Genomic DNA, 55,328 nt, shown 5'->3' on the forward strand with positions numbered 1-55,328 from the left:
GGCCGGCTCGACGTCATCGTGAACAACGCCGGTTACGCCCAGGTCGGCGCGGTCGAGGAGCTGACCGAGCAGGAGCTGCGCGACCAGCTGGAGACCAACCTGTTCGGCGCGGTGTGGGTGGTCCAGGCCGCGCTGCCGTACCTGCGCGAGCAGCGCTCGGGGCACATCATCCAGCTGTCCTCGGCCGCCGGGGTCATCGCCATGCCGCTCGGCGGCGCCTACCACGCCTCCAAGTGGGCCCTGGAGGGCCTGAACGAGGCGCTCGCCGGCGAGGTCGCCGAGTTCGGCGTCAAGGTGACCATCGTCGAGCCCGGCGGCTTCGCCACCCGGAACGGCAACAACCCCGACCCGCTCGCCAACGGCCACATGGCCACGACCGACCCGGCCTACGACGGTCTCCGCGAGCGTCTCGGCGCGATGGCGGGGAAGATGCCCGCGGGAGACCCGGCCGCCGCGGCGCAGGCGCTCCTGAAGCTCGTCGACTCCGCCAGCCCGCCGGTGCGGGTGCTGTTCGGCAAGGGCTTCCACCCGCTGATCCAGCAGGCCTACGCCGACCGGCTCCAGACCTGGGCCGACTGGCAGGACCTCTCGATCGAGGCGCACGGCCCGCTCCAAGCCGGCTGACCGGCCCGCTCGGGCCTGGCGCCTGCCAAGAGTGTCCTGACCCCTGACAAAAGTAAGGGTCCGAGCCTGTCTTTCGGGCATGTGGGGGGTGGTGGCGTCATTTCTACAGTTCTGTGCATGATCAGAACTCGCCGTAACCCCGCACCCCTCCTTCTCGCCCTGACGCTGGCCCTCCCGGCCGCGGCCGCGGCGGCGGCGGCGCCCGCCGCCGCCGCTGTCTCCACCGCGGGCGCCTCCGACGTACGCGTCGCGATCCCGCAGCCCACCGGCCGGTACGAAGTGGGGCGCGACACCCTGCACCTCGTCGACGCCGGCCGCCGCGACCCGTGGATGCCCGCGGCCGCACGCGAGCTGATGGTCTCGGTGTACTTCCCGGCGCGCACCGGCGGGAGCGCCGCGCCGTACATGACCGTCGACGAGGCGCGGCTGCTGCTCAAGGGGCAGCGGCTCGACGCCGTCTTCAAGCCCGAGCAACTCGCCGGCGTCAGCACGAACGCGCACCTGGACGCCCGTCCCGTCGGCGGCCGGCACCCCCTGGTGGTGCTCTCCCCGGGGTTCACCCTCAACCGGGCCACCCTGACCACGCTCGCCGAGGACCTCGCCTCCAAGGGGTACGTCGTCGCCCTCGTGGATCACGCCTACGAGTCGTTCGGCACGTCCTTCCCCGGCGGCCGTACCCTGACCTGCGTCGCGTGCGAGACGGTGGAGAGCGCCCCTTCCGACGAGGCGGAGAAGGCGCTGATGGCCAAGGCCGCGGTCAACCGGGCGGCCGACCTGTCCTTCGTGATCGACCGGCTGACCCGTCCCGCACGGTCCGCGCCCGCCTGGCGGCACTGGCAGATGATCGACCCGCGCCGGATCGGCGCGGCGGGCCACTCGCTCGGCGGCAACGCCGCGGCCGGCGTCATGGCCGCCGACCGGCGGGTCCGCGCCGGGGTGAACCTGGACGGCTCGTTCTTCGCCCCGGTCGCGGCCTCCGGCCTCGGCGGGCGGCCGTTCCTCATGCTCGGCACCAAGGTCCAGCACTCACCCGGCGCCGCCGACACCACCTGGACGCGGGACTGGCCCCGCCTGGACGGCTGGAAGCGCTGGCTCACCGTGGCCGACTCCGGCCACTTCACCTTCATCGACCTGCCCATCCTGGGGGCCCAGGTCGGGATCGTCGATCCGGCCGCGCCCCTGTCGGGCAAGCGGTCGGGCGAGATCACCACGTCGTACGTCGGCGCCTTCTTCGGCCGGCACCTCCGCGGCGAGCGGCAGCCCCTGCTGGACGGCCCGTCCGCCGCCAACCCGGAAGTCACCTTCCAGAACCCCTGAGGGCCGGGCCGGCTGCCTGCGCTCGCCGGCGCGCCCTGTCCGCGGGGCTGCCGAACGGGCTGCCGCCGCCGCCCTCCAGGTGGTCGCGCAGGCTCGTCATGTAGTGCTGCCAGCTGCGGCTGCACATGCCGAAGCACTCCAGGTCCTCGCTCAGGCCCTGGTGGTGGAAGACGAGCTCGGACGTGTCGTCGTCGACCGGGGTGACGGTGAACGTGGGCCTCGTGCCGATCCAGTCGGGCAGGAAGGGGCAGTCGACGACGGTCCATCGCACCGACGCCGGCCGGGTCGCCTCCTCGACGTGGATCACGAGTGGCTCGGGGGCGTTCATGAGGAACCGGAGCTCGCCGCCGGTCGTGCCGGACCCGGTCGCCGGGTTCCACCAGGCCGCGAGGCCCGTGACGGTGGTGAGCGCGTCGAAGAGGGCGTCGGGAGAGGCTTTCACCCGCAGGGTCGTCCGGTAGTCCGCGGTGCTGGTCATGGCCCGGTCCTTTCAGTGGTCGGAGGCCGATGCCGCGGCGGCGATCGGTTCGAGCTCCGTGACCAGCTCGTCGAGCTCGTCCGGGGTGAGCACGTCGTACGCCGGGGCGGCCAGCTCGTCGGTGAGCGCCTCGATCCGCTGCTTGGTCTCCCGGCCGGCGTCGGTGAACCCGCCGGCGGCGTCCACGAGGCCGCGGTCGCGCAGCCCGTCGACCACGGCGGTCAGCCGGGCCTTGGGCAGGTGGTGGATCCGGCCGAACTCCTCCGCCCGCATCCCGAGGGAGAGGGCCACGAGGACGTGGGCCTCGGTGCCGCCGATGCCATGGGCGACAAGGGCGGCGTTGTGGCCGTCGCCCCGGTGCTCCCGCAGCAGCGTCGCCGCGTGCCAGAGTCTGGCCACCGGCTCCTCGGGCACGTCGAGCGCCCGCAGCCCGGCGTACAGGGGCCGGCCCGCGGTCGGCGCGCTGAGCCCCGCCCGGGTGGCGAGGTCGGCGGCCCGCGCCAGACCGGGCGAGTCGGCGAGCTCTCCGATCAGCTGCCGCAGGGCGGCGGTGCTGCCCTGTTCGCGCACGGCGATCGCCTCCTGCGGGGTGATCTTGCCCCACACCCAGGGGATGTGGCGGGCCACCTCGCCGTCGGCGAAGTTGTAGAAGACCGCGTGGACCACCTCGGCCGGTGCCAGGCCCAGCGGTGCGGCGCGGCCGGCGAAGTAGCCGTCCCAGTAGTTGCGCATGCCGACGGCCAGGAACGCCTCGTTGGCCACCTCGGAGAAGGTGGCGGTGGCGATCGGCTCGGTGAGCTCGAACATGCGGTGGATCCTGGCCTGCGGGTGGTGGTGCTGCATCGGTCGGCGTCTCCCTGGTCGTGAGCGGCTGGTCGTGACAGTCCCTCTGGACGACTGTTCACCCTGGCTACGAACGACGCGGCCGGGATCCGACAACTCCGGCCGAGAATTTTCCGGCCAGTTTGTGATCTACATCGTAAAGACGCTCGACCTGTAAGCGCAGGTTTGCCCGTCACGGGATCCAATGTAGGTTAGCCTTACCTAATTAAGGAGCTCTGTGGTGGTTGATCCTTTTCGTGCCTTCGACGTCCAGGTTCGGGGCCTACGGCGGCTGAGCCCGTCGTTCCTGCGCGTGACCTTCACCGGGGATGACCTGCACGAGTTCGCGGACAACGGGTACGACCAGCGCGTCAAGCTGGTCCTGCCGACCCCCGGCGCGGGCGTGACGCGCTTCCCGCGCGGCACCGACTGGTTCAAGCAGTGGTACGCCCAGGGCGACGAGCGCAACCCGCTGCGCACCTACACCGTCCGCGCGGTCCGCCCCGAGTCCGCCGAGGTCGACATCGACGTCGTCCTGCACGACGACTGCGCCGGGCCCGCCGGACCGGCCGCCCGCTGGATCGCCGCCGCCGAGCCGGGCTCGCAGGCGGCGATCTTCGGCCCGAACGGCCTCTACGACGGCTTCCACGGCGGCCTGGAGTTCCGGCCGCCCGCCGGCTTCGGCACCGTGCTGCTCGCCGGTGACGAGACCGCCGTCCCGGCGATCGTCGGCATCCTGGAGCGCCTGCCCGCCCATGTCACCGGCGAGGCCCTGCTGGAGGTGCCGCACGAGGAGGACTTCCTTCCGGTCGCCGGCGCGCCGGGCGTGCGGGTCACCTGGCTCGCCCGCGGCGACGCCCCGTGGGGCGCCCGCCTGGAGCCCGCCGTCGCGGAGGCCGCCGCCAGGCTCCTGCCCGCGGGCGCGGCGGGCGCCGAACCCGAGGAGATCGACGTCGACGCCGAGATCCTCTGGGAGATCCCCGAGACCGGCGACGGCCCCTGTTACGCCTGGCTGGCCGGCGAGGCGGCCGTGATCAAGCGGCTGCGCCGCCACCTGGTCTCCGAGCGCGGCATGGACCGCAAGGCCGTGGCCTTCATGGGCTACTGGCGTCAGGGCCGCTCCGAGGACGCGTGAGCCCGCCATGACGACCGCCCCCCTGCTCCCGGACCCCACCGGCTCGGCGCTCCCCGGCTCGGCGCTCCCCGATCCAGCGCTCGCCGGCACCGACCTGTGCCTCGGTTACGCGGGCCGCCCGGTCATCGACGGCGCCTGCATCAGCCTGGCCGCCGGCGCCGTCACCGCCCTGGTCGGCCCGAACGGCAGCGGCAAGTCCACCCTGCTGCGCGCCCTCGCCCGGCTGCACCGCCCCGACTCCGGCGAGGTCCGGCTGGCCGGCGGCGCCGACGCCCTGGCCCTGTCCGCCCGCGACTTCGCCCGCCGGGTGACGCTGCTGGCGCAGAGCCGTCCCACCCCGACCGGCGTACGCGTCAAGGACGTGGTCGGCTACGGCCGCCACCCCCACCGCGGCCGCTGGCGCGCGGGCGACCCCGGCGGCGAGGCGGCGATCGAGCACGCCATGGAGCTGACCGGCGTGCGCGCCATGGCCGCACGCGTCGTCGACGAGCTGTCCGGCGGCGAGATGCAGCGCGTGTGGCTGGCCACCTGCCTGGCCCAGGACGCCGGCGTGCTCCTGCTCGACGAGCCCACCACCTTCCTCGACCTGCGCTACCAGGTCGAGCTGCTGGAACTCGTGCGCGACCTGGCCGACCGGCACGGTGTGGCCGTCGGCGTCGTCCTGCACGACCTCAACCAGGCCGCCGAGATCGCCGACCGGGTCGTGCTGCTCCAGAGCGGCCGGGTCCGCGCCGACGGCGCGCCGTCCGAGGTGCTCACCGAGGACCTGCTCACCGAGGCCTACGGCATCCGCGTCGAGGCCACGATCGATTCCCGCACCGGGCTGGTCCGCACCAGGCCGCTGGGCCGCCACCTGGCGATGAAAGGCTGAAAGATCCCCATGCGTTCCCTCCCGGCGGTCATGGCCGCCATGCTGCTGCTGACCGCCTGCGGCACCACGGAGCCCCCCGCCGCCCCCACGCCCCAGGAGCCGTCGGCGGGCGCCGCGGCCCCGATCACCGTGACCGACGCCCGCGGCAAGCAGGTCACCCTCGACAGGCCCGCGACCCGCGTCGTCGGCCTGGAATGGGGGGAGGTCGAGATGCTGGTCGCCCTCGGGGTCCAGCCGGTCGGCGCGGCCGACGTCAAGGGTTACGGCACGTGGGTCACCGCGGCCCCGCTCGACGCCTCCGTCAAGGACGTCGGCACCCGCCAGGAGCCCAGCGTCGACTCCGTCGCCGCCCTCCAGCCGGACCTCGTCGTCATGGAGTCCGACGACGCCGCCCTCATCGGCCAGCTGGAGAAGATCGCCCCGGTCATCGTCGCCAAGGGCAGCGACGCCGCCGCGAACCTCACCCGCATGCGCGACGACCTCACCCTGCTCGCCACCGCCGTCGGCAGGACGGAGCAGGCGGCCAAGGTGATGGCCGACTTCGACGCCGCCATGGCCGCCGGCAGGGCCAGGATCGCCGCCTCCGGCTCGGCCGGGCAGAAGTTCATGATGGCCGACGGCTGGAAGGACGGCAGCAAGATCTCCATCCGCCCGTTCGGCAAGGGCGCCCTGGTCTCCGACGTGGCCGAGCGGCTCGGCCTCACCAACGCCTGGACCGGCCAGGTCGACGCGCAGTGGGGCCTCGGCAGCACCGACGTCGAGGGCATGACCGCGGTCAAGGACGAGAACCTGCGCTTGTTCTACAACGCCTCCGACGGCGTGGACGTCTTCGCCGGCCTGGCGGGCAACTCCCTGTGGAAGTCGCTGAGCTTCGTCAAGCGGAACCAGATCACCAAACTGCCCGACGGCATCTGGACCTTCGGCGGCCCCCTGTCGTGCCGGCAGTTCGCCGACGCCCTGGTGAAGGCGTACGCCGGGTGATCACCGCAGTCGAGGCCCCCGCGACGCCGCTGCGCAGGCTCGGCGTCGCGGGGGCCTTCCTCGTGACCTTGGCCGCCGTCGCGGCCCTCGCCGCGCTCCACCTGACGCAGGGCACCTCCGACACCGACCTGTTCGCCCTCGACGAGCAGGCGATGAACGTGCTGGTCGCCTCCCGGCTGCCGCGGCTGCTGGCGGCGGTCAGCGTCGGCGTCGCGCTCGGCGCGGCGGGCGCGCTGCTGCAGTCGGTCGCACGCAACCCGCTGGCCTCGCCCGACACCCTCGCCGTCAGCAACGGCGCGTACCTGGCGGTCGTGCTGGCCGCCACCTTCGGGCTGAGTCTGCCGGCCTTCCTGTCCGGCGGCCTGTCCTTCCTCGGCGGCCTGGCCGCCGCCGCCCTGGTGCTCGCCCTGTCGGCGGGGGGCAGGACCGGCACGACGCGGCTGATCCTGGCCGGCTCCGCGACCGCGCTGGCCCTGCAGTCGGTGACCACCCTGCTCATGATTCTCTTCCAGGAGGAGAACACCGGCCTGTTCGCCTGGGGCAGCGGCTCGCTCGTGCAGAGCGACCTCGGCGGCGTCACCCAGATGGCCCCGGTCATCGTGGTCGCGATCGGGGCGGCCGTCGCGCTCGGCTCCCGCCTCGACATCCTCGGCCTGGGCGACGACACCGCCTCGGTGCTGGGCGTGGACGTCCGGCGGCTGCGGCTGACCGTCGTCGTGCTCGCGGTCATGCTCTCGGCCGCCGCGGTCACCGTGGCCGGGCCCGTCGGGTTCGTCGGCCTGTGCGCGCCGGTCGTCGTCCGGCTGCTGGCCCGCCGGCTGCCCGAGCTGGGCCGGCATCGCGTGCTGGTGCCGCTCTCGGCGCTGGCCGGCGTGGTCGTCCTGCTGGCCGCCGACATCGCGCTGCGCTTCGTGCTCGGCGCGCAGGCGGGCGTGGACGTGCCGCCGGGCGTGGTGACCGCGATGCTGGGCGCGGGCGTGCTCATGTGGCTGGCCCGCCGGCACCGTGACGCCGGGCCGGCCCGGCGGCCGCCGACCGTCCGCACCGCCGCCGCCCCCGGCCGCGCCGCCTTCGCGGTGATCCTGCTGTCCGGGACGGCGCTGCTGATCGTGTCCGTCGTGCTGGGCCTGCTCGGCGGCGACACCTGGTTGCTGCTCGGCGACGTCGCCAACTGGCTGCGGGGCAGCACCGGCAGGGCGCTGACGTACGTGCTCGACCAGCGCTGGCCGCGCGTCGCCGCGGCGGTCCTGGCCGGCGCCGCGCTCGCCGTCTCCGGCGCGGCCTTCCAGGCCGTCTCCCGCAACCCGCTGGCCGAGCCGGGTGTGCTGGGCGTCACCGCGGGGGCGGGCGCGGCGGCCGTCGCGACGCTGACCCTCGTGCCCGCGGCCGGGATCGCCGCGGTGTCCGGCGCGGCCGGGTTCGGCGCGCTCGCCGCCTTCGCCCTGGTCCACCTGCTGGCCTGGCGCGGCGGGCTCAGTTCGGACCGGCTCGTGCTCATGGGCGTCGGCGCGCACGCGCTGTTCAACGCGGTCACCGTGCTGATCATCGTCAGGTCCGACCCGTGGAACACCGCCAAGGCGCTCACCTGGCTCTCCGGCTCCACCTACGGGCGGGTTCCGGCCCAGCTGCTGCCGGTCGCCGTGGCGCTCGCGCTCTTCCTGCCGCTCGCTGCGTGGCTGCGGCGCGACCTCGACCTGCTCGCGCTCGACGAGGACACGCCCCGGGTGCTCGGGGTGCCGCTGGAACCCGTGCGGCTGCTCGCGCTGGGCGGCGCCGTGCTCGTCACCTCCACGGCGGTCTCGGCCGTCGGCGTGGTGGGGTTCGTCGGGCTCGTCGCCCCGCACGCCGCCCGCGCGCTGGTCGGCGGCAGGCATGTGCGGCTCCTGCCCGCGGCCGCGGTGCTCGGGGCGGTGCTGGTCAGCCTGGCCGACACGCTGGGCCGTACGGTGATCGCGCCCGCCCAGGTGCCGGCCGGGCTGGTCACCGCGCTGCTCGGCACGCCGTACTTCGTGTGGCTGCTCTGGCGCTCGCGCGCCGGAGGCCGGGCGGCCGCTCAGTGACCTTCCCGGGCGCGCCTGGGAAGGTCACGCCCACTCGGCGCCGAGCAGCCGTTCCAGCTCGGCCTGCGTGCGGTCGGGGTCGTAGCCGGGGACGGCCTCGCGCATGAGGTCGTGGGTGCGCCGCCGGACGTCGGCGGCCGCCCCCCGTATCGCCGCCAGCGTCTCCTCGGCCAGGTCCTGGGCGCCCAGCCGCAGGGCGCGCCGGTCGTAGCGGACGTCGAGGACGCGCCCGTCGGCGTCGACGGTCACCCGCACGTGGCCCGACGGGCTTTCGCCGGCGCCGATGACGGCCCGCAACTCCTCCTGCGCCGACTCCAGCCAGGCCAGCATGCGCTCGCCCCGGCGGGCGGCCTCGTCCAGCTCGCGTTCGCTGATGTTGGCGGGGTCGATCTCCGGCCCGAACACGCTCGGCCTCCTAGTAAAGGTCGTTGAGTGCCTGCTCGACCCGCGCGCGCACGAAGGTCTCGTCCAGTGGCGCGGGCACGGCGGCGGTGGCGTCCCGCACCCCGTCGGCGATCTCCCGGGCCTGGCGCGCGGCGTCGTCCTGCGCGGCTCGCAGCACCGCGGCGGTCTTCCTGCCGAGCGCGGCCTCGTCCAGGCGCAGCGCCCGCGGGTCGATGCGCAGGCGGGTGGGGACGCCGTTGCCGTCGGCGACCGCCTCGACCAGCCCGTCGTCGCTCTCCGCGCGGCCCTCCACCCGGCCGATGGACGCCCGCGCGTCGTGCAGCGCCCGGATGGCGTGGCGGCTCTGGGCGACGTACTGGTGCAGGTACTCGGCGTCGTCCTCAGGCGCGGGTGAACGCATGTCGAACCTCCGACAGTCAGTCACGTGAACGTTCAGTGTAGAGGTAAACCTCTGGGCCGGATTTGACTGGATATGCTTTCTGGGCATGACGGGATTTGAGATCGCCGCGGGGGCGGTGAGCCGTGACGGCGCGTACGTCACCGGCCATGGGGCGAACTACGAGGCCGCGGTCACGCGGCTGCGGCAGCGGGGGAGCGGCGCCCGGACCTTCGGCGGCGAGGGGCTGTTCGCCACCATCATCGCCACCTACAACGAATGCCTGCAGACCTCGCTCGACGCGCTGACGGGCATCGGCGGGCAGATCGCCGAGACCGGCGAGGGGCTGCGCATGGTCGCGAGGAACACCCGGGCGGCGGAGAGCGCCACCGTCGAGAGCTTCGAGAGCCCCGGGTGGCGGTGACCCTCGACCCGCACGTGGCGGGTTTCCTCAACCTCATCGGTTTCCCCTGGCCGAACGACAACGAGGACGAGTGGCGGCTTGAGGCCGACGACTGGCGGGTCGTCCTCGCCGCGTCGTCGGCCCAGGGCGCCGCGGCCGACGAGTCGGTGCGCAACGCGTCGCAGTCCTACCAGGGCGACTCGGCCACGCACCTGGCCGGCCACTGGAACCAGGTCGGCGACGGCGGCGGCCACATCTCCCAGGCCGCCTCGGCGGCGAGGGTCGCGCCGGCCGTCCTCGACGGCACCGCGAACGTGGTCAGCGCGGTCAAGCTGGCCGTGGGCACGCAGGCCGCGTACGGACTGACCGCCGCCACCCAGGCGCTGCTGTTCGGCGGCGCCGCGGGCGGCATGATCGCGCTCGCCCGCATGCAGATGACCCGCCACGCCGTGGGCAGGGTGGCGCTCGAAGGCGCCGAGGGCACCGCCAGGGGCCTGGCCCCGGTGCTGAGCGGCCGGGTGACCGAGACCATGCGCCGCATCATGAAGGAGATGGAGAAGCGGCCGCACGCCCGCGACGGCATGCTCCAGATGGGGCGCAGGCGCGGCGGGGGCGGCGGCGGCAAGGGCGGGAAGGGCGGCGGCTACGACCCGAACGCCTCGGCGAGCTTCGACAACGCCGCGCAGCGCATGCACGGCAAGTTGCCCGACAGCAACGACGTCAGCAAGATGACACCGGAGCAGGCGAGGCGGACGGCGGCCGACGTCAGGAACAGCATCCTGACGCGGAAGATGAACGAGGCCCGGCTCGGCAGGGACTCCGGGCACGCCGCCCGGCTGGAGCAGGAGCAGCAGCTCCTGCGCGACCTCGACCGCAAGGCCGACGAGGGGAAATAGCACCACATGCAGACACAGACGGGCGACGACCTGATGGCGCGCATCCTCGCCCGCCCCGTGGACGACGAGGCCCGCGGCCAGGTCGCCAACGACCTGCTCAACGAGCTGTTCGACGGCTACCCCGTCGAGAACCTGCGCATCCTGCTGCGCAGCGGCGACGACGACGCCGTGCAGACCGGCGCCTGGCTGCTGTCGGAGCTGGGCGAGCCGGCCGAGCCGCTGCTGGACGAGGTCCCCGCCCTGCTGGCCCACCCGCGGACCCAGGTGCGGTTCTTCGCCGTCGAGTTCGTGCTGCTCGCCGCCGACGAGCGGCACGCCGGCGTCATCGCCCAGACCCTCGCCCTGAGCCGGACCTCCGACACCGCCATCCGCTGGAAGGTCCTGCACTTCCTGGCGATGGCCTCGACCGAACAGCTCATGGCGGGGCTGTCCCGGCTGGCCGACCCCGAGGTCGGACGGCTCGCGGCCGGGCTGGTCGCCGCCGACGCCGAGGACCCCGACCCGGGCGACGTCGTCGCCGCGCTGGAGGGCGACGACCCGGTGGCCCGCCTGTTCGCCGCGGCGATCGCGACGCGCATGGCCGAGGACGACGCAGCGCTGCTGCGTCTCGCCGCCAGGGTGAAGGACGAGGAGGTCAGTTCGTTCGCGCAGTGGCAGCTCATGCGGCTGCAGGGCTAGCGCGCCCGCCTCACCGGCCGTCGAGGAGCAGCGGCAGCAGGATCAGCAGCCAGAAGACGGCGACGGCCACGGAGCTGATCAGGACGCGGGCCAGGCGTGACGGGGGTCGGCGGCGGCGGATCGGCGTGTCCACGGCCCTGGTCACCGGGGCCCGGACGCGGAGCCCAGGTTCTGCTCCAGCCGTTCGATGCGCTCGATGAGCGGCTGCACCTGCTGCCGCACCGCCTCGGCCAGCGCCTGCGCCGGATCGCCGGCGGCCGACGTCTGGGCGCGCAGGTGCACGTAGCCGGCCAGGGCCGCCGTCACGGCCCGGCGGACCAGGCGGGACTCGGCGCCCAGCGCCCGCAGGACCTGCCCGGCGGCGCCGTCGGGCTCGGTGATCAGGCCCAGGAGCAGGTGTTCGCAGCCGACGTAGTTGTGCCCCATCGCGGTCGCCTCGGTGACCGTCAGTTCGAGGGCGCCGGCGGCGGCGTCGCTGAAGTGCACCACCGAGTCCCCGCCGGCCCCGCGTTCCCCGTCTTCCCCGCGCTCTCCGCCTTCCGCGCCGGACGGCTGCCCGTCCAGGTCGCGCTGGACCTGGGCGGGGTCGATGTCGACCGCTCTGAGCACGTGCAGCGCCAGGTTCTGCCCCTCGGCCAGCATCCCGGCCAGCAGGTGCCCGGTGCCGACGGCCGGCGCCGCGTCGGCGCGGGCCCGGTCGATGGCCAGCTTGACGACCGTGCGGGCGCGGTCGGTGAAGCGCGGCAGCCGTTCGGCCAGGTCACCGGCGTCCAGCTCGCTCAGGGCGGTCTGGCGGATGGCGGTGATCCTGCGCACCGCCTGCTCCAGCGCGCGCTGGCAGATCGCCGACACCGGGACGCCGGCGGCCTTGACCGCCTCGGCCAGCTCGTCGGGCAGGTACACGTTGATCTTCGGCATGACGACGCCTTTCCAGCCTTGGGGGTATCGCCGGGTTACCTCCTACCTATACACCCATAGGGGTTAGCTCTTCCAGGCTTTATGCCCCCACGGAAATTGACAACAGGAGGTCCAGCCACCACCCTTTCACTATTCAATTAGTGAAAGGGTGATGCGTTGATCGAGTTCAGCCTGGACCGCGGCTCGGGGGTCTCGCGCTACCTTCAGCTCGTCCACCAGGTCAAACAGGCGCTCCGGCTGGGCACGCTGCGGCCCGGCGACCAGTTGCCGACCGCCCGCGAGGTGGTCGAGAGCCTGGCCATCAACCCCAACACCGTGCTCAAGGCGTACCGGGAGCTGGAACGCGAAGGGCTGGTCGAGGGGCGGCCGGGGATGGGCACGTTCGTCCGGGAGGGCGTCGCGGGGGCGACGCTCGCCGAGCACACGCGGTTGCGACGCGGTCTGGAGGCGTGGGTGCGGCAGGCCCGGTCGGCGGGGCTCGATCAGGAGGACCTGCGGGCGTTGTTCGCCGTGGTCCTGGCCGACGCCGCGAAGGAGGAAGTGGCATGAGCCCCGCGCTGGAGGCGACCGGGCTGGGGGTGCGTCATCGCCGTACCTGGGTGTTGCGCGACCTTTCGCTGGCCGTGCCCGCGGGGCGCGTGGCGGCGCTCGTCGGGCCCAACGGCGCGGGCAAGACCACGCTCATGCACGCGGCCGTCGGCCTGCTGCGGCCCGCGGCGGGGAGCGTCCGCGTGACCGGCGACGCGGCGTTCGTGGCGCAGGACAAGCCGCTGTACGAGAGCTTCACCGTCGCCGAGATGCTCGCCTTCGGCCGCCGCATGAACACCCGCTGGGACGACGCGGCCGCCGCCGACCGGCTCACCCGGCTGGGCGTCCCGCTGGGGCGCAAGGTGAGCGCGCTGTCGGGCGGGCAGCAGGCGCAGGTGGCGGTCACCCTGGCGCTGGCGAGCCGGCCCGACCTGCTCGTGCTGGACGAGCCACTGGCCAACCTCGACCCCCTGGCCCGCCACGACGTGATGCGCTCGATCATGGCCGAGGCCGCCGACCGGGCGCTGACCGTGCTGCTGTCCTCGCACGTCGTCTCCGACCTGGAGGACACCTGCGACTGGCTGATCCTGCTGAACGGGGGCCGGGTGCAGGTCAGCGGTGACATCGAGGAACTGCTGGAGGAGCATCTCGTGCTCACCGGACCGCAGGAGGCGTCGACGGCGGGGACGCGGGTGGTGGCCGAGAGCCGTACCGGCAGACAGGCCCGGTTGCTGGTGAGAGGCGGGCCGCCGCTCGATCCGCGCTGGCAGGCGCGCCGCCCCGGCCTGGACGAGCTCGTCATGGGCTACCTGCGCAGCCCCGGGGCGGCGGCGCTGCCGCACCTGACGGAGGTGGACGCGTGATCTGGGTGACGTGGCGCCAGCACCGGGCGCAGATCGTCGTGACGGCGGGGTTCCTGGCGTTGCTGGGGCTGCTGCTGCTGGGCTCGGCGGTGGAGGCCGGCTGGTACGTGGCCGAGCACGCCCAGCCCGGCTGCCCGGGGCCCGCCGTGGCCTGCGGAGAGCTGGCGGTGGCGCTCGGCGAGCGCTACGACGCGGTGTACTCGGTGTTCGGCTGGATGCCGCTGGTGGCGCCGGCGCTGATCGGGGCGTTCTGGGGCGCGCCGCTGCTCGGCCGGGAGTACGAGCGCGGCACCCACCGCCTGGCCTGGACCCAGGCCGTGCCCGTGTGGCGGTGGCTGGCGGTCAAACTGTCGATCCTGGGCGGCGCGGTCGTGGCGGGCGGCCTGCTGCTGTCGATCATGGTGAGCCTGTGGCGGCCGGTGTTCAGGGAGGGGGTCGACTCCACGTTCGGCAACCTCGGGACGTTCAACATGGTCGGGGTGGAGCCGGCGGCGTGGTGGTTGTACGCGTTCGCGCTCGGCACCGCCGCCGGCACCCTGTTCCGCCGTACGCTGCCCGCGATGGCGCTGGTCGTCGCGGGGGTGACGGTGACGATGTTCACGCTGTTCCAGCTGAGCGACCACTACGCCGAGCCGGCGCGCGCCGTGCTGTCCGGCACCGTGGTGCTGGACGACCCCGACGCCCGGCTGGTGAGCGCCGCCTGGGTGGAGCCGTCCGGGAGGGAGGTCGCCGAGCCGACCGGCACCGGCTGCCCGCGCCGGGTCGACGTCGGCCAGAGCGGCAGGAACGCCGAAGCCTGGCAGGCGTGCCTGTTCGGCAAGGGGTACCGGTACGCCGTGTACCACCATCCGCCGTCCAGGTTCTGGCGCTTCCAGTGGACCGAGGCGGGGATCCTGGTGCTCCTGGCGGCGGCCCTCGGCGGCCTGGCCGTGCGCCGCGCCCTCCGCCGTACCGGCTGACCGGCCGGTACGCGGCGAACGTCAGCGGACGGGCGGATCCCACCAGGTCAGGTTGGCGGCGGCCTGGGACACCGGTTCGATGATCTCCCACGCCTCGGCGATGCGGCCGCCGTCCAGGCGCCAGATGTCCACGACCACGATCTCCGGGCCGCCGTCCGGCGCCTGACGGCGCGAGTGCATCACGACGTGGTCGCCGTCGGCCAGCACGTGGTCGATCTCCACGCGCATGCCGGCCAGCGGGACGAGCGCGGCGCGCACGGCGCCGAGCCATTCGGTCTTGGTCGAGGCCGCAGAACCGGGCCGGTGGTGCCGGAAGTCGTCGCTCAGCAGGGGCGCGAGCGCGTCGACGTCGCCCGTCCCGATCAGTTCCGTCAGCGCGCGCCGCACGATGGCCTTGTTGTCGTTCGTCATGGGAACACCCTGGTCGGCTCCGCCGGGGATGTCGATGAAAAGGGATTTCATGGCGGACGTCCAGTAGTCTCGGCGGCCATGCGGACTGTCGGGGACATGTTGCGGCAATGGCGGCATCGCCGGCGGCTCAGCCAGCTCGACCTGGCGATCGCCGCCGACGTCTCGGCCCGGCACGTGAGCCTGGTGGAGACCGGCAAGTCCAACCCGAGCGCCGAGATGATCCTGCGGCTGGCCGACCAGCTCGACGTGCCGCTGCGGGAGCGCAACCGGCTGCTGCTCGCCGCCGGATTCGCCCCCCGGTACGCCGAGCACCCGCTCACCGGGGACGCGCTGGGGACGGCCGGGGAGGCGGTCGCGCGGGTGCTGCGCGCCCACGAGCCGTACCCGGCGGTGGTCCTCGACCGCCGGTGGAACATCGTGATGAGCAACCGGGCCGTCGACGCGTTCCTCGTGGACGTCGCGCCCGACCTGCTGCGGCCGCCGGTCAACATCGTCCGGCTGGGGCTGGAGCGCGGCGGGCTCGCTCCCCGGATCGTCAACCTGGCCGAGGTGCGCGCGGTCCTCAGGGCCCGGATCGCGCGCCAGCTCGCCGTCGCCCCCGACGCAGAGCTGCACGCGCTCTACGAGGAGCTGCTCGCGCCGGGTCCGGGGGAACCGCTCACGCCGGGCCCGGAGGAGGCGGGCCGGCCGGTCGCGTCGGAGGTCACCGTCCCGATGATCTTCCGGTTCGGCGCGGCCGAACTGCGGCTGTTCTCGACCACCACCACGTTCGGCACCCCGATGGACATCACGCTGGACGAGATCTCGATCGAGTCGTACTACCCGTCCGACGCCGAGACCGCCGCCTATTTCGTGAAGTTCGGCGCGGAGGTGCTGGCGGGGGAGTGACGGGGTTCCATCGCGGCCCGGGGTCAGACCACCTCGAAGGTGCTCATCATGGCCATGTCCTCGTGTTCGAGGTTGTGGCAGTGCAGGACGTACCGGCCCCGGTAGCCGGTGAACCGGGTGATGATCTCCACGGTCTGCGCCTCCCGCAGCTCGACGGTGTCCTTCCACTCCGGCGGGCCGTCCGGCCGTTCGCCGCCGACCGAGAGCACCTGGAAGGGCGCCAGATGCAGGTGCACGGGGTGGGCGACGTCGCTGGTCACCCGCCAGACCTCGACCTGGCCGAGCTTGGGCCGGGCATCGACGCGGCGCACGTCGAAGGGCTTGCCGTTGATCAGCCAGCCGGTGTGGCCGCGCAGGTCGCCGCTGCTGAACTCGAAGTCGCGGGTCACCGCGGCCGCGGCCGGGTCGAGGCGTTCGACGGTGGACAGGACCTTGGGGATCGCCGAGTCGTCGCGGGCGTCGCGCTCGACGGTGAACCGCATCACCCGGGCCTGCGGCCCTTCCCCGAGCAGGTTGCGCAGCTCGACGTGGTCGCCGACCCGGTAGGCGGCGAAGTCCACGATCACGTCCGCGCGTTCCCCGGGCGCCAGCCGGATGCGCTGGAGCGGGCGCGGCGCCGCCAGCAGGCCGCCGTCGCTGCCGATCCGGGTCAGGGGGCCGCCGGGCGACAGGGCCAGCTCGTACGTGCGGGCGTTGGAGGCGTTGAGCAGCCGCAGCCGGTGACGGGCGCGGTCCACGCCGAGCCGGGGCCAGGGCGCGCCGTTGACCAGGATGACGTCCCCCAGCACGCCGCCCATGAACGCCTCGCGGGCGCCGGGGCCGTCCTGCCTGCCGGGGTAGGGCATCGTCCCGTCGGCCTGGAAGGCGCGGTCGCAGATCAGCAGCGGCACGTCCCGCTCGCCCGACGGGAGCGGCAGCCTGTCCTGCTCGTCGTCGTCGACGATGAAGAAGCCGGCCAGGCCGCGCCAGACCTGCGGCCCGGTGTGGTCCATGCGGTGGTCGTGGTACCACAGCGTGGCCGCGCGCTGCTCCAGCGGGAAGACGTGGTCGCGGTGCGCGCCCGGCTGGACCAGGTCGGTGGGGAAGCCGTCGGACTCGGGCGGGGTGTGCCCGCCGTGCAGGTGGGTGACCGTCGGAGCGGGCAGGCGGTTGCCGACGCGCACGACGGTCCGGCGGCCCGAGCGCGCCCGGATGGTGGGGCCGGGGAACTGCCCGTCGTACCCCCAGACCGGGGTGCGCAGGCCGGGCAGGATCTCCACCTCGGCCGGGCGCTGGAGGAGCTCGTAGTAGTCGGCGCCCGCGTCCGTCCTGGCCGGTCTGGCCACCGTGGGCCGCGGGAGCGGCACGGCGTACGGCGCGGGCAGCGGCGCGTCGCTGGTCATCAGCTGGGGCAGCGGGGTGCGGGTCAGCAGCGAGCAGCCCGAGACGCCCGAGACGCCCAGCGCCGCGCCGACGCCGAGCAGCCGCAGCGCCTGTCGCCTGGTCATGCCGGTCATGCCGGTCATGCGGTTCATGCCGACGGCGTCCGGAGACGGCCGGCGGACCAGGCCCGCGTGGTCTGCACCATGCTGCCGCCGAACATCAGCACGCCGAGCGGCACGTGCACGCCCTTCACGTGTGCCATGCCCAGCGCCATCTGCACGAGCGTCGCCACCAGCATGCCGACGGCGGGCAGGATGGCCGCCCGCTGCTTGGTCATCACCGCGGCGACCAGGTACAGCAGCACGGTGGCCGCGACGGCCAGCGCCGTGGCGCTGTGGGCGGCCCGGCCGCCCGGCGTGCTCAGCAGCAGCCCGGCGGTGACGGCCTGCAGCAGCAGGGCGACGGTCTGCGCGACGAGCGCGATACGCAGGAACATGACGGTTCTCCTAACGGGACGAGGTCGAGGGACGGGCGGCGACCGCGGCGACGAAGACCAGCACGAAAGCGGCCGGCGCGGCGGCGCCGGACGCCGGCCGGCGCAGCAGGTCGCGGCCGGCGAGCGCCGGCCCGAGGGTGGTCAGGATGGCCAGGCCCATCGCGCTCCGCATGACCGGCTCGTCGACCTTCGTCATCGTGGTGTGGAAGGTCAGGCGCACGTCCGGCGGCACGGCTGCGAACGTGGGCGCCACGTCGGCCGCGCCGTGTCCGAACGCGCCAGCGAGCAGCCCGGTCGCCGGCAGCGCGGCGCCCTGGAGGTACCTGACTCGGGATCTCATGTCTGGTAATCGTCGTCCGGCCGGGGCTCCGTGGCGTCCCACCGGCGGACTCATCTGCCGCTACCCCAGCGGGATCAAATGCCGGCCGCGTCTACGACGACGGATGTAGTGCCGCGCTACCGCGCCGTACGGACCGGCGCCGCGAAAAGGCCCGTGACCAGGGCGTTCCTGGTCACGGGCCGGGGTGTACGGGGTGTACGGGGTGCCGTCAGGCGTCGCAGAACCAGCCGTTCTCGACCGCGCCGTTGGCGTTGACGTTGCCGTAGGCGAAGCCGTACACCCATTCCTTGTAGGCGCCGCCGAAGCCCTTGACGGTGAAGGTCTGGCCCCGGTGCAGGGTGCCGACGAAGTCGCGGACCATCAGGTCGTCCGCGCACACCGTCAGCCGGCGGCCGATGTCGTCCGCCCCCGCGTACGGGTACGGTCCGGCGGCCTGGGCCACCCCGCTGTTCACGGTGAGCACCGCCGCCAGCGTGCCCGCGCCGACGATGAGCCGTGCGATGTGCTTGCGCGTTTTCATCGAAACCGGTCGTCCTCTCGGTCTTCGGGAATCTCCGTGCGGCAAGCTACCCGGCCAGGCCGAAAAATGGGGGGTTTCCCATATTTCCGGGCGTTAACGAAGGTAGGAGGCGCCGTTAAGGTCGAGGACGGTGCCGCTGGCCCATTCGGCCGCCGGCGAGGCCAGGTAGAGCACGGCGGCGGCGATCTCGTCGGCCTCCCCGACCCGGCCGAACGGGCTCTGCGCGCGGATCGCGTCCCCCGCGGGCGGCTTGAGGTGCTCGGTGGTCATGTCCGTCGCCACGAAACCGGGGGCCACGGCGGCGACCGCGATGCCGTGCGGGGCGAGGGCCACGGCCAGCGACTGGCTCATCGCGTTCAGACCGGCCTTGCTGGCCCCGTAGCCGGGGGCGTCGGGCTCGCCGCGGAAGGCGCCCCGGGAGCTGACGTTCACGATGCGGCCGCCGGCGCGCATGTGGCGCAGGGCGCACCAGGCCAGGTTGGCCGGGCCCATCAGGTTCACCTCGAACGCCTGGCGCCAGGCGGCCTGCCACTCCTCGTACGACGTCGGGGTGATGGGGTGGAGATGGTAGACGCCCGCGTTGTTGACCAGGACGTCGAGCCCGCCCAGCGCCCCCGCCGCCTCGTCGGCCATGCGCCGCACGCCCTCGGGGTCGGCCAGATCGGCCTGCACGACGACGTGCCCCGTGCCCGGCAGCTCGCCGAGCACGTCACCGGCCGCCCGCGCCGAGTCGCGATGGTGGACCGCGACCCGGTCACCCTGGGCGGCGAACGCCATCGCCACCGCCCTGCCGATGCCCCTGGACGCTCCCGTGACGAGTACCGCGCGACCGCTCACCCGCCGCACCCTAGCAGCCGCCCTCACGAAGGCTCCCGGGCGCCCCGAAGCCCCGGGTCAGCCGCCGTGTTCGGCCCAGTCGTGCAGGGCCTCGACGGTGCCGGAGGCGTCGAGGTTGAGCGCCGCCTCGATCAGCGCCAGATGCGTGAACGCCTGCGGATAGTTGCCCGTCATGTGCCCGTCGCCGGTCATCTCCTCGGCGAACAGCCCGAGCGGCTCGGCCCGCGCGCACAGCGTCTCGAACCGGTCGCGGGCTTCGGCCGTCCGCCCGGCCAGCACCAGCGCCGAGACCATCTCGAACGAGCACATCAGGAACGCGCCCTCCGGCCCGTCCACGCCGTCGCGGGTGGTCTCGGGGTCGTAGCGGTGCACGAGCGCGCCGCCCTCGCCCAGGCGGGCCTGGATGTGGTCGAGGGTGCCGAGCACGCGGGGGTCGTCGCCGTCCAGGAAGCCGAGCAGCGGCAGCCGCAGCAGCGAGCCGTCGGCCTGGTCGGACCCGTAGGACTGGGTGAAGGCGCCGACGGAGGCGTTGTAGCCGCGCTCCAGCAGCTCGGCGCGGACGGCCTCGCGCTCGGCCCGCCACTGCGCCAGCGGCAGGCCGGGCTCGCCGGTCGCCTCCGCCAGCCGGACCGCGCGGTCGAAGCAGACCCAGGCGTACAGCTTGGAGTAGGTCCAGTGGCGTTCGCCGCCGCGCACCTCCCAGATGCCGGCGTCCGGCTCCCGCCACCGCTCGCGGGCCCGCTCCACCAGCCGCCACAACACCGGGCCGCCGTGCAGCTCGCCGGTCACGCCGTGGTAGGCCATGGCCGCGTCCAGCACGTGGCCGTAGCCGTCGAGCTGATGCTGACCGGCGGCGCCGTTGCCGATCCGCACCGGACGCGAGCCCGCGTACCCCTCCAGATGGCCGAGGACGGTCTCGCCGGCGACCGGCCCGCCGCCGATGCCGAACACGGGCGGCAGGTCGCCCTCGTGGATCGCGCACTGCCCGAGCAGGAACGTCAGGTAGCGGCCCGCCTCCTCGCGATGGCCGAGCCGCAGCAGCGCCAGCACCATGAGCGCGGCGTCGCGGTGCCACACGTAGCGGTAGTCCCAGTTACGCTGCCCGCCCAGCCACTCCGGCAGCGACGTCGTGGGCGCCGCGAGCAGCCCGCCGCTCTCGTCGAAGAGCAGCCCGCGCAGCACGACCGCGCTGTGCCGCACCTGCCGCGCCCCCACCCCGTCGTAGGCCGACCGCGACGACCAGGAGCGCCACGACCGCACGGTCTCCGCCAGCAGCCGCTCCGGATCGCGGACGGGCGCGTGCCCCTGCCCCGCGTAGTCGAGCGCGACCGCCCACGACTCGCCCTCGCCGAGCGTGGCCTCGGCCGTCGGCCGGGCCGTCGGCCCCTCGGTCACCCCTTCCGTCACTCCTGCCATGCCGGTCAGCAGCAGGCCGGACTCCTCGGCCAGCACGCCGTCGCGCGGCGTCCAGCGGGCCTCGCGGGTGGCGTAGTCGGGCCTGGCCAGCACCCGCGAGCGCACCACCGCCCGCCCCCGCTCGCACCTGGCCCACCGCACCAGCAGCCGGACGGGCACCACGCCGCTGCCGCCCGTCCCCGGCGGCGACGTGGCGAAGAAGTCGTGCACCACGACCTCGCAGTCGCGGCCGACCCAGCGGGTGCGCAGCACCAGCGTCTCCTCGACGTAGCCGCGCTCCTCGACCCGCGCGCCGGCCACGTCGAACTCCCATGCCCCGCCGAGCCCCCGGTCGAGGATGCGCGCGAACACGCTCGGGCCGTCGAAGCGCGGCGCGCACATCCACTCCACCGCCCCGCCGGGCGCGACCAGCGCCGCCGTGTGACAGTCCGACAGGAACGCGTACGCCCCGATCGGTGGAAATCCCCCGGCCATCCGTGCACCCCGTACCCCTTCGTCGCGCCCCCCGTGCCGGGTTGCCCGATGTCGCCGCAGGTTAAACGGGGTGCGCGGACAGCCGGCGGTCGAGCAGGAGCGCGCCGCGGCCCGGCAGCAGGGAGGCGCACCACTCGCGCAGCGCGGCCGGCCGCGGGCCGCCGACGTCGGCGGTGTCGAGCAGGTCGGCCCAGTCGAGCAGGGACTCGGCCAGCATGAGTGGCACCCCGCTGCGTTCGTGCACCTCGGCGGCGGCCTCGAAGTGCTCGCTCGCCCGCGCCGGATCGCCCATCGTCACGCACAGGTGGGCCAGGTAGTGGTGGCCGCAGTGGTGGGCGACCGTGCCGTGGCCGAACGTCTCGCCGTCGGCGGCCAGCGACGCGTACAGCCGTTCGGCCAGTTCGGGACGGCGCAGATGCGCCGCGGCCACGGCCAGGTTGTCCAGGGCCGGCCGGTGGGCCATGTTGCGCGGCGGCACGCCGCCGCGGTCGGCCAGGATGCGGTCGAGCAGCGGCCCGGCCTCCTCGGCGCCCATCTCGCACAGGTAGCGCAGCACGGCGTGCACCGGGTCGACCCGGGGCGCCTGGGCGGCGCGGCGCAGCCGGTCGCCCAGCTCCCACAGCCGCCCCTGCAGCCGGCGGATCTCGGAGATCTGCTCGGAGTAGATGGCCACGGCCTCCAGGCGGCGGCCGATCTCGGTGCCGAGCCGCATGGCCGACAGCGCCTCGGTCTCGGCCTGGGCCAGGTCGCCCTGCATGAGCGTCAGGCCCGCCCTGGAGTAGCCGATCAGCCAGTTGAGCTGCGGCTGGGCCAGCCGGCGGGCCAGCTCGTCGGCCTGGTCGAGCAGCGTCGCGGCACGCGCGGTGTCGCCGCTGTCCAGCACCGGCGGGGTGCGCTGCACGTAGGCGTGGAACAGCGCCAGGTCGTCGCCCGTGCGGCGGGCCGCCTCCAGCATCTCGTCGCCGTCGCGGTGGCGCTGGTGCAGCGGGTCGGCCGGGATGATCGTCAGGCTGCGCATGCCGAGCACGCTGGCCAGCGTGCGCGGGTCGCCCGACTTGCGGGCCAGCGCGACCGCCTCGTCGCTCAGCGCGAAGCGCCGCTCGCCGTCGGGCGCCCAGATCAGCTCGGAGGCCAGCAGGGCGGCCAGCAGCGCCCGGGTGCTGAGGTCGGTCGAGTCGACCAGCTTGCGCGCCTCGGTCAGCAGCGCGATGCGGCGCTGGTCGGGGGCGGCGGAGATGCTGGAGAAGCCGCGGTCGCCGCCGAGCGCGGCCACCACGATCAGGTCGTCGCGCCCGCACTCCCTGGCCAGCTCGGCGGCCTGGTGCAGGGTCTCCCGCGCCTCCGGGTGCCCGGCCAGCCACATCGCCCGGCCGCAGTCCATCAGCAGCTCGGCGCGCCGTTCGGGGGAGGCGCCGGGGAAGTCCGCCAGCAGGCCGAGCACCCGCTGGTACCAGGTGACTGCCTCGCGGTGGGCCAGCCCGGCCAGCGCGTGGCGGGCCGCCTGCACGCCCGCCTCGGCGGCCTCGGCCGTCCGGCGCGGGTCGCGGCCGTGCTCGGCGGCGGCCAGCAGGTGGGTGGCCACGACGTACGGGCGCGACTCCATGGCCTGCGGGTCGGCCTGGCACAGGGCGTCGGCGACCCGGCCGTGCAGCAGCCCGGCGCGGGGGGCCGACAGCGTGGCGTACAGGGCGGTACGGGTCAGCTCGTGGGAGAACTGGCACTGGCCGCCGTCGGCCATGGTCACCAGGCCCGCGCCCATGGCCTCCTCGACGGCCGCCACGAAGCGCGCCTCGTCCAGGCCGAGGCCCAGGCGCAGCGCGGCCGACTCCATGCGCTCGCCCACGGCCAGCAGGCTGACCAGGTCGCGGGCGTCGGGGTGGAGCTGCGCCAGCCGCGCCCGGACCATGCGGGTGACCGAGTCGGGGACGGTCAGCGCGTCGAGGTCGGCGCCCGCGGCCAGCTCCCTGGCCACCTCGGTGACCAGGAACGCGTTCCCGCCGGTGATCCGGTACAGCAGCTCGGGGTCGCCGTCGCTGCGCACCTCCGACAGGGCCCGGCTGACCTCGTCCATGCCGAAGGAGGAGACCTGCACCAGGCGGCCGTCGGCGGTCAGCTTGTGCAGCTCGGGCATCGCCGACTCGACGGGCACCGGGCGCGAGGTGGCCAGGATCAGCAGTGGCAGCGAGTCGGCGTCCCACATCAGGGAGTGCAGCATCTGCAGCGACTCCAGCGTCGCCCACTGCAGGTCGTCGATCACCAGCAGCACCGGCCGCACGGTGGCCAGGCGCTCGATGAGCGTGCGGGCCGCGGCCATCAGGTGGTAGCGCTCCGAGACCGGCTCGGTGGCGGGCGGCACGGCCAGCGACAGCGGGGGAGCGGCCAGCGAGGGCGCCAGCCGGACGAGCTGCCCGCACTGCTGGTCGACCCCGGCCCGCAACAACAGCGCCGGCGAGGTGCGGGCCAGCCGCTCGACCGCCCCGGCGATCGGCTCGTAGGCCTGCCGCGCCGGATCGGTGCACCGCCCCGCCAGCACGGTGAACTGCCGCTTGAGCGCCCGCCGCGCCACGACCGAGGCCAGCCGGGTCTTGCCGACCCCCGGATCGCCCTGCAGGATCACCAGCCCGCTGCCGACCTCGGCCGCACTCAGCTCCTCCTCCAGCGCCCGCAGCTCCTCGTCCCGGCCGACGAACGGCAGCACGTGCCCGCTGTCCAGCCAGGGCGCCAGCCCGCCGGCGTGCTGGTTGTCGGCGCTCTGCCAGTGGAGCTCGTAGGTGTGCATCGGCTCCCGCAGGCCCTTGCCCGGCAGCCGGCCCAGGTCCTTGAACTCGTGCCGGCTGCGGCCCTGGGCCAGGCGGCGCACCAGGTCGGTGCAGAGCACCTGGCCGCCCTCGGCCACCGCGACCAGGCGGGCCGCCTCCACCGTGGGCAGCCCGCTGACGTCGTCGGCGCCCCAGCACACGTCGCCCGCCGCCAGCGCGGCCCTGATCGAGATCTTCTCCAGCGCCCGCTCGTTCTCGGCCGCGACGGCCTGCTCGACGGCGATGACCGCGTCGAGCCCGGCCGTGGCCGAGCCGAACACCGCCATCAGCCCGTCGCCCAGGCTCTTGGTGAACGTCGAGCCGCTGGCCGTCACCACCGAGTGCAGGAGCTGGTAGAGCCGGCGGAAGACGACGTTGGCGCGTTCCTCGCCCAGCCTGATCCGCAGGGCTGTGGAGCTGACCACGTCGGTGAACAGGATGGTGGCCGTGGTCAGCGTGCCCGGCTCGTGCGGGGTGCTCACGCGGGTGGTCCCTCCTTCCGCACGGGCGCCCTGGCGGCCTTGCCCACGCCCTTGCGCACGCCCTTGCGCACGCTGTGGCGCAGCCGGCGCGTGCGGCGCGCGGCCTTCGACTGCCGGACGCGCCACTGGGCGGCCAGCTCCTCGGGGATCTGGAAGGCGGCGTGGCCGCCCGAGTAGCGGTCGATCATGGCGATGACGATGTGCTTGCCCGCCCGGCGCACCAGCCAGCGCACCACCGCGTCGACCGGGCCCATCAGGCGGCCGTACCGGTTGCCGGCCCTGGCCGCGGCGAACAGCGCGTTGAACCACCACGCCGGCGGCGGCACGTCGAGCAGCGCCGGAACCTGGGCGGCGTTGTAGCGGGCGTCGCGGAAGACCCAGTGCACCAGGCTGCGCGGCAGCTTGCGCCAGCCCAGGTGCATGAACTCCTCCATCTCCGCCAGCAGCACGGCCATCAGCCTGCGGCCCTCCTCGCTCGACTCGTACAGGCGGCCGAGCCGTTCGCTGACCGGCGGCACGTCGTCGAGGGTGAGCGGCCGGTCGCGGCACGCCTCGACGCCCATGAGGTGGCCGAAGACGCTCCACGTGTACAGATGGGCGGCCTTGTCGGCGTCGCTGAGGCGCACCCCCATGCTCTCCAGAGCCTCCCACGTGACGACCGAGAAGTCGAAGATGGTGGCCAGCAGCAGTTCCTGGTTGACCGGCGGGCCGAACCTGGCGGTGTCCCAGTCGTCGCCGAAGTGCTCGGTGGCCAGCGCGCGCACGAACGAGTGCAGGATGCGCAGCCCGATCGCCGTCGTGTGCCCCGGACGGCCCGGCGTCAGGCTGTCGGTGGCCTTCAGGCCCATGACGTCCACCAGCATCTGGCCGGTCTCGGCGACCCGGCGGGTGAGGCTGTGGGTGGCCAGGTCGGACACGCCGGCCAGCACCTTGGCGCTGGAGATCTCGACGTAGGCCATGGGCAGGCACTTGCAGAACAGCGCGACCGACTGGTACAGCCCGTAGTCGGAGAAGACGGCCTGGCCGCGGGCCAGCAGCTCGGCGTCCTCGCCCCACTCGGGCAGGTCCCTGGCGAAGTCGATGGCGTCGAAGATGGCCGAGGGGCCGGTCTCGCCCGAGGGCGCCCGCGCCTCCTGCTTGGCCCGGCCGAGCTCCACCACGACCGCGCGCAGCAGGGACAGCGCGTTCTCCCCTTCGGGCCTGGTCTCCAGGTAGCCGGCCACGATCTTGTCGATGTCCGGGTCGGCCTGCTGCCGTAACTGCCGGAACCGTTCCGCCGGCCAGCGCTCGGCGGGGGCGTTGTCGTGCTCGTTCATGTTCCGCGTACTCCAGGTCCGGTCAGAGGCCTCCGCGTTTGCGCAGCGCCTCGACGTCCAGCAACGTGATGGTCCGCCCCTTCATGGCGATGAGGCCGCGGGCGGCGAGCGACTGCAGGGCCCGGTTGACCGCCGGACGGGACGCGCCGATGAGCGCGGCGAGGTCCGACTGGGTCAGCCCCGGCATGTCCACGACCGGGCCCTGGGTCTGGCCGCGCTTGACCGACAGTTGCAGCAGCAGCTTGGCCAGGCGTCCGCCCAGGTCGAGGAAGGCCAGGTCGGCGGCCTGCCCGGTGAGCCTGCGGACCATCTGCCCGAGCATGCGCAGGAACTCGTCGGCGAGGCCGGGATGCTCCCGCATCAGCTCCAGCAGCCGCGCCCTGGGCAGCGCGAACACCCAGCAGGGACGCACGGCGATGATCGACGCCGACCGCGGCGAGTCGTCCAGCAGCGCCATCTCGCCGAAGGTCTCCGCCCGGCCCAGCATGTTGAGCACGATCTCGTCGCCGTGCTCGGTGGTGAAGACGACCTTCACCAGGCCGTCGAGCAGCACGTACAGGGACTCGCCCGGATCGCCCTGGTGCAAGATGATCTGCCCGTTGCGGTATCTGCGCGCCACCCCGGCGCGCACGGTGCCCGTGATCCCGGCCGGTCCGAGCACACGGAACAGCGGAACCTCCGCCAGCACGGCGGCGACCGCCTGGACGTCGTGTGGAACCGCCCCGCTGCTGGCGCTCATGGAAGAACTTTAGGACGCGAACGCCGATCGGGCAGTAAGTGGTAAGCGATCTCCCGAATGTGACGAGCGCCACACCCGCACTGTGTCGTCCGCGACAGTGCGCGAAGGCCGCCGGGAGCACCGTTGGGGGGCCGGTCGCAGGAGGTTGACCCCCGAGGACCCCGGCCGGCGGGGAGACGATGATGCAGTTGGATACGTTGGAGCGCCGCGACACCGCCACCCTCGTGTCGGACGCCCAGGAGGGCGACGCCCAGGCGTGGGAGCGGCTGGTCGAGGAGTTCACGCCGATGCTGCGGTCGAGGATCCGGCGCTTCCGGCTCGGCCACGAGGACGCCCAGGACGTGCTCCAGACCACCTGGTTGCTGGCCTGGCAGAACCTCAAGAGCGTCGAGGACCCCCAGCGCATGCCCGGCTGGCTGGCCACGATCGCCTTCCGCGAGTGCCTGAAGCTGACCAGGCGCACCCGGGAGATCTGCACGCCCGACCTCGACACGCTCGGCAGCACGGACGACGTGGACAGGGAACTGGCCAGGATCTGGCTGGCCGGCACGCTGGAGGAGCTGGTCGAGGAGCTGCCCGCGGCCCAGCGCGTGCTGTTTCGAGCACTCACGGAAACCTCCGAGCCGCACTACGTGGACGTCGCCCGCCGGCTGGGCCGGCCGGTCGGCAGCATCGGCCCCACCCGCGCCCGCTGCTTCGCCAGGCTGCGCGGGCTCCTGCAGGACCGCGAGATCACCAGGGACTTCTTGGACTGAGTCCTAGTTTCCTGACCGGTCAAGAGGGATCGCCTCCAGGAAGGGCTCGAAGTCGAAGCGCGCCATCTCGTAGGCGTCGGGATCGGTCTCCTCGGGGAAGGCGTAGACCTTGCGCCGCATCCCGGGGAGCAGCCGGTCGGCCCGCGGAGCCTCGGGGACCGGCTCCGGCAGCGTGCCGCGGGCCGTCTCCGCCTCCAGGGCCGCGGTCAGCTCCGGCCCGAACGGCGGGTCGTAGAGCGCGCCCACCCGCTGGTAGGTGCGGAAGTAGCCGACGATGAAGCGCATACGGTCGGGGTAGGACACCCAGTCGGCCACCCCGGCCGTGGCCTGCTCGACGTCGTCCGGGATGAACTCCTCGGCGAGCTTGCGCACCTTCTCGTTCCTGATCGGCCGCCAGGCGAGCGCCATGTCCACGCCCGGCGGCGGGACGAGCGGCCGGCCGACCCTGACGTCGCTGAGCGGCGTGCGCACGGCGAACAGGTGACGGGTGTAGAGCGAGGACCATTTGGCCTCCAGCACGCGCGTCAGCCACGGCTGGTCCTCGTGCCGGGCGCTGAACAGCGGGAAGCGGGGGTAGGGCCGCCGGGTCACCAGCGAGCGCAGCGACCGCCACGACATCCGGGTCAGCCACCGCACCGGCCGGTACAGCACCAGCTCCAGAGCCTTCTGCGCGCGCTTCTGCTCGTAGGCCGACAGCGCCACGCTCGCCCCGAACATCAGCTCGGCCCGCTCGTCGGGGTCGGCGGCCGCGCGGGCCTGCCGCAGCAGCAGGGCGGCGTCCCGCAGGTAGCGCTCGTCGGCCTCCTCCAGCAGCCCGGACAGGAACTCCGGCGGCATGGGCGTGTTCTCCGACTCCGGGCTCACCTTGACGTAGCAGTCGGGCGTGCCGTTCCACAGGTTGGCCGCCAGGCTCGCGGTCTCCAGGAAGATCGCCCGGTTGGCCAGCGCCAGCCCGAGCTGGTAGCTGGGGCCGAGCAGGGTCAGCAACAGGGCGCGGAACAGGCGGCGCAGGCGCGCGGGCACGTGCAGCCGGTCGCCGAAACCGGTCAGGAAGGGCGAGCCCGGCGTCAGGTCCAGGCTCTCGGCGACCGCCTTGGAGGTCCATTTGGCGTAGCAGTACCAGTTGGTCGCGTCCTGGCCCAGGTGCTGGGCGAGGTCCCCGGCGACGCGGTGGTAGCCATGGGCGATGACCATGGCCTCAAGCGCAGGGTTCCTGTCCTTGCAGGCGGCGATGCGCAACACGTCGTCCGCCGTCATCGCAGCGCCTGGCGCAAGCGCTTGTTCCACTTCGGACATGAGGTCTCCCGTCAGTGGTCCCCCCTGGGACCGTCGATCCTCACCGGGTCAGAGCGCGTCCGGTGACGTGAGATACAGGGCGGCAGATACAGGGCGGCGGTCCCGCGTTCCCCGTGACCGCCGCCCGGAGCGTAGGGCGGGTGACTTGCGGTGCGGTTGCAGGGCGATCCGAGCCCGGCCCGGGCGCCCGCCGCCCCGGGAGGGGCCCGGGGCGGCGGGCGGCTACTCCTGCACCGATATCTTGCTGATCACGACGAAGCCGCCGAGCGCCCCCGCGGAGCCGGCGGCCGTCGTCGTGGTGAGGTTGACCACCAGGTCATAGGTGCCGGGGCCGAGCTGACCGCGCATCGGGACAGACGCGGTGTACCGTCCCGAGCCAGGGGTGAACGTCAACTCCACAGGCGGCGAGGGATGACGGGTCTCACCACCTCCCAGCAGGTCGGCGATGATCTCCACATGCCACCGTCCCGCCAGCCAGTCGACCAGCTCGCCGGCGACCTCCCAGCTCACGTCAACGGTCCAGCCCTCGCCGCATCTCACGACGTTCGTGGGCTGCGCGCCCGGGTCGACAACCTGACCGTGCAGCACGCCGGTCAGCTGCTCGGCCGGAACCTTCATCACCTGGAACTCACCGGTCGCCATGTCGCTGTCTCCTTTCCGGGGGGAACCAGGTCCCCGTACGGACAGGCAGAGCGGAGGGACAGCCGGGTAAATACCGGGTGTATTCAAGGACACAACGCCGGGACGTACCGCCCGGCCACTACGGTGGAGGCGTGATCGACGACCGCCCGGACCCCGCGCCGAGGGCCCGGCTCGCCGCCGGGTGGCTCGCTCTGGCGGGCGGCTCCCCGGCGGCGCTGGCCACAGGCGCCGAGCTGATCGCCCGCTGGGCCGAGCCCCACCGCCGCTACCACACCCTCGCCCACCTCGCCGCCGTGCTGGCCGCCGTCGACGACCTGGCCGGGGAGGCCGCCGACCCCGCCGCCGTGCGCCTGGCCGCCTGGTTCCACGACGCCGTCTATGACGGCAGGCCCGGCTGGGACGAGGAGCGCAGCGCCCAGCTCGCCCAGGCGCGCCTGCCGCGCTGCGGGGTGCCGTCCGGCCGGGTCGCCGCGACCGCCCGGCTGGTCCGCCTGACCGCCGCCCACGACACGGTGGCCGCCGGCGACCGCGACGGGGCCGTGCTGTGCGACGCCGACCTGGCCGTGCTGGGCCGCCCCGGCTACGCCGCCTACGCCGCCGACATCCGCCGCGAGTACGCGCACGTGCCCGACGACCTGTTCCGGCAGGGCCGCGCGCAGGTGCTGCGCAGGCTGCTGGCCGCGCCGCGGCTCTACCGTACGGACCGGGCCCGCGAGTTGTGGGAGGAACCCGCCCGCGCCAACATGACCGCCGAGCTGGCCCGCCTGGCGGAAGGCTAGGGCGCGCCGGGGTCGTGGCGTTTGCGGCGGCGCAGACCGGCGGCGATCAGGCGGCGCAGCAGCTCGCGCGAGCTGACCGGCTCGGCGCCCAGCGACACCGCCCGCGCGTGCACGGTCTCGGGGACGTCGTAGTGGTCCCGGTCGAAGGCCCGGCCCGGCACCCCGAGCCGGGCCGCGAACGCGTGGAGCTCCTCCAGCGAGCTGTCGCTCACCAGGTGCGACCACATCAGGCCGCGCGGCCCCGGCCAGTCGGGGGGATCGATCAGCACCGTCACGCCCTCAAGGGTAGGACCCTGCCGCGCACGCCGAGCTCGCCCAGATCGGACACCACGACGTGCGCGCCGTGCCCGGACAGGTCGGACACCACGACGTGCGCGCCGTGCCCGGCCAAGTCGGGCGCCACGACGTGCGCGCCTTGCCCGGCCGGTGCGGCGGTGTCGCCCGGACCGTCCCGGGTGACCGCCACGACCAGCCCGAAGCCGCCCCTGCCGCCCGCCTGGACGCCCGGCAGCGCCGCGTCCACCACGGCGGCCCGTCCGGCGGGCAGCGCCAGGCGGCGCACGGCCTCCAGGAACAGGGCGGGATCCGGCTTGCCCGGCAGGTTCATCAGGGCCGCGTCGCCGCCGTCCACGACCACGTCGAACAGGTGCGCCACGCCCGCGGCGGTGACCAGCCGGCGGCCGTGCAGGCTGGCCGAGACGGCCGCCGTGCGGGCGCCCCGGTGGCGCAGCTCGTGCAGCAGGGCGACGGTGGCGGGGAAGGCGGCCACGCCGTACTTGTCCACCTGCGCGACGAAGATCTGGTCCTTGGCCAGGCCGAGCCCGTGCACGGTGGGCGCGCCAGGCTCGTCGTCGGGACCGCCGTCGGGCACGGTGAGGCCGCGCGCGGCGAGGAAGGTGCGCACGCCGTCGAGCCGTGGCCGGCCGTCGACGTGCCGGAGGTAGTCGTCACGGATGTCGAACGGATCGCAGCGGCCGCGCAGGAAGGCGTCGAAGACGTGTTTCCAGGCGGCCGCGTGCACCCGGGCGGTGTCGGTGACCACGCCGTCGATGTCGAACACCACGGCGCTGGTCGAGGCCAGATCGATGACGGGCTCGTCCACACTGTGAACGTAACCGCTCTACCAGGCGACGGGTAGCTCCTTGACCCCGTACACGATGGCCAGCTCCCTGAACGGCACCTCGCCCGAGACGTGCAGGTCCGGGAAGCGGCGCAGCAGGGCGGGGAAGGCGATGCGCATCTCCATCTGGGCGAGCGGCGCGCCGATGCAGCGGTGGATGCCGTGGCCGAAGGCCAGGTGCGAGCGGGCGGTCTCGCGGCCGGGGCGCACCTCGTCCATGTCCGGGCCCAGCGAGGGGTCGCGGTTGGCGCCGGTCAGCGAGCACAGCACCATCTCGCCCTTCTTGATCGGCACGCCGTGCAGCTCCAGGTCCTCGCGGGCGAAGCGCGGGAAGGCCACCTGCACGACCGTCATGTAGCGCAGCAGCTCCTCGACGACGTCGTTGACGTAGCCGTCCACCTCGCGCACCTTGGCGGCCTGCTCGGGGTGGCGCATGAGCCAGAGCGCGCCGAGCGCGAGCATGCTGGTGCTGGTGTCGTGCCCGCCGGTGAGCAGGCCGTCGGACATGCTGGCCAGCGTGCGGTCGTCGAGGTCGTCGCCGTGCTCGCGCAGGAGCTGGCCGAGCAGGCCCTCGCCGGGGTCGCGCCGCTCCCGGGCGACCAGGTCCACCAGGTACGCCATCGCGTCGTTGATCGCCTGCAGGGACGCCTCGGGGCCGGCCGACAGGTCGAACCGGTCCTTGCTGATCCTGACGAAGTCGGCGCGCTCCTCGTACGGGACGCCGAGCAGCTCGCACACCACCAGCGACGGGATCGGCAGCGCGAAGTCCTCGACCAGGTCCGCGGGCGGGCCCTTGGCCTCGATGCGGTCCAGGTGCTCCTCGACCATCGCCTCGATGCGCGGCTCCAGGCGGCGCAGGCGGCGCATGGTGAACTCGGGGGTCAGGTACTTGCGCAGCCGCGTGTGCTCGGGCGGGTCGCGGAAGCCGAGGCCGCCGGGGTCCTCCTGGTTGGAGCCCAGGCCGGAGATGCCGGCGAAGTCGTTGCTGAACCGTTCGTGGTCGCCGAGGACACCGCGTACGTCCTCCCAGCGCGTGACCAGGTGCACGGTCTGGTCGCCGGGGATCTTCATGGGGAAGACGGCGTGCTCGGCCCGGATGCGGCCGAGCTCGGCGACCGGGTCGAAGTCCTCGCGCATGAACTGGACGAAGGGGAACTCTGAGTCAGACATGGATATCCGTCCTGCTGGGATACATCGCACTATGTTGGGATAAATCCCTCGGTAGATGGTCCCATCCGGACAGGCGGCTGTTGCCCTCCGAAAGGACGAAATTGCCGCTCACCCTCACGTCCCACCTGGCCACCCGCCCGATCGTCCATCTGGCCGCCCGTCTCGCGCCGGCCGCGCCGCCCCGCGCCGCCCGCCGCGTGATCCCGCGCGGGAGGCCGGGGTGCGCCTCATTGTGCGCCGGGTCGCGGGCCGCCGACTAGCCACAACCCCCTTCTGGTACGGCGTGTGTCACAGGAACCGGTGGGAGACAGGGGAAATCGGTGGCGTTTGGCGTACAAGGGGGCGACAGTCTGCGATGATCTCGTCGCAAGACAAGCTGGAGTTGAGCCTCGCGGATAGTGACTGATGCCGACATTTGAGGAAATAGCAGCCTTCGTCGCCGAAAAGCCGTTCGCCACCGCCGTCATCGCCCTGCTGGGCCTGGCCGGGCTCGTGCTGGCGTTCCTGGTGCTCCGGATGGCCTGGCGCGCGGGAAGCTGGTTGTTCGCCCGCTACGTCGCCCCCCGTCCCGTCGAGGACGTGCTCACCGTCGTCGCCGCCTCCATCGCCACCGGCGTGTCCGCCCAGGGCATGTGGCGCTTCTCCGGAGACGTGCTCGGCCTGGACGGACCGCTCCGCCTGCTGCTGTTCGCCTTCATCGAGGTCGCCATCATCACCTCGGCCGTCCGCGCCCGCCGCAACATGCGGGAGAACTTCTCCGCCGGCATCGACGGCATCGCGGTCTGGGCGCTGACCTGCCTGACCGCCGTCCTGTCCAGCATGGACGCCCGCAGCCTCCCCGAGGCCGTCTTCCGCCTGGCCGCCCCGCTGGTCGCCGCCTGGCTCTGGGAACGCGGCATGGCCATCGAACGCCACCGCATCCGCGGCACCGGCCGCATCAACTGGCGCCTGACCCCCGAACGCCTGCTCGTCCGCATGGGCCTGGCCGAGGTCAGCGACCGCACCGCCTCCGAGGTCGACGCCCACCGCCGGCTCACCCGCGTCGCCCTGGCCGCCAAGCGCGCCAAGGCGCTGCGCGACAGCGGCGCCTCCGAGCGCAAGATGCGCGGCGCGCTGGCCAGGCTCGACAAGGCCATGGACCAGGCCGTCGAGCACACCGGGCTGGCCGTCGACCAGCAGCGTCAGGAGGCGCTGCTGGCCCAGATCGCCGCCCTGTACAACACCACCGCGCTCATCGACGCCGACCCGCGCGTGCCGTGGGAGCCCCAGGCCGACCACCGTCCCGTGCCCGCCCGCCCGGCGCTGCCGCCCGCGCTGGCCGAGCTCGTCGAGGACGAGGACGAGGACGCCGAGGTGTTCGACGCCACCCCCCAGGTCGTCGACACCGCCCAGCGCGCCGCCCAGATCAGGGCCGCCCGCGAGTTCTGGGACCGGCAGATCGCCAAGCGCATCGTGCCGCGCTCGGTGGACATCGCCCAGGAGATCGGCGTCCCGCTGGCCACCGCGCGCGAGTATCGTGCCCTGTGGAAGCTGGAGCCGCAGGCGCACGCCCTGATCGAGGCTCTGTACCAGCAGCACGGCATCGTCGACACCGGCGCCTTCCCGGCCATCGCCGACGACGGGCGGGTGCTGGCCAAGTAGGGGGAGCTCGGTTGCGGGAGCGCACGCTCGAACGCGTCAGGAAACTCCTGGCCAAGGCCGAACGCACGGACAACGAGCACGAGCGGGCCACCTTCCTGGCGGCCGCCTCCGCCCTGATGGCCAAGTACGGCATCGACACCCTCCCGCCGCCCGGCACCCGCCAGACCCCCGGCGACCGCATCGTCACCCTGCCCGCCCCGTGGGCCAGGGAGAAGGCCCGCCTGGTCAGCCTGGTGGCCCAGGCCGTCCGCTGCCGTCCGCTGCTGATCGGCCGCGGCGACGGCGGCCAGCGGGTGCACGTGTTCGGCTTCGCCGCCGACCTCGAACGCGCCGACGTGCTGGCCACGTCGCTGCTGCTGCAGATGGCCTCCGGCCTGGCCCGCGTACGGCCGCCGGGCGAGCTCGCCGCGGCGCGGGCCTACCGGCGCTCGTGGCTGCTGGGGTTCACCGACGAGGTGTACCGGCTGCTGCGCGAGGCCGAGACGCGCGCCGCGACCGAGGCCGAGGCCGCCGGGGCCGGCACCGCGCTGGTGCTGGCCGACCGCCGGGCCGAGGTCGACCTGGCGGTGGCCGCCCACTATCCGCGCATCCGCATGTCCGTCCCGACGACCAGCGGCACGGGCTACCGCGCGGGCGTGCTGGCGGGCCGGCACGCCGACCTCGGACGCACCGGCATGCCCGCCGCCACCGCCCGCGAGCTGCCCCGCTGAGCCGCCCCGCTGAAGCGGCCCGCTGTGGCGGCCGGCTCTGGCGGCCGGTCGCTCAGCCCAGCGCGGCCGAGACCAGCGAGCGGGCCTCCTCCTGCACCTTGGCCAGGTGGTCGGGGCCCTTGAAGGACTCGGCGTAGATCTTGTAGACGTCCTCGGTGCCCGACGGGCGGGCGGCGAACCAGGCGTTCTCCGTCGAGACCTTCACGCCGCCGAGCGCCGCGCCGTTGCCGGGGGCCGCGGTCTGCACCGCCGTGATCGGCTCGCCGGCCAGCGACGACGCCGTCACCTGATCGGCCGACAGCTTGGCCAGCACCGCCTTCTCCTCGCGGGTGGCGGGCGCGTCGACCCGGGCGTAGGCGGGCTCGCCGAACCGCTCGGTCAGGCGGCGGTAGTGCGCGCTCGGCGACTCGCCGGTCACTGCCAGGATCTCCGAGGCCAGCAGGGCGAGGATGAGGCCGTCCTTGTCGGTGGACCAGGGCGAGCCGTCGCGCCGCAGGAACGAGGCCCCGGCGCTCTCCTCGCCGCCGAACCCGAGCGAGCCGTCGAGCAGTCCGGGGACGAACCACTTGAAACCGACCGGCACCTCGTAGAGGCGACGCCCGAGCGAGGCGGCGACCCGGTCGATGACGCCGCTGCTCACCATCGTCTTGCCGACCCCGGCCGCGGCGGGCCAGCCTTCGCGGTGGGCGTACAGGTAGGAGATGGCGACGGCCAGGTAGTGGTTGGGGTTCATCAGGCCGTCGGGGGTGACGATGCCGTGGCGGTCGGCGTCGGCGTCGTTGCCGGTGGCGATGTCGTACCTGTCGCGCTGGGCGATCAGCGACGCCATCGCGTACGGCGACGAGCAGTCCATGCGGATCTTGCCGTCCCAGTCGAGCGTCATGAACCGCCAGGTGGGGTCGACCAGCGGGTTGACCACGGTCAGGTCGAGGCGGTGGCGCTCGGCGATCTCGCCCCAGTAGGCCACGCTCGCCCCGCCCAGCGGGTCGGCCCCGATGCGCACCCCGGCCGACCTGATCGCGTCGAGGTCGACCACGGACGGCAGGTCGTCGACGTACGCGCCGAGGAAGTCGTAGCGGCCGGCCGCGTCGAGGGCCTTGGCGTAGGAGATCCTGGACACGCCCTTCATGCCGTCGGCCAGCAGCTGGTTGGCGCGGTCCTGGATCCAGGAGGTGGCGTCGGTGTCGGCGGGGCCGCCGTGCGGCGGGTTGTACTTGAAGCCGCCGTCGGAGGGCGGGTTGTGCGACGGCGTCACCACCACGCCGTCGGCCAGCCCGGACGTGCGGCCCCGGTTGTGCCGCAGGACGGCGTGCGAGACGGCGGGGGTCGGCGTGTAGCCGTCGCGGGAGTCGATCAGCACCTCGACCCCGTTGGCCGCGAACACCTCCAGCGCCGACACGCGGGCGGGCTCGGACAGCGCGTGCGTGTCGATGCCCAGGAACAACGGCCCGTCGGTGCCCTGGGAGGCGCGGTATTCGCAGATGGCCTGGCTGGTGGCCAGGATGTGGTCCTCGTTGAAGGCCGTCCGCAGCGAGGACCCGCGATGGCCCGACGTGCCGAACGCCACCCGCTGCGCCACCTCGGCGGGGTCGGGGTGCAGGGCGTAGTAGGAGGTCACCAGCCGGGCGACGTCGACCAGGTCGGCGGGCTGGGCGGGCTGTCCTGCGCGATCGTGCGTCATGAGGCCACTTTACAAATCCGCCCCCTTCGGACGGGTGAGCGCGCCCGGCGGCGTGGGAAGATACAGGCGCGTCTGCCTCCAGAACGGAGTTCTGTTTCCATGCGTTTCGGATATTTCCTGAATGAACGGCAAGGGCCCGACCCGCTCGGCGCGCTCCGCGACGAGATCGCCCAGGCGGCCGAGGACGGCTTCGCCTCCGCCTGGCTGTCCCACATCTTCGGCCTCGACGCCCTCACCGCGCTGGCCGTGGCCGGCTCCCAGGTGCCCGGCATCGAGCTCGGCACCTCCGTCGTGCCCACCTACCCGCGCCACCCGGCGGCCCTGGCCCAGCAGGCGATGACGGCCAACGCCGCGCTCGGCGGCCGGCTGGCGCTCGGCATCGGCCTGTCGCACCAGGTCGTCATCGAGCACATGTTCGGCCTCAGCTTCGAGCGCCCCTACCGCCACATGAAGGAGTACCTCGACGTGCTGCTCCCGGCGAGCCGGGGCGAGCAGGTCAAGGCGGCGGGCGAGACGATCAGGGCCGACGTGCGGCTCACCACGCCGGGCGCGGGCTTCCCGGTGCTCATCGCCGCCCTCGGCCCGCGCATGCTCAAGCTGGCCGGCACGGTCGCCGACGGCACGGTGTTGTGGATGACCGGCCCGAAGACGGTGGCCGAGCACGTCGCCCCGACCATCACCGCCGCCGCCGCGGAGGCGGGCCGCCCGGCGCCGCGGATCGTCTGCGCGCTGCCCGTCTGCGTCACCGACGACCCCGCCGCCGCCGTCGAGCGCGCCAACGAGATCTTCGCCGTCTACGGCACGCTGCCCTCCTACCGGGCCATGCTCGACCGCGAGGGCGCCGCCGGGCCGGGGAACGTCGCGGTGGTCGGCGACGAGGAGTCCGTGCTCGCCCAGCTCGAACGGCTGCGCCAGGCCGGGGTGACCGACTTCGTCGGCGCGACGTTCGCCGAGCGGGAACGCACCCGTGAGCTGCTCATCGGCGCGTCGAAGGGTTCATAGGGGGACATCTCAATAAACTCCGGCAAGGTGAAGCGCTTGCTGCATGGCATAGACGTGTCGAACTGGCAGGGCTCCGTCGACTGGGCCGGTCACGCCGAGGCCGGGGTCTCCTTCGCCTTCGCCAAGGCCACCGAGGGCGGCGACTGGACCGACCGGTGGTTCGCCCGCAACTGGTCAGGAATGCGCGAGAGCTGGCTGGTGTGCGGCGCGTACCACTTCGCCCGGCCCAAGGGCGACCCGATCGAGCACGCCCGGCACTTCCTGGCGGTGCTCAGGTCGGCGGGCGGCCTGCGCAGGGGCGACCTGGTGGCGCTCGACCTGGAGACCGGCGACGGGCAGCGCCCCGAGCAGGTCGCCAGGTACGCGCGCCGCTGGTGTCACCACGTCGAGCGGCACGCCGGTCTGCGGCCCTTCATCTACACCTTCCACTGGTTCGCCCGTTCGGGGAACTGCGCCGGCCTGGCCGATTACCCGCTGTGGATCGCCTCCCCGGAGCGGCCGCGCGGCGAACCCCTCGTGCCGCCGCCGTGGCGCGACTGGACAATCCACCAATATGCCAGCAGCCCGCTCGACCGGAACGTCTTCCACGGCACCCGCCAGGACCTGACAAGGCTGGGGTTTCACCCGCGATAGCATCGGTGTTCACCATCGAACCAGCCTCGGTGCCGGGCATCGAGCGCGATCCAAGGGAGACACCGTGTCAGCCGAGCTACGCATCACCCTCGCCGGAGCCGAGCGTGTGGTCGCGGCCGGCACGACGGCGGGTGAGGCGCTGGAGGCCGACGGCCGCACGGTCATCGCGGCCCGGGTCAACGGCGAGCCGCGCGACCTTGCCCACCCGCTGGCCCAGGACGACGTGGTCGAGCCGATCGAGGTCTCCAGCGAAGACGGCCGGGCCATCGTCCGCCACTCCACCGCGCACGTCATGGCCCAGGCGGTGCAGGAGCTGTTCCCCGAGGCCAAGCTGGGCATCGGCCCGCCCGTGGAGAACGGCTTCTACTACGACTTCGACGTCAAGCAGGCGTTCAACCCCGACGACCTCAAGCGCGTCGAGAAGCGCATGCGGGAGATCGTCAAGCAGGGGCAGCTGTTCTCCCGCCGGGCCGTCACCGACGAGGAGGCGCGCGAGGAGCTGGCCGGCGAGCCGTACAAGCTGGAGCTGATCGGGCTCAAGGGCGGCGCGGCCGACGAGGAGAGCGTCGAGGTCGGGGCCGGCCAGCTGACGATCTACGACAACCTCGACGCCAAGAGCGGCGAGTTGTGCTGGAAGGACCTGTGCCGGGGGCCGCACGTGCCCTCCACCCGGTCGATCCCGGCGTTCAAGCTCATGCGCTCCGGCGGCGCCTACTGGCGCGGCAGCGAGAAGAACCCGCAGCTCCAGCGCATCTACGGCACCGCCTGGGAGTCCCGCGACAAGCAGGACGAATACCTCAAGATGCTGGAGGAGGCCGAGCGGCGCGACCACCGCAGGCTCGGCGCCGAGCTCGACCTGTTCTCCTTCCCCGACGAGCTGGGCTCGGGCCTGGCGGTCTTCCACCCCAAGGGCGGCGTGATCCGCAAGGTGATGGAGGACTACTCGCGGCGCAGGCACGAGGAGGCCGGCTACGAGTTCGTCAACACCCCGCACATCACCAAGGAGAACCTCTACCAGGTCTCGGGCCACCTCGACTGGTACAAGGACGGGATGTTCCCCCCCATGGAGCTGGAGGGCGCCCGCTACTACCTCAAGCCGATGAACTGCCCGATGCACAACCTGATCTTCAGGGCGCGCGGGCGGTCCTACCGCGAGCTGCCGCTGCGGCTGTTCGAGTTCGGCACGGTCTACCGCTACGAGAAGTCCGGCGTGGTCCACGGCCTGACCCGGGTGCGCGGCCTGACCCAGGACGACGCCCACATCTACTGCAGCCGCGAGCAGATGCGCGACGAGCTGACCTCGCTGCTGCGCTTCGTCCTCGACCTGCTGCGCGACTACGGCCTGGAGGACTTCTACCTCGAGCTGTCCACCAAGGACCCGGAGAAGTTCGTCGGCTCCGACGAGGTGTGGGAGGAGGCCACCACCACGCTGCGCGAGGTGGCCGAGGCCGAGAACCTCCACCTGGTGATGGACCCGGGCGGCGCGGCCTTCTACGGGCCGAAGATCTCCGTCCAGGTGCGCGACGCGATCGGCCGCACCTGGCAGATGTCCACCATCCAGCTCGACTTCAACCTGCCCGAGCTGTTCGACCTGCAGTACCAGGCGGCCGACGGCTCCCGGCAGCAGCCGGTCATGATCCACCGGGCGCTGTTCGGCTCGGTCGAGCGGTTCTTCGGCGTCCTGGTCGAGCACTACGCCGGGGCGTTCCCCGCCTGGCTGGCGCCGGTGCAGGTGGTCGGCATCCCGATCGCCGACGCCCACGTGCCCTACCTCCAGGACGTCGCCAAGCGGCTGCGCGAGCGGGGCATCAGGGTCGAGGTCGACGCGGCCGACGACCGCATGCAGAAGAAGATCCGCAACGCGCAGAAGGCGAAGGTCCCGTACATGCTGCTGGCCGGCGACGACGACATCGCCAACGGCGCGGTGTCCTTCCGTTACCGCAACGGCGAGCAGAAGAACGGCGTGCCCGTCGAGGAGGCCATCGCCGAGATCGTCAACGCCGTGGAACGCCGCGTCCAGGTCTGACCCGCCGCTCTAGGCCCGGCCCGGCGAGCGCCTTCCCGGCCTGCCGGGCCTGAGCCGTTCTCCGAGCGGCTCAGGCTCCGGGCCGGATGTCAGCGCCGGAATCAGCGGGGGAACACAGCGCGGAAATCAGCGCTGAATCAGCGTGGGAACAGGCGGAAGGCGACCGCCGGGCGGCCGTCGAAGCGTTCGGCGGCCTGCCGCGCGGAGCCCTCGATCAGCTCGCGGGCGTAGACCTCCGGGGCCTGGTCGGTGAGGGCCTCGATGTAGGCGCGGTGCTCCAGCAGCGACCGCACGCCGCGCTCCAGCCCGTCGGTGACGTCCACGGCGTGGGTGGGGGAGTTGGAGCCGGCGACGGCGACCCAGCGCACGCCGTTCCAGGGCGCGGCGTCGGTGTCAGGAAATATCCAGCGATTTCCGGCGTCGCCGGCGGCGTCCAGCACGGCCCGGCCCACGGCCCGGTGGTCGGGCGTGTTCCAGTACGTGCCGCCCCACGTGTCGTCGGGGTTGAGGGTGATCACCAGCTCCGGGCGGTGCCTGCGGATGGCGGCGGCGATGTCCCTCCTGAGCGCCGTCCCGTACTCGACGACCCCGTCGGCGTGGTCGAGGAACTCCACGGTGCTCACCCCGACCACGGCGGCGCTGGCCCGCTCCTCACGCTCGCGCACCGGCCCGCAGGCGGCGGGGTCGAGCGTGTCGATGCCCGCCTCGCCGCGGGTGGCGATCAGATAGGAGACCTCGCGCCCGGCGTCGGTCCAGGTGGCGACGGCGGACGCGCAGCCGTACTCCAGGTCGTCGGGGTGGGCCACGACGGCCAGGGCGCGCTGCCAGTCGGCGGGCATGGGTTCGAGTCGCTGTGCCATGCCCTCACCCTAGGCCCGTCGCGAAGGGCGGGGATCACGCCGGAAGAACGGCCCTCGCCGCGGGGTCCTATGCTGCTTGGTATGCACGATCAGGCAGGAGCCGGGGCGCCCGACAACTTCCAGCGGCTGTGGACCCCGCATCGCATGGCCTACATCAAGGGCGAGAACAAGCCGACGGGCACCGGGCCGGGCGACGGCTGCCCGTTCGACGAGATCCCCCGGATGAGCGACGAGGACGGCCTGATCGTGGCCAGGGGAGAGGTCGTCTACGCCGTCCTCAACCTCTACCCGTACAACTCCGGCCACCTGATGGTCGTGCCCTTCCGGCACGTGTCCGGCTACGACGAGCTGACCCCGGCCGAGGTCGCCGAGCTGGGCGAGTTCACCCAGCGGTCGCTGCGCGCGCTGCGCAAGGCCAGCGGCGCGCAGGGCTTCAACGTGGGCATGAACCTGGGCCAGGTCGCGGGCGCCGGCATCGCCGCCCACCTGCACCAGCACGTCGTGCCGAGGTGGGGCGGCGACACGAACTTCATGCCGGTCGTGGCGCAGACGAAGGTGCTGCCCCAGCTCCTGCACGACACCCGGCAACTGCTGGCCGACGCCTGGGCGGACTAGCCACCCGCTCGCCGGCCCGCCGCTCGCGTTCGATGCGGCTAGTCGCCGGCGTGGGCCAGGCGGGCGGTGGCGGGGGCCTCGGCAGGCTGTTCGCGGCCCAGCGTGCCGATGCCCGCCGCGAGCAGCAGCGGCACGGCCAGCGCCAGGGCCATCGACAACACCGCGGCGCCCGAGTCGTTGACCAGCATCCCGATCACCCCGCTGACCAGCGTGCCGATCAGGCCGGCGCGCAGGGCGGGGGAGTGGCGGAACGCCGCGGGCACCACGCCCGCGCTGGCCTGCTCGGGCCGCAGGATCGCGTAGACCAGGAAGGCCACGGCCGCGATCACGATGGGCATGAGGTTGGGGCTGAGCAGCGTGGCCAGCATGGCCTGGAGCTTGCGGAAGATCACCTCGAACGCCTCGCCGCTGAGCACCTGGCCCACGAACCTGCCCAGGTGCGTCTGCTCGTCGGGCGGACGCAGGTAGTTGAGCACGGCGAACGTCATCACGATCACCGCCCCGGCCACGCAGAACGCCCCCAGCTTCACGATCGAGACCCGCTTGCCGGCCACCAGCAGCGCGGTCACCGCGATGCCCGGCACGAACGCGATCACGCCGCCGAAGTCGCTGCCCATGCCCGAGCCGCCCAGCACCATCGCGAACGCCCCGAGCACCACGATCGCGGCCACCCCGGGCCGCCCCGGCCAGCGGTGGGCGATCACGGTGGTGGCCAGCAGCGTGCCGGTGGCCAGCAGCGCGAACGGGATGTTGCCCAGGCCGTAGTAGCGGGCCCCGACCTCGGCGCTGTAGCCCATGACGCTGTTGAGCTGCAACGTCGTGCCCGTCAGCAGGTCGCCGGCGAGCGTGAGCGCGGTGACGCCGGCCACCACGGCGAGCGGGCCGAGCGGACGCCGCCGCCAGGGCCCGCCGAAGGCCAGCACGGTGACCACGACGACCCAGCCCAGCACCCCGGCGACCAGTTGCGTCAGGGACGACCAGGGCAGCAGGTTGACCAGGTAGCTGGAGACCGGCAGGGCGGCCAGCGCGACGGCGGCCAGACGCACCGGCGACAGGCCCTTGCGCCGCCGCAGCAGCAGGAACGCGACCACGTAGAACAGCACCTGCAACACCGCCACGACGGTGAAGTAGACGCCCTTGACCGACCGGATGGCCTGCGCGGTCGCATCGGCCCGGCGCAGCCGGTCGATCGTCGCGCCGGCGTCGCCGGGCTGCATCGGCACCCCGACGACCGTGGCCGGCGCCGGCACGCCGAGCCGGGCCAGCACGGTCGCGGTCAGGTCGGGCAGGATCGAGATGTCGGCGCGGCGGGTGGAGGCGGCGCCCAGCAACCGCCCCTGCGCCCCCGGCTCACGCAGCGCGGCCACCCGAAGGTGCGGCACGGAACCGTGGTCGGACAGGCCGGCCAGCAGCACGGTGGTGCCGGGCGGCAGGATCGACAGCAGCGCGCCGGCCTTGGCGTCGGCCAGGCGCAGCGCGTCGCGGCGCTCCTTCGGGCCGAGCTGCTCGGGCACCTTGGGCAGCTTGCCGCTTGCCAGGTAGGGGTGGACGAGGTCGTCGACGTCCATGGCGGTCAGCGGGCACTGCTCCAGGTCGGCCGTGCGGACCTGGAGCGGGGAGGCGTGGTAGCGCTGCACCGCGCCCTGCCGGTCGGCCAGCGCGAGCGCGGCGCCGGGGCCGATCGCGATCGAGCAGCGACCCGCGGCCTTCAGCGCCTCGCCCAGCGTGCCGGCGTTGCGCTGCCCGGCCACGTCGATGAGGTAGCGGTAGTCGGGGATGACCGCGCCCGCGCCCCGGGTCTCGGGGGCGGGAGGCGCGCCGCAGGCGTATCCGGCGGCCGACCTGGTGCCGGCCGACACCGTGAGCCAGCCGTCGTAGGGGCAGGTGATGTTGCTGACCGTGCGCACCGACAGCGAGCCGATCGCGCTGCCGCGCGTCAGCTCCCACAGGTTGGGGGCGTCGGCCTGGTTGACGTCGTCCCAGCTGAGGCCGGAGACGCCGATGAGCGCCACCCTGCCCGCGCCGGGAGCCGAGCCGCCGGCCGTGGCCGTGCCCTGCAGGCCGAGCAGTACGGAACCGGCCAGAACGGCCAGCACCACGAGCGCGCGCCTCACCCCGACGACCTCCCGCGATCGATGACGTCCGTGGCACGCTAGAGCACGTCGCGATCCGGCGCCACCGATTCCCCTACCTTCTCACGGGCGGCGGCGGGCCCGGTCCGTCAGCCGCGCACGGGGGTGAGCCAGTGGCGGTAGCGGTCGTCGCGCCCGTGCACGGCGGCCTCGTAGGCGTCGGACAGCTTGCCGGTGACCGGCCCGGGGCCGCCGAACTCGCAGTGGTCGACCGCGCTGACGGGCACGATCCCGGCCGCCGTGCCGCAGACGAAGATCTCGTCGGCCGTGTACAGGTCGGTGCGCAGCAGGTCCTCCCTGGTGACCGTCAGCCCCAGGTCGGCCGCCAGCCGGGCGACGGTGTCCTGCGTGATGCCCTCCAGCGCGCCGGCGTGCGGCGGAGGCGTGGTCAGCACGCCGTCGCGCACGACGAAGACGTTCGCGCCGGTGCACTCGCTGACGTTGCCGGCCGCGTTCAGCAGCACCGCCTCGTCGAAGCCCGCCTGCATGGCCTCGGACTTGGCCATCACCGAGTTCAGGTAGGGGCCGGTGGCCTTGGCCGCGGTCGGCGTCACCCGGTGGTCGTTGCGCTGCCACGAGCTGGTCATCAGCCGCACGCCCGCCTCCAGCAGCGCGCCCCACTCCCAGGACGCGATCGAGACCACCGTCGGGCAGCCGCGCGCCGCCACGCCCATCTCGCCGTAGCCGCGGTGGGCCAGGTGACGGATGTAGCACGAGGACTGGCCGTTGGCCGCGACCGTGGCCAGCGTGGCCGCGCGCAGCTCCTCCAAGGTGTACGGCAGCGGCATCCCGATGATCCGCGCGCTGCGCGCCAGCCGCCGCAGATGCTCGTCGAGCCGGAACACCGCCGGGCCGTCAGGCGTGTCGAAGGCCCTGGTGCCCTCCAGCACGGCGGTGCCGTAGTGCAGGGCGTGCGTCAGGACGTGCACCCGGGCCTCGGCCCAGGGCACCAGCTCGCCGTCCATCCAGATGTGCTCGGCTTCGCGCATCGTGCCGCTCCTCTCCGTAAATGGCCGTCAACAATCACGAGATGTAGGCCAATTCATTGATAAGTGGCACAGTAACCGGATAATAGTGGCGTGGGAAGAGAAGAAGACCTTGTCACCCTGGTCCGCGACCGGCTCCGGCTCCACCAGGGCACGGCCAGCCGGCGGCTCGCGGGCGCGCTGACCGACCTGGCCCAGACCGGCGCCATCGCCCCGGGCACCCGCCTGCCCTCCGAGCGCGACCTGGCCCAGGCGGTCGGGCTCAGCCGCGGGACGGTCGCCGCCGCCTTCAACGCCCTCTGCGAGGAGGGCCTGTGCGAACGCCGGCACGGCAGCGGCACGTACGTGCTGGGCGTCCCGACGTTCGGCGGCCTGCTCCAGGGCGGCGCGGTGCTGGCCGACCTGTCGACCTCGGTCGTCCCCGACCCCTCCCACCTGACGGTGCCCCCGCTGGACGCCGCCGCCCTGATGCGCGCCCCGAGCGGCCACGGCTACGACGCCATGGGCGACTCGCGGCTGCGCGCCGTGCTGGCCGCCCTGGACGCCGGGCCGCACCGCGAGATCCTGGTGACCTCGGGCGCCCAGCAGGGCATCGACCTGGCGGCCCGGGTGCTGCTGCGGCCCGGCGACCGCGTGCTGGCCGGCGACCCGGCCTACGGAGGGGCGCTCAGCGTGTTCCGGCGCGCCGGGGCCCTCGCCGTGCCCGTGGACCTCGCCGACCCGGACGCCGTGCGCGACGCGCTGGCCCGCCACCGCCCGGCCGCCGTGTACGCGCTGCCGGTGGACAACCCGACCGGCCGCGTGGCCGACCTGCGGCACGTGGCCGAGCTGGCCGCGGCGGCGGACGTCCCGCTGGTGGAGGACCGGACGCTCGCGCCGGTGGTGTTCGACGGCCGGACGCCTCCCGCGCCGCTGGCCCTGGCCCATCCGCACGGCACGGTGACGGTGGGCTCGTTGTCGAAGGTGTTGTGGGGCGGCCTGCGGGTGGGCTGGCTCACCGCCCCCGAGCCGCTGCTGGCCCGGCTGCTGGAGGCCAAGCTCGACGCCGACCTGGCCACCAGCGCCGTCTCCCAGCGGCTGGCCGCCGACCTGCTCGACGGCGACCCCGTGCCGGCCTGGCTGGCCGAGCTGGCCCGCCGCCGCGACCACTTCACCGCCGCGCTGTCCGCGCGCCTGCCGTCGTGGACCTGGTCACGCCCGCAGGGCGGACTGTCGGTGTGGGCGCGCCTGCCGGGCGCCGACACCGACAGGTTCGCCGCCGTCGCCCGCGAGCAGGGCGTGGCCGTCGCGCCCGGCTCGCTGTTCTCCCCGGACGGCCGCCACCGCGACCGCCTGCGCCTCAGCTTCGCCCTGCCGCCCGCCCTGCTCGACCAGGCGGTCGCCGCCCTGGCCCGCGCCTGGGAGCAGACCGGCCACCGAGCTCCCCACCCGGACGGGCGGTGACGGGACGGGCCTCGGCTCAGCCCACCTTGACCTTCACCGGCTTGCTCTCGTGGTGCTGCCGGTCGAGCGAGGTGATCAGGTACGTGCCCGGCTTGGCCGAGTACGACGCCGCCGTCACCACGGCCGCCAGGTTGCGGGCGTCGGTGGTGTGGCAGTCCTTGCCCGACTCCGGCACCCGGTACACCGCGTAGGCCCGCGCCCCCTCGGACGGCGTCCAGGACACGGTGGAGCCGCTCGCCTTGACGCCGGCCGGCTTGCCGGGGGCCTCGCCGCCGCGGTCCTCCATGATCGGCAGCAGCGCCGGACGGCTGTAGTGCTCCTTGGCCACCCGGTCGATCGCGCCGAGCGGGTTGGTCAGGAGCTGCTTGGCGCTGAAGTAGATGTCGCCGTCGACCTGCTCGTAGCGCCGGTTCACCGTCAGGTGCGCCGACAGCTCGCCCGGGTTGGCCCAGGCGGCGTTGGTCCTGGTGCCGACCTGGTAGAGCGCCTGGCCGATGTAGAGCTGGACGTCGGTGCCCTTGACCGCGCCCGCCCACCAGGCCGTCAGCGTCTTGTAGTCGGCCGCCTTGAAGCCGCGCGGCCAGTAGAGCTGCGGGGCGACGTAGTCGACCGTGCCGTCCTCGATCCAGGAGCGGGCGTCGGCGTAGATGGAGTCGTAGGCCGACATGCCGGCCGTGGCCGATCCCTCGGGGTCGTTGGACTTGTTGCGCCAGATGCCGAACGGGCTGATGCCGAACTTCACGTGGTTCTTCGTGTCGTGGACGGCCGCGTCGACCTTGGCCACCAGCTTGTTCACGTTGTGGCGGCGCCAGTCGGCCAGCTTGCGGCCCTTGCCGTACTTGGCGAAGGCCGCCTTGTCGTCGAACGTGCCGCCGCCGCCCGGATAGGGGTAGAAGTAGTCGTCGAAGTGCACGCCGTCGACGTCGTAGCGGCTGACCACGTCGGTGATGACCTTGGTGACGTGCTCGCGCACCTGCGGCAGGCCGGGGTTGTAGTAGAGGCCGCCGCCGTAGGTGACCGTCCAGTCGCGGTGCTGCCTGGCCGGGTGGTTCGCCGGGAGCTTGGACAGGTCGGCGGTCTCGGCCGCGCGGTAGGGGTTGAACCAGGCGTGGAACTCCAGGTTGCGCTTGTGCGCCTCGTCGATGAGGAACGGGAGCGGGTCCCAGCCCGGGTCCTTGCCCGCGGTGCCTGTCAGGTACCGCGACCAGGGCTCCAGCGAGGAGCGGTAGAGCGCGTCGGAGGCGGGACGGACCTGGACGAAGACGGCGTTGAGATTGCGCTTGACCGCGCTGTCGAGGATCTTGACGTACTCGGCCTTCTGGCGGGCCTGGCCGAGGCCGGCGCGCGAGGGCCAGTCGATGTTCTTGACCGTCGCGATCCACACCCCGCGCAGCTGGCGCTTGGGGTAGCGGGGGTCGGGCTTGCAGGCCGCCGTCGCCTCGGCGGTGGCGGGGGCGGTGGTCGTCGTCTTCTTGGTCGCTGCGGGGCTCTCGGTCGCGCCGGGGCCGAACACGTAGGCGGCGCTGGTGGTCACGACCGCGAGGGCTGCAGCGGCTAGGAGTGGGCGTCCAGTTCGCATAGTGCAACCCAGTCTGGCAGTTGCTCCCGTGTGATCGGACCCGAAAAAAGAAATGCAGTCGTGATGCTTCTGTTACGAAACGGTAGATGTGGTGATCAAACGTGCGGGCCGGGAGGGACGTGCCGCCCTCCCGGCTCAGCGCCGACCGCTCTGTACCCCTACTCGGTGGCCGCCACCTTGCTCGCCAGGTTCGGCGGCAGCGGCTCGTAGCGCAGGAACGTGCGCGTGAACGTCCCGGTGCCGTGGGACATCGAGCGCAGGTCGATGGCGTAGCGGGTGATCTCCAGCTCGGGCACCTCGGCCTTGACCAGCGTGCGCCCGGTGCCCACCGGCTCGGTGCCGAGCACGCGCCCGCGCCGCGAGGACAGGTCGGACATCACCGAGCCCACGTAGTCGTCGGCCACCAGCACCGACAGCTCGTCCACCGGCTCCAGCAGCAGGGTCGGGACCTTCGAGGCCGCCTCCTTCAGCGCGAGCTGGCCCGCGATCTGGAAGGCCATGTCGGAGGAGTCGACCGAGTGGGCCTTGCCGTCGTAGAGCGTGACGCGCACGTCCACCATGGGGTAGCCGGCCACCACGCCGCGCTCCATCTGGGCCCGCACGCCCTTCTCCACCGACGGGATGAACTGCCGGGGCACCACCCCGCCGACGATCTTGTCCACGAACTCGAACCCGCCGCCCGAGGGCAGGGGCTCGACCTCCAGGTGGCAGATCGCGTACTGGCCGTGGCCGCCGGTCTGCTTGACGTTGCGGCCCATCGCCTGGCACCGGCCGCCGAACGTCTCGCGCAGCGGCACCCGCAGCTCGATCCGCTCGACCTCGACGCCGTGCCGGTTGGCCAGGCGGTCGAGCAGCACGTCGGTGTGCGCCTCGCCCATGCACCACAACACGAGCTGCCTGGTCTCGGCGTTGTTCTCCAGGCGCAGCGTCGGGTCCTCGGCCACCAGCCGGCCGAGCGCCTGGGCCAGTTTGTCCTCGTCGGCCTTCGACTTCGCCCTGATCGCCACCGGCAGCAGCGGGTCGGGCATCTGCCAGGACGTCATCAGCAGCGGACGGTCGACCTCCGACAACGTGTCCCCGGTCTCGGCCCGCGACAGCTTGGCCACGGCCACGATGTCCCCGGCCGAGCCCTTGGCCGCCGGGCGCTGGGTCTTGCCGAGCGGGCTGGTCAGCGTGCCGATGCGCTCGTCGACGTCGTGGTCCTCGTGCCCGCGGTCGGCCAGGCCGTGGCCGGAGACGTGCACGGTCATGTCGGGGCGCAGCGTGCCGGAGAAGACGCGGACGAGGCTGATGCGGCCCACGTACGGGTCGCTGGTGGTCTTGACGACCTCGGCCACGAGCGGGCCGTCGGGGTCGCACGCGATGCCGCCGACCGGCTTGCCGGACAGGTCGGTGATCTCGGGCATCGGGTGTTCCAGCGGCGAGGGGAAGCCCTGGGTCACCAGCTCCAGCAGCTCCGTCATGCCCACGGCGTGGCCGTCGCCGAGCCCGCTGCACAACACCGGGAAGAAGCTGCCGCGCGCGACCGCCTTCTCCAGGTCGTCCACCAGGACCTTGGTGTCGATGGGCTCGCCCTCCAGGTAGCGGTCCATGAGCGACTCGTCCTCGCTCTCCTGGATGATGCCCTCGATCAGCTCGCCGCGCCGCTCCTCGATCTGCGCCTCGTACTCGGCGCCCGGCTCCTTCTCGGTGCGGGCGCCGGTCGCGTAGTTGTAGAACTTCTGCGACAGCAGCCCGATCAGGCCGTTGACGTGCCCGTTGGTGATCACCGGCAGGTAGAGCGGCGCGACGCCGTCGCCGAAGACGTCCTGGCAGGTGGCCAGCACCTCGTCGAAGTCGGCGCGCTGGTGGTCGATCTTGGTGATCACCACCGCCCTGGGCATGGCGACCTGGGCGCACTCCTCCCAGAGCATCTGCGTGAGCCCGTCGATCCCCTCCGAGGCCGACACGACGAACAGGGCGGCGTCGGCGGCGCGCAACCCGGCGCGCAGGTCGCCGACGAAGTCGGCGTAACCCGGGGTGTCGAGCAGGTTGATCTTGATGCCGTTGTGCACGAGCGGCGCCAGCGCCAGGTTGACCGACCGCTGCTGGCGCACCTCGACCTCGTCGAAGTCGCTGACCGTGTTGCCGTCCTCCACCCGGCCCGGCCGCTGGACGGTGCCCGTCGCCGCGAGCAGCTGCTCGACCAGGGTGGTCTTGCCCGCTCCCGAGTGGCCGACCAGCACGACATTGCGTATCGCATCCGCCCTGTCGGCCGTGGGTGCCCTGCCCGCGGCTCCCATGGCCCCGCCGGAGTTCCTATCCGCCACTTCGCCTCCCACGTCGTCGGTGCATCCAACGCCGCGCCCGCGCGGAGGGTGTCAGGAACCGCATGGACGCGGTGTGTTCACCAAATACCCCTGTGGCGAATATCACAAGGGGTGCGGGGCAAAGAAAGTGGCCGCTCACGCAATGGCCTACGATCGGACCGCGATGCTCAAACTCCTGCGACCGGCCATGACCCGGATACTCACCCCGCTGGGCAGGGCTCTCGTCGGCCGCGGGATCGGCCCGAACGCCGTCACGGCGATCGGCACCCTCGGCACGGTGATCTCCGCCCTGACCCTGTTCCCGCTGGGCCGGCTGGCCTGGGGGGCGCTGCTCATCACCGTCTTCGTGCTGTTCGACCTGCTCGACGGCGTCGTGGCCCGGCTGGGCGGCAAGGGGGGCACCGTCTGGGGCGCCTTCCTCGACTCCACGCTCGACCGGGTGGCCGACGCCGCCATCTTCGCCGGCCTGATCCTGTACTTCGTGGCCGCGGGCGACACGCTGATGGCCGGCGTGACGCTGGCCTGCCTCGTCGCCGGGTCCCTGGTCTCCTACGCCAAGGCCAGGGCCGAGGGCCTCGGGCTGACGGCGGACGTGGGGCTGGCCGAGCGTCCAGAGCGGCTGGTGGTGGCCCTGGTCGCGACCTTCTTCTCGGGGGTCGGGGTGCCCTACGTGCTGCCGCTCGGCATGTGGTTGCTGGCGGCGGCCTCCACCATCACCGTCGTGCAGCGGGTCGTGCACGTCCACCGGCAGACGAGGGAGCGATGAGCGAGAAGACCTCGATCGGCGACCGCATCGTGGCGGCGGGCTTCGCGGCGGGCTGGAAACTGGTCCCGCTGCTGCCCCAGCGGCCCACGGCGGCGGTCTTCCGCCTCCTGGCCGACCGGGTGTGGCGCAAGCGCGGCAAGTCCGTGCGCCGCCTGGAGTCCAACCTGGCCAGGGTCACCGGCATGGACGCCGGCAGCGCGGAGCTGCGCGAGCTGAGCAGGGCCGGCATGCGCTCCTACTTCCGCTACTTCCACGAGGTCTTCCGCCTGCCCTCGATCCCGCGGCCCGAGATCGTCCGGCGCACCCACGTCATCGGGGCCGAGCACATCCACGACACGCTGGCCACGGGCCGGGGCGTGGTGCTGGCCCTGCCGCACATGGGCAACTGGGACGCGGCGGGCGCCTGGCTGGTCGGCGTCGGCCACCCGTTCACCACGGTCGCCGAGCGGCTGCGGCCCGAGTCGCTGTTCCGCCGCTACGTCGCCTTCCGCGAGGGACTCGGCATGGAGGTGCTGCCGCTCACCGGCGGCGACGGCCACAACTTCGGCACCCTGGCCGGCCGCGTGCGCAAGGGCGGCGTGGTGTGCCTGCCCGCCGAGCGCGACCTGACCAAGAGCGGCATCGAGGTGCGCTTCTTCGGCGCCACCACCAAGGTGCCGGCCGGCCCGCCGCTGCTGGCCGTCCAGACCGGCGCCGCGCTGCTGCCGGCCACCGTCTACTTCGTGGGCGACGACTGGGGCATCCACATCCACGAGGAGATCCCGGTGCCCGCCGAGGGCACCCGGCAGGAGAAGGTGGCGGCCGTCGCCCAGGCCATGACCGACGTCTTCGAGAAGGGCATCGCCGAGCACCCGGAGGACTGGCACATGTTGCAGCGGCTCTGGCTGGAGGACCTGCCGAAATGAAGGTCGGCATCGTCTGCCCCTACTCCTGGGACATGCCCGGCGGGGTCAAGCAGCACATCGACGACCTGGCCCAGGCGCTGATGGCGCAGGGGCACGAGGTCTCGGTCATCGCGCCCGCCGCCGACGACGACGAGCTGCCGCCGTACGTGACGGGCGCCGGCCGGGCGGTGCCGGTGCCCTACAACGGGTCGGTGGCCCGGATGTCGTTCGGGTTCCTGTCGGCCGCGCGGGTGCGGCGCTGGGTCCGTACGGGCGACTTCGACGTGCTGCACATCCACGAGCCGCTGATCCCGAGCCTCGGCGTGCTGGCCTGCTGGGCGGCCAAGGGTCCGATCGTGGCCACCTTCCACGCCTCCTTCACCCGCTCGCGCGCCATCGCGGTGGCCGAGCCGCTGCTGCGCAGCGCGCTGGAGAAGCTGAGCGGCCGCATCGCGGTCTCCGACGCGGCGCGCAAGAGCCTGGTCGAGCAGTTCGGCGGCGACACCGTGCTGATCCCCAACGGGGTGACCGTGGCCCGCTACACCGAGGCCGAGCCGCTGCCCGGCCGGGGCCCCGACGGCGCCACGATCGGCTTCCTCGGCCGCATGGACGAAGAGCGCAAGGGCCTGCCGATCCTGCTCGACGCCTTCAACGCGCTGGCCGCCGAGCGTCCTGACCTGAAGCTGCTCATCGCCGGGCCCGGCGACGCCAAGGACGTCTACGACAAGGTGCCCAAGCCCTTCCACGAGCGGGTCACCGTGCTCGGCATGGTGAGCGAGGCCGACAAGATCCGCGCCTACCACTCGGTCGACGTGTTCTGCGCCCCCAACACCCGGGGCGAGAGCTTCGGCATCGTGCTGGCCGAGGCCATGGCCTCGGGGGCGACGGTGCTGGCCAGCGACATCCCGGCCTTCCGCAAGGTGCTGGGCGAGGGGCAGGCCGGCGCGCTGTTCGCCAACGGCGACGCCGCCTCGCTCGCCCGCGAGGCCGCCGTGCTGCTCGACGCGCCCGAGCGGCGCGCCAAACTGGCCGCCGAGGCGCTGGTGGCGGTCAGGAAGTACGACTGGTCCACGGTCGCCCGCGACGTGGTGCGCGTCTACGAGACGGTGACCACCAGCGGCGCGGGCCGGGTGGAGGAAGACCTGTGACCGCCTGCCGAGAGCTCCTGTAGGGAACCGCTGTGACATCCACCATGATCGTGCTGATCGTGGGCATCGTCGTCGTGCTCACGGCCGTCTACGTCTCCTGGCGGGCGGGCCGGCTCGACCGCCTGCACATCCGGCTCGAACTGGCCCGCGAGGCGCTGGACGCCGCGCTCATGCGGCGCCGGGCCGTGGTGCTCGAACTGGCCGGCTCGCGCCTGCTCGACCCCGCGACCTCGCTGGTGCTGGCCGCCGCCGCCCACGAGGCCAGGATCGCCGGCCCCGAGGAGCGCGAGCACGCCGAGAGCGACCTGTCGCGGGCCCTGCGGGCCGCGGCCGACCAGGAGCGCTTCAGGGAGAAGCTGGCCGAGGCGCCCGGCGGCGGCGACCTGCTGGAGGAGCTCGACGCGGCGGTGGCCAAGGTCGTCTATTCGCGCCGTTTCTACAACAACGCGGTCGGGGTCACCCGTACGGCGCAGCGGCGCTGGCTGGCCAGAACGCTGCGATTGGCCGGTCACACCGAGTTCCCGGAATTCTTCGAGATCGATGACAATCCGCCCGCAACTATGTCGCCTGAATGACCAAATGTGGGGAGGCCGGTAAGCTCTTCCCGATTTCTGGGCAAAGGCGAGGAGTTGTTGCAAGGTGCGGCTATCCCGGATGATCTCGGTGACTCTGGCAGGGGCGGCCGTGCTCGGGCCCGTCGCGGCCTGCTCGTCCGACGAGCCTCCCGCGTCCGGCAAGGCGCCGCAGGCGGCCACCGCCGCCCCCTCCGAGGAGCCCACCGAGAAGGCCGAGGGCCACCCGTTCACCGGGCAGCCCTACGAGGAGCTCAAGCCGGTGCTCGCGGTGAAGATCGAGAACACCGCCGCGGGCAAGCCGCAGCTCGGGCTCAAGAGCGCGGACGTCGTCTACGTCGAGCAGGTCGAGGCCGGCCTGACCCGGCTCATGGCGATCTTCTCCTCGAAGATCCCGGCCAAGGTGGGCCCGGTGCGCAGCGCCCGCATCTCCGACCTGCACATCGTCCCGCAGTTCGGCAAGCCGGCGTTCGCCTACTCCGGCGCGCAGACCAAGATGTTGCCGTTCATCGCCAAGGCCCCGCTGTACGACGTCGGCGACACCCGCAACCCCGGCGCCTACTTCCGCCAGCCGGGCCGCTACGCCCCCTACAACCTGTTCGCCAACACCAGGAAGCTGCTGTCGGGCGCCCCCAAGGCCACCGAGGCCAAGGACATCGGCTTCACCTTCGGCGACGCGCCCGCCGAGGGCGGCGTGGACAAGAAGTCGTACACCGTCAGGTGGCCCGCGGCGCGCTTCACCTTCGCCTGGTCGGAGGCCAAGAAGCAGTGGCTGATCTGGCAGGACGGCAAGAAGGACATGGCGGCCGAGGGCGGCCAGCTCGGCGCGCCCACGATCGTCGTGCAGTACACCAAGACCGAGCGCTCGCAGTTCCACGACTTCCACCAGAGCTACACCCCGCTCGTGCACACCACCGGCAAGGGCAAGGCCGTCGTGCTGCGCGACGGCAAAGCCTACGCGGCCAACTGGGAACGGGAATCGGAGGAGACCGGTACGACGTTCACCACTGAGAGCGGCGAGCCGATGAACTTCGCCCCCGGCCAGGTCTGGATCGCGCTCGCCAGCCGCAAGCCCGTCACCCCTTGATGACCGTTCTGTATAAGTTGAGCGGCAAATCCTGACATCGTGGCATGTCGGGGGAGGGGTCCATCAGGACCTACGATGGGTTTGATAACTTACCGTCCGCCCTGAGAGCCCGTGAGGAAGACCGTGTCCAGCACGCCTGAAAGCACCCCCGTCACCGGAACGGCCCGTGTCAAGCGCGGCATGGCCGAGATGCTCAAGGGTGGCGTCATCATGGACGTCGTCACCCCCGAGCAGGCCAAGATCGCTGAGGATGCCGGCGCCGTCGCCGTCATGGCCCTTGAGCGTGTGCCCGCCGACATCCGCGCCCAGGGCGGCGTGTCCAGGATGAGCGACCCCGACATGATCGACGGCATCATCGCCGCCGTGTCGATCCCCGTCATGGCCAAGGCCCGCATCGGCCACTTCGTCGAGGCCAAGGTCCTGCAGTCGCTCGGCGTCGACTACGTCGACGAGTCCGAGGTGCTCACCCCGGCCGACTACGCCAACCACATCGACAAGTGGCAGTTCACCGTGCCCTTCGTCTGTGGCGCCACCAACCTGGGCGAGGCCCTGCGCCGCATCACCGAGGGCGCGGCCATGATCCGCTCCAAGGGCGAGGCCGGCACCGGTGACGTCTCCAACGCCGTCACCCACATGCGCACGATCCGCGCCGAGATCAGGCGCCTCACCACGCTGGCCGAGGACGAGCTCTACGTGGCCGCCAAGGAACTGCAGGCGCCCTACGAGCTGGTCGCCGAGGTCGCCAGGAACGGCAAGCTGCCGGTCGTCCTGTTCACCGCGGGCGGCATCGCCACCCCGGCCGACGCCGCCATGATGATGCAGCTCGGCGCCGAGGGCGTGTTCGTCGGCTCGGGCATCTTCAAGTCCGGCGACCCGGCCAAGCGCGCCGCGGCCATCGTCAAGGCCACCACGTTCTACGACGACGCCGACGTCGTCGCCAAGGTCTCGCGCGGTCTCGGCGAGGCCATGGTCGGCATCAACGTCGACGAGATCCCGCAGCCGCACCGGCTGGCCGAGCGCGGCTGGTGAACCGGCGCGTCGCCGCAGGCCGGCGGCCCGCCGGAGGTCCATGATCGTCATGTGACGATGAAAAGCTTCG

56 protein-coding genes (1 of these 56 cut by a window edge) are annotated in these 55,328 nt (G+C 73.0%); 29 read left to right on the plus strand and 27 right to left on the minus strand.

Features of this window, described 5'->3' with window-relative positions; genetic code table 11:
• On the plus strand, positions 1–624 hold the 3' portion of the coding sequence (locus ACFYYW_RS19830) for an SDR family NAD(P)-dependent oxidoreductase (protein ID WP_387650430.1). It extends 222 nt beyond the left edge of the window; only the last 624 of its 846 coding nucleotides appear in the window; its start codon lies off the left edge, out of view; the stop codon is at positions 622–624.
• 117 nt (positions 625–741) lie between these two features.
• Positions 742–1,941 carry an alpha/beta hydrolase family protein gene (locus ACFYYW_RS19835; RefSeq protein WP_387650431.1) on the plus strand — a complete coding sequence of 400 codons (1,200 nt, stop codon included), beginning with the start codon at positions 742–744 and terminating at the stop codon, positions 1,939–1,941.
• Here ACFYYW_RS19835 and ACFYYW_RS19840 read toward each other — a convergent pair.
• Together ACFYYW_RS19840 and ACFYYW_RS19845 are read right to left on the minus strand one after the other, a co-directional pair.
• Complete coding sequence (locus tag ACFYYW_RS19840) at positions 1,922–2,419, minus strand: SRPBCC domain-containing protein (RefSeq protein WP_387650433.1); 498 nt, start codon at positions 2,417–2,419, stop codon at positions 1,922–1,924. The two genes, ACFYYW_RS19835 and ACFYYW_RS19840, sit on opposite strands and share 20 nt — an antisense overlap.
• A gap of 12 nt (positions 2,420–2,431) precedes the next feature.
• Positions 2,432–3,262: a MarR family winged helix-turn-helix transcriptional regulator gene (locus ACFYYW_RS19845; protein WP_387650434.1), complete on the minus strand. Its 831-nt coding sequence runs from the start codon at positions 3,260–3,262 to the stop codon at positions 2,432–2,434.
• 220 nt (positions 3,263–3,482) lie between these two features.
• Here ACFYYW_RS19845 and ACFYYW_RS19850 point away from each other — a divergent pair, with 220 nt between their 5' ends.
• The 4 genes from ACFYYW_RS19850 to ACFYYW_RS19865 are packed head-to-tail and all read left to right on the plus strand — an operon-like array spanning position 3,483 to position 8,288.
• The gene (locus tag ACFYYW_RS19850) at positions 3,483–4,376 is read left to right on the plus strand and encodes a siderophore-interacting protein (RefSeq protein ID WP_387650436.1); all 894 of its coding nucleotides are present in this window, start codon (positions 3,483–3,485) and stop codon (positions 4,374–4,376) included.
• Between the two features lie 7 nt (positions 4,377–4,383).
• Positions 4,384–5,247 (plus strand): ABC transporter ATP-binding protein, encoded by an 864-nt coding sequence (locus ACFYYW_RS19855; RefSeq protein ID WP_387650438.1) that lies wholly within the window; start codon positions 4,384–4,386, stop codon positions 5,245–5,247.
• 9 nt (positions 5,248–5,256) lie between these two features.
• Entirely contained in the window at positions 5,257–6,228 is a 972-nt protein-coding gene (locus tag ACFYYW_RS19860; RefSeq protein WP_387650439.1) for an ABC transporter substrate-binding protein, read from the plus strand.
• Positions 6,225–8,288 carry an iron ABC transporter permease gene (locus tag ACFYYW_RS19865; protein WP_387650441.1) on the plus strand — a complete coding sequence of 688 codons (2,064 nt, stop codon included), beginning with the start codon at positions 6,225–6,227 and terminating at the stop codon, positions 8,286–8,288. The genes ACFYYW_RS19860 and ACFYYW_RS19865 overlap by 4 nt, the downstream gene beginning before the upstream one ends.
• A 24-nt stretch (positions 8,289–8,312) precedes the next feature.
• Here the strand turns inward: ACFYYW_RS19865 and ACFYYW_RS19870 are convergent, their stop codons facing one another.
• The gene (locus ACFYYW_RS19870) at positions 8,313–8,693 is read right to left on the minus strand and encodes a YbaB/EbfC family nucleoid-associated protein (RefSeq protein ID WP_387650442.1); all 381 of its coding nucleotides are present in this window, start codon (positions 8,691–8,693) and stop codon (positions 8,313–8,315) included.
• 10 nt (positions 8,694–8,703) lie between these two features.
• Positions 8,704–9,093 carry a YbaB/EbfC family nucleoid-associated protein gene (locus ACFYYW_RS19875; protein WP_387650444.1) on the minus strand — a complete coding sequence of 130 codons (390 nt, stop codon included), beginning with the start codon at positions 9,091–9,093 and terminating at the stop codon, positions 8,704–8,706.
• Between the two features lie 85 nt (positions 9,094–9,178).
• On the opposite strand from ACFYYW_RS19875, the gene ACFYYW_RS19880 reads away from it, so the two are divergent.
• Genes ACFYYW_RS19880 through ACFYYW_RS19890 form a run of 3 tightly spaced genes read left to right on the plus strand, consistent with a single transcriptional unit; the run spans position 9,179 to position 11,046 of the window.
• Positions 9,179–9,493 (plus strand): hypothetical protein, encoded by a 315-nt coding sequence (locus ACFYYW_RS19880; protein WP_352329297.1) that lies wholly within the window; start codon positions 9,179–9,181, stop codon positions 9,491–9,493.
• On the plus strand, positions 9,484–10,368 hold the full coding sequence (locus tag ACFYYW_RS19885; RefSeq protein ID WP_387650445.1) for a hypothetical protein: 885 nt from the start codon (positions 9,484–9,486) through the stop codon (positions 10,366–10,368). The genes ACFYYW_RS19880 and ACFYYW_RS19885 overlap by 10 nt, the downstream gene beginning before the upstream one ends.
• Positions 10,369–10,374: 6 nt before the next feature.
• Complete coding sequence (locus tag ACFYYW_RS19890) at positions 10,375–11,046, plus strand: hypothetical protein (RefSeq protein WP_387650447.1); 672 nt, start codon at positions 10,375–10,377, stop codon at positions 11,044–11,046.
• Positions 11,047–11,056: 10 nt separating this feature from the next.
• On the opposite strand, the gene ACFYYW_RS19895 is transcribed toward ACFYYW_RS19890, so the two are convergent.
• Complete coding sequence (locus ACFYYW_RS19895) at positions 11,057–11,179, minus strand: hypothetical protein (protein ID WP_387650449.1); 123 nt, start codon at positions 11,177–11,179, stop codon at positions 11,057–11,059.
• Positions 11,180–11,187: 8 nt separating this feature from the next.
• Positions 11,188–11,964: a Clp protease N-terminal domain-containing protein gene (locus ACFYYW_RS19900; RefSeq protein ID WP_387650451.1), complete on the minus strand. Its 777-nt coding sequence runs from the start codon at positions 11,962–11,964 to the stop codon at positions 11,188–11,190.
• Positions 11,965–12,120: 156 nt separating this feature from the next.
• Here ACFYYW_RS19900 and ACFYYW_RS19905 point away from each other — a divergent pair, with 156 nt between their 5' ends.
• Genes ACFYYW_RS19905 through ACFYYW_RS19915 form a run of 3 tightly spaced genes read left to right on the plus strand, consistent with a single transcriptional unit; the run spans position 12,121 to position 14,314 of the window.
• Positions 12,121–12,513: a GntR family transcriptional regulator gene (locus ACFYYW_RS19905; RefSeq protein WP_387650453.1), complete on the plus strand. Its 393-nt coding sequence runs from the start codon at positions 12,121–12,123 to the stop codon at positions 12,511–12,513.
• Positions 12,510–13,355 carry an ABC transporter ATP-binding protein gene (locus ACFYYW_RS19910; protein ID WP_387650455.1) on the plus strand — a complete coding sequence of 282 codons (846 nt, stop codon included), beginning with the start codon at positions 12,510–12,512 and terminating at the stop codon, positions 13,353–13,355. Before ACFYYW_RS19905 ends, ACFYYW_RS19910 begins: the two co-directional genes overlap by 4 nt.
• On the plus strand, positions 13,352–14,314 hold the full coding sequence (locus tag ACFYYW_RS19915; RefSeq protein ID WP_387650456.1) for an ABC transporter permease: 963 nt from the start codon (positions 13,352–13,354) through the stop codon (positions 14,312–14,314). The genes ACFYYW_RS19910 and ACFYYW_RS19915 overlap by 4 nt, the downstream gene beginning before the upstream one ends.
• A 21-nt stretch (positions 14,315–14,335) precedes the next feature.
• Here ACFYYW_RS19915 and ACFYYW_RS19920 read toward each other — a convergent pair whose 3' ends face one another.
• Positions 14,336–14,725 carry a nuclear transport factor 2 family protein gene (locus tag ACFYYW_RS19920; RefSeq protein WP_387650458.1) on the minus strand — a complete coding sequence of 130 codons (390 nt, stop codon included), beginning with the start codon at positions 14,723–14,725 and terminating at the stop codon, positions 14,336–14,338.
• A gap of 78 nt (positions 14,726–14,803) precedes the next feature.
• Here ACFYYW_RS19920 and ACFYYW_RS19925 point away from each other — a divergent pair, with 78 nt between their 5' ends.
• On the plus strand, positions 14,804–15,613 hold the full coding sequence (locus tag ACFYYW_RS19925) for a helix-turn-helix domain-containing protein (protein WP_387650460.1): 810 nt from the start codon (positions 14,804–14,806) through the stop codon (positions 15,611–15,613).
• Positions 15,614–15,636: 23 nt separating this feature from the next.
• Here ACFYYW_RS19925 and ACFYYW_RS19930 read toward each other — a convergent pair whose 3' ends face one another.
• From ACFYYW_RS19930 to ACFYYW_RS19970, 9 genes are all read right to left on the minus strand, one after another.
• Positions 15,637–17,127 carry a multicopper oxidase family protein gene (locus ACFYYW_RS19930; protein WP_387650462.1) on the minus strand — a complete coding sequence of 497 codons (1,491 nt, stop codon included), beginning with the start codon at positions 17,125–17,127 and terminating at the stop codon, positions 15,637–15,639.
• Entirely contained in the window at positions 17,124–17,471 is a 348-nt protein-coding gene (locus ACFYYW_RS19935) for a hypothetical protein (RefSeq protein ID WP_387650464.1), read from the minus strand. The genes ACFYYW_RS19930 and ACFYYW_RS19935 overlap by 4 nt, the downstream gene beginning before the upstream one ends.
• A 10-nt stretch (positions 17,472–17,481) precedes the next feature.
• The gene (locus ACFYYW_RS19940; RefSeq protein WP_387650466.1) at positions 17,482–17,811 is read right to left on the minus strand and encodes a hypothetical protein; all 330 of its coding nucleotides are present in this window, start codon (positions 17,809–17,811) and stop codon (positions 17,482–17,484) included.
• 208 nt (positions 17,812–18,019) lie between these two features.
• Positions 18,020–18,331 (minus strand): hypothetical protein, encoded by a 312-nt coding sequence (locus ACFYYW_RS19945; protein ID WP_387650467.1) that lies wholly within the window; start codon positions 18,329–18,331, stop codon positions 18,020–18,022.
• Between the two features lie 93 nt (positions 18,332–18,424).
• A complete protein-coding gene (locus ACFYYW_RS19950; RefSeq protein WP_387650468.1) occupies positions 18,425–19,168 on the minus strand; it encodes an SDR family NAD(P)-dependent oxidoreductase in 744 nt (247 codons plus the stop codon).
• A 57-nt stretch (positions 19,169–19,225) separates the two neighbouring features.
• Complete coding sequence (locus ACFYYW_RS19955; protein WP_387650470.1) at positions 19,226–21,058, minus strand: glycoside hydrolase family 15 protein; 1,833 nt, start codon at positions 21,056–21,058, stop codon at positions 19,226–19,228.
• 61 nt (positions 21,059–21,119) lie between these two features.
• On the minus strand, positions 21,120–24,338 hold the full coding sequence (locus ACFYYW_RS19960) for an ATP-binding protein (RefSeq protein ID WP_387650472.1): 3,219 nt from the start codon (positions 24,336–24,338) through the stop codon (positions 21,120–21,122).
• Entirely contained in the window at positions 24,335–25,654 is a 1,320-nt protein-coding gene (locus tag ACFYYW_RS19965; protein WP_387650473.1) for an oxygenase MpaB family protein, read from the minus strand. Before ACFYYW_RS19965 ends, ACFYYW_RS19960 begins: the two co-directional genes overlap by 4 nt.
• Positions 25,655–25,676: 22 nt before the next feature.
• Positions 25,677–26,393 carry a Crp/Fnr family transcriptional regulator gene (locus tag ACFYYW_RS19970; RefSeq protein ID WP_352327787.1) on the minus strand — a complete coding sequence of 239 codons (717 nt, stop codon included), beginning with the start codon at positions 26,391–26,393 and terminating at the stop codon, positions 25,677–25,679.
• A gap of 188 nt (positions 26,394–26,581) precedes the next feature.
• Between ACFYYW_RS19970 and ACFYYW_RS19975 the strand changes: the two genes are divergently transcribed.
• Positions 26,582–27,148 carry a sigma-70 family RNA polymerase sigma factor gene (locus tag ACFYYW_RS19975; protein WP_352327786.1) on the plus strand — a complete coding sequence of 189 codons (567 nt, stop codon included), beginning with the start codon at positions 26,582–26,584 and terminating at the stop codon, positions 27,146–27,148.
• A 3-nt stretch (positions 27,149–27,151) separates the two neighbouring features.
• Here ACFYYW_RS19975 and ACFYYW_RS19980 read toward each other — a convergent pair whose 3' ends face one another.
• Both ACFYYW_RS19980 and ACFYYW_RS19985 read right to left on the minus strand, forming a co-directional pair.
• On the minus strand, positions 27,152–28,405 hold the full coding sequence (locus ACFYYW_RS19980) for a hypothetical protein (RefSeq protein WP_387650475.1): 1,254 nt from the start codon (positions 28,403–28,405) through the stop codon (positions 27,152–27,154).
• A gap of 261 nt (positions 28,406–28,666) precedes the next feature.
• Positions 28,667–29,086, minus strand: a complete 420-nt coding sequence (locus ACFYYW_RS19985) for a hypothetical protein (protein ID WP_387650477.1) — start codon at positions 29,084–29,086, stop codon at positions 28,667–28,669.
• A 134-nt stretch (positions 29,087–29,220) separates the two neighbouring features.
• Here ACFYYW_RS19985 and ACFYYW_RS19990 point away from each other — a divergent pair, with 134 nt between their 5' ends.
• Entirely contained in the window at positions 29,221–29,865 is a 645-nt protein-coding gene (locus ACFYYW_RS19990; protein WP_387650601.1) for a metal-dependent phosphohydrolase, read from the plus strand.
• Here the strand turns inward: ACFYYW_RS19990 and ACFYYW_RS19995 are convergent.
• From ACFYYW_RS19995 to ACFYYW_RS20005, 3 genes are read right to left on the minus strand one after another with little or no spacing between them, the layout of a single operon-like run.
• Positions 29,862–30,140, minus strand: a complete 279-nt coding sequence (locus ACFYYW_RS19995) for a DUF4031 domain-containing protein (RefSeq protein ID WP_352322576.1) — start codon at positions 30,138–30,140, stop codon at positions 29,862–29,864. The genes ACFYYW_RS19990 and ACFYYW_RS19995 overlap by 4 nt on opposite strands.
• Positions 30,137–30,967: an HAD family hydrolase gene (locus ACFYYW_RS20000; protein WP_387650479.1), complete on the minus strand. Its 831-nt coding sequence runs from the start codon at positions 30,965–30,967 to the stop codon at positions 30,137–30,139. Before ACFYYW_RS20000 ends, ACFYYW_RS19995 begins: the two co-directional genes overlap by 4 nt.
• Before the next feature lie 18 nt (positions 30,968–30,985).
• Positions 30,986–32,155, minus strand: coding sequence for a cytochrome P450 (locus ACFYYW_RS20005; protein ID WP_352322574.1), 1,170 nt, complete (start codon positions 32,153–32,155; stop codon positions 30,986–30,988).
• Positions 32,156–32,256: 101 nt separating this feature from the next.
• Here ACFYYW_RS20005 and ACFYYW_RS20010 point away from each other — a divergent pair, with 101 nt between their 5' ends.
• The 3 genes from ACFYYW_RS20010 (at position 32,257) to ACFYYW_RS20020 (ending at position 34,506) form a co-directional block, all read left to right on the plus strand.
• A complete protein-coding gene (locus ACFYYW_RS20010) occupies positions 32,257–32,415 on the plus strand; it encodes a hypothetical protein (protein WP_387650481.1) in 159 nt (52 codons plus the stop codon).
• A gap of 145 nt (positions 32,416–32,560) precedes the next feature.
• Entirely contained in the window at positions 32,561–33,796 is a 1,236-nt protein-coding gene (locus tag ACFYYW_RS20015; protein ID WP_387650483.1) for a hypothetical protein, read from the plus strand.
• Between the two features lie 11 nt (positions 33,797–33,807).
• The gene (locus ACFYYW_RS20020; RefSeq protein WP_352322572.1) at positions 33,808–34,506 is read left to right on the plus strand and encodes a DUF2786 domain-containing protein; all 699 of its coding nucleotides are present in this window, start codon (positions 33,808–33,810) and stop codon (positions 34,504–34,506) included.
• Between the two features lie 52 nt (positions 34,507–34,558).
• On the opposite strand, the gene pgm is transcribed toward ACFYYW_RS20020, so the two are convergent.
• A complete protein-coding gene (gene pgm / locus ACFYYW_RS20025; protein ID WP_352322571.1) occupies positions 34,559–36,187 on the minus strand; it encodes a phosphoglucomutase (alpha-D-glucose-1,6-bisphosphate-dependent) in 1,629 nt (542 codons plus the stop codon).
• Between the two features lie 99 nt (positions 36,188–36,286).
• On the opposite strand from pgm, the gene ACFYYW_RS20030 reads away from it, so the two are divergent.
• From ACFYYW_RS20030 to thrS, 3 genes are all read left to right on the plus strand, one after another.
• Entirely contained in the window at positions 36,287–37,189 is a 903-nt protein-coding gene (locus ACFYYW_RS20030; protein WP_352361378.1) for an LLM class F420-dependent oxidoreductase, read from the plus strand.
• Positions 37,190–37,225: 36 nt separating this feature from the next.
• Positions 37,226–37,822 (plus strand): glycoside hydrolase family 25 protein, encoded by a 597-nt coding sequence (locus tag ACFYYW_RS20035; protein ID WP_352322569.1) that lies wholly within the window; start codon positions 37,226–37,228, stop codon positions 37,820–37,822.
• A gap of 64 nt (positions 37,823–37,886) precedes the next feature.
• Complete coding sequence (thrS, locus tag ACFYYW_RS20040) at positions 37,887–39,848, plus strand: threonine--tRNA ligase (RefSeq protein WP_352322568.1); 1,962 nt, start codon at positions 37,887–37,889, stop codon at positions 39,846–39,848.
• A 137-nt stretch (positions 39,849–39,985) separates the two neighbouring features.
• Here thrS and ACFYYW_RS20045 read toward each other — a convergent pair whose 3' ends face one another.
• Complete coding sequence (locus ACFYYW_RS20045; protein ID WP_352322567.1) at positions 39,986–40,708, minus strand: PIG-L deacetylase family protein; 723 nt, start codon at positions 40,706–40,708, stop codon at positions 39,986–39,988.
• Between the two features lie 81 nt (positions 40,709–40,789).
• Between ACFYYW_RS20045 and ACFYYW_RS20050 the strand changes: the two genes are divergently transcribed.
• The gene (locus tag ACFYYW_RS20050) at positions 40,790–41,323 is read left to right on the plus strand and encodes an HIT domain-containing protein (protein WP_352322566.1); all 534 of its coding nucleotides are present in this window, start codon (positions 40,790–40,792) and stop codon (positions 41,321–41,323) included.
• Positions 41,324–41,361: 38 nt separating this feature from the next.
• On the opposite strand, the gene ACFYYW_RS20055 is transcribed toward ACFYYW_RS20050, so the two are convergent.
• Both ACFYYW_RS20055 and ACFYYW_RS20060 read right to left on the minus strand, forming a co-directional pair.
• Positions 41,362–43,437: a hypothetical protein gene (locus ACFYYW_RS20055; RefSeq protein ID WP_387650487.1), complete on the minus strand. Its 2,076-nt coding sequence runs from the start codon at positions 43,435–43,437 to the stop codon at positions 41,362–41,364.
• Positions 43,438–43,544: 107 nt separating this feature from the next.
• Complete coding sequence (locus ACFYYW_RS20060; protein ID WP_387650489.1) at positions 43,545–44,444, minus strand: branched-chain amino acid transaminase; 900 nt, start codon at positions 44,442–44,444, stop codon at positions 43,545–43,547.
• A gap of 90 nt (positions 44,445–44,534) precedes the next feature.
• Between ACFYYW_RS20060 and ACFYYW_RS20065 the strand changes: the two genes are divergently transcribed.
• The gene (locus tag ACFYYW_RS20065) at positions 44,535–45,884 is read left to right on the plus strand and encodes a PLP-dependent aminotransferase family protein (RefSeq protein WP_387650491.1); all 1,350 of its coding nucleotides are present in this window, start codon (positions 44,535–44,537) and stop codon (positions 45,882–45,884) included.
• Between the two features lie 16 nt (positions 45,885–45,900).
• Here the strand turns inward: ACFYYW_RS20065 and ACFYYW_RS20070 are convergent, their stop codons facing one another.
• The gene (locus tag ACFYYW_RS20070; RefSeq protein WP_387650492.1) at positions 45,901–47,418 is read right to left on the minus strand and encodes a glycoside hydrolase family 10 protein; all 1,518 of its coding nucleotides are present in this window, start codon (positions 47,416–47,418) and stop codon (positions 45,901–45,903) included.
• A gap of 203 nt (positions 47,419–47,621) precedes the next feature.
• A complete protein-coding gene (locus tag ACFYYW_RS20075) occupies positions 47,622–49,745 on the minus strand; it encodes an elongation factor G-like protein EF-G2 (RefSeq protein ID WP_387650602.1) in 2,124 nt (707 codons plus the stop codon).
• Positions 49,746–49,935: 190 nt separating this feature from the next.
• Here ACFYYW_RS20075 and pgsA point away from each other — a divergent pair, with 190 nt between their 5' ends.
• From pgsA to pdxS, 6 genes are all read left to right on the plus strand, one after another.
• Positions 49,936–50,538 (plus strand): phosphatidylinositol phosphate synthase, encoded by a 603-nt coding sequence (gene pgsA, locus ACFYYW_RS20080; RefSeq protein WP_352322560.1) that lies wholly within the window; start codon positions 49,936–49,938, stop codon positions 50,536–50,538.
• On the plus strand, positions 50,535–51,443 hold the full coding sequence (locus tag ACFYYW_RS20085) for a phosphatidylinositol mannoside acyltransferase (RefSeq protein WP_387650494.1): 909 nt from the start codon (positions 50,535–50,537) through the stop codon (positions 51,441–51,443). The genes pgsA and ACFYYW_RS20085 overlap by 4 nt, the downstream gene beginning before the upstream one ends.
• On the plus strand, positions 51,440–52,570 hold the full coding sequence (locus ACFYYW_RS20090) for a glycosyltransferase family 4 protein (protein ID WP_387650496.1): 1,131 nt from the start codon (positions 51,440–51,442) through the stop codon (positions 52,568–52,570). Before ACFYYW_RS20085 ends, ACFYYW_RS20090 begins: the two co-directional genes overlap by 4 nt.
• Positions 52,571–52,602: 32 nt before the next feature.
• The gene (locus ACFYYW_RS20095) at positions 52,603–53,145 is read left to right on the plus strand and encodes a hypothetical protein (protein WP_364340910.1); all 543 of its coding nucleotides are present in this window, start codon (positions 52,603–52,605) and stop codon (positions 53,143–53,145) included.
• A gap of 79 nt (positions 53,146–53,224) precedes the next feature.
• Positions 53,225–54,229, plus strand: coding sequence for a DUF3048 domain-containing protein (locus tag ACFYYW_RS20100; protein ID WP_364416795.1), 1,005 nt, complete (start codon positions 53,225–53,227; stop codon positions 54,227–54,229).
• A gap of 111 nt (positions 54,230–54,340) precedes the next feature.
• Positions 54,341–55,258: a pyridoxal 5'-phosphate synthase lyase subunit PdxS gene (gene pdxS, locus ACFYYW_RS20105; protein ID WP_352322555.1), complete on the plus strand. Its 918-nt coding sequence runs from the start codon at positions 54,341–54,343 to the stop codon at positions 55,256–55,258.
• Positions 55,259–55,328: the final 70 nt, after the last annotated feature.

Source organism: Nonomuraea sp. NPDC001831 (genome assembly GCF_042892035.1).
Lineage (GTDB): Bacteria > Actinomycetota > Actinomycetes > Streptosporangiales > Streptosporangiaceae > Nonomuraea.

Bases quoted from the DNA above. Each gene is read 5' to 3' on its own strand.
- ACFYYW_RS19875 (WP_387650444.1), bottom strand. From the start codon at position 9,093: ATGCGTTCACCCGCGCCTGAGGACGACGCCGAGTACCTGCACCAGTAC.
- ACFYYW_RS20090 (WP_387650496.1), top strand. From the start codon at position 51,440: ATGAAGGTCGGCATCGTCTGCCCCTACTCCTGGGACATGCCCGGCGGG.
- ACFYYW_RS19980 (WP_387650475.1), bottom strand. From the start codon at position 28,405: ATGACGGCGGACGACGTGTTGCGCATCGCCGCCTGCAAGGACAGGAAC.
- pgsA (WP_352322560.1), top strand. From the start codon at position 49,936: ATGCTCAAACTCCTGCGACCGGCCATGACCCGGATACTCACCCCGCTG.
- ACFYYW_RS19880 (WP_352329297.1), top strand. From the start codon at position 9,179: ATGACGGGATTTGAGATCGCCGCGGGGGCGGTGAGCCGTGACGGCGCG.
- ACFYYW_RS19910 (WP_387650455.1), top strand. From the start codon at position 12,510: ATGAGCCCCGCGCTGGAGGCGACCGGGCTGGGGGTGCGTCATCGCCGT.
- ACFYYW_RS19970 (WP_352327787.1), bottom strand. From the start codon at position 26,393: ATGAGCGCCAGCAGCGGGGCGGTTCCACACGACGTCCAGGCGGTCGCC.
- ACFYYW_RS19860 (WP_387650439.1), top strand. From the start codon at position 5,257: ATGCGTTCCCTCCCGGCGGTCATGGCCGCCATGCTGCTGCTGACCGCC.
- ACFYYW_RS20045 (WP_352322567.1), bottom strand. From the start codon at position 40,708: ATGGCACAGCGACTCGAACCCATGCCCGCCGACTGGCAGCGCGCCCTG.
- ACFYYW_RS19965 (WP_387650473.1), bottom strand. From the start codon at position 25,654: ATGAACGAGCACGACAACGCCCCCGCCGAGCGCTGGCCGGCGGAACGG.
- ACFYYW_RS19940 (WP_387650466.1), bottom strand. From the start codon at position 17,811: ATGAGATCCCGAGTCAGGTACCTCCAGGGCGCCGCGCTGCCGGCGACC.
- ACFYYW_RS19835 (WP_387650431.1), top strand. From the start codon at position 742: ATGATCAGAACTCGCCGTAACCCCGCACCCCTCCTTCTCGCCCTGACG.
- ACFYYW_RS19920 (WP_387650458.1), bottom strand. From the start codon at position 14,725: ATGACGAACGACAACAAGGCCATCGTGCGGCGCGCGCTGACGGAACTG.
- ACFYYW_RS20015 (WP_387650483.1), top strand. From the start codon at position 32,561: ATGCCGACATTTGAGGAAATAGCAGCCTTCGTCGCCGAAAAGCCGTTC.
- ACFYYW_RS19840 (WP_387650433.1), bottom strand. From the start codon at position 2,419: ATGACCAGCACCGCGGACTACCGGACGACCCTGCGGGTGAAAGCCTCT.
- ACFYYW_RS19935 (WP_387650464.1), bottom strand. From the start codon at position 17,471: ATGTTCCTGCGTATCGCGCTCGTCGCGCAGACCGTCGCCCTGCTGCTG.
- pgm (WP_352322571.1), bottom strand. From the start codon at position 36,187: ATGACGCACGATCGCGCAGGACAGCCCGCCCAGCCCGCCGACCTGGTC.
- ACFYYW_RS20050 (WP_352322566.1), top strand. From the start codon at position 40,790: ATGCACGATCAGGCAGGAGCCGGGGCGCCCGACAACTTCCAGCGGCTG.
- ACFYYW_RS19925 (WP_387650460.1), top strand. From the start codon at position 14,804: ATGCGGACTGTCGGGGACATGTTGCGGCAATGGCGGCATCGCCGGCGG.
- ACFYYW_RS19955 (WP_387650470.1), bottom strand. From the start codon at position 21,058: ATGGCCGGGGGATTTCCACCGATCGGGGCGTACGCGTTCCTGTCGGAC.
- ACFYYW_RS19930 (WP_387650462.1), bottom strand. From the start codon at position 17,127: ATGAACCGCATGACCGGCATGACCGGCATGACCAGGCGACAGGCGCTG.
- ACFYYW_RS19945 (WP_387650467.1), bottom strand. From the start codon at position 18,331: ATGAAAACGCGCAAGCACATCGCACGGCTCATCGTCGGCGCGGGCACG.
- ACFYYW_RS19855 (WP_387650438.1), top strand. From the start codon at position 4,384: ATGACGACCGCCCCCCTGCTCCCGGACCCCACCGGCTCGGCGCTCCCC.
- ACFYYW_RS20100 (WP_364416795.1), top strand. From the start codon at position 53,225: ATGATCTCGGTGACTCTGGCAGGGGCGGCCGTGCTCGGGCCCGTCGCG.
- ACFYYW_RS19900 (WP_387650451.1), bottom strand. From the start codon at position 11,964: ATGCCGAAGATCAACGTGTACCTGCCCGACGAGCTGGCCGAGGCGGTC.
- ACFYYW_RS20075 (WP_387650602.1), bottom strand. From the start codon at position 49,745: ATGGGAGCCGCGGGCAGGGCACCCACGGCCGACAGGGCGGATGCGATA.
- ACFYYW_RS20060 (WP_387650489.1), bottom strand. From the start codon at position 44,444: ATGCGCGAAGCCGAGCACATCTGGATGGACGGCGAGCTGGTGCCCTGG.
- ACFYYW_RS20030 (WP_352361378.1), top strand. From the start codon at position 36,287: ATGCGTTTCGGATATTTCCTGAATGAACGGCAAGGGCCCGACCCGCTC.
- ACFYYW_RS19985 (WP_387650477.1), bottom strand. From the start codon at position 29,086: ATGGCGACCGGTGAGTTCCAGGTGATGAAGGTTCCGGCCGAGCAGCTG.
- ACFYYW_RS19890 (WP_387650447.1), top strand. From the start codon at position 10,375: ATGCAGACACAGACGGGCGACGACCTGATGGCGCGCATCCTCGCCCGC.
- ACFYYW_RS20005 (WP_352322574.1), bottom strand. From the start codon at position 32,155: ATGTCTGACTCAGAGTTCCCCTTCGTCCAGTTCATGCGCGAGGACTTC.
- ACFYYW_RS20085 (WP_387650494.1), top strand. From the start codon at position 50,535: ATGAGCGAGAAGACCTCGATCGGCGACCGCATCGTGGCGGCGGGCTTC.
- ACFYYW_RS19845 (WP_387650434.1), bottom strand. From the start codon at position 3,262: ATGCAGCACCACCACCCGCAGGCCAGGATCCACCGCATGTTCGAGCTC.